General features: G+C 62.0%; 53 protein-coding genes (2 of these 53 cut by a window edge). 25 read left to right on the top strand and 28 right to left on the bottom strand.

Annotation, left to right across the window (positions count from 1 at the left end):
- The 6 genes from K5K89_RS26860 to fdhA form a co-directional block, all read left to right on the top strand.
- On the top strand, positions 1 to 1,082 hold the 3' portion of the coding sequence (locus tag K5K89_RS26860; RefSeq protein WP_010207084.1) for a sarcosine oxidase subunit beta. It extends 169 nt beyond the left edge of the window; only the last 1,082 of its 1,251 coding nucleotides appear in the window; the start codon falls outside the window, past its left edge; its stop codon occupies positions 1,080 to 1,082.
- Positions 1,083 to 1,097: 15 nt separating this feature from the next.
- Positions 1,098 to 1,400 (top strand): sarcosine oxidase subunit delta, encoded by a 303-nt coding sequence (locus K5K89_RS26855; RefSeq protein WP_010207083.1) that lies wholly within the window; start codon positions 1,098 to 1,100, stop codon positions 1,398 to 1,400.
- The gene (locus K5K89_RS26850) at positions 1,397 to 4,414 is read left to right on the top strand and encodes a sarcosine oxidase subunit alpha (RefSeq protein WP_222540551.1); all 3,018 of its coding nucleotides are present in this window, start codon (positions 1,397 to 1,399) and stop codon (positions 4,412 to 4,414) included. The genes K5K89_RS26855 and K5K89_RS26850 overlap by 4 nt, the downstream gene beginning before the upstream one ends.
- A gap of 103 nt (positions 4,415 to 4,517) precedes the next feature.
- Positions 4,518 to 5,150, top strand: a complete 633-nt coding sequence (locus tag K5K89_RS26845; protein ID WP_092242174.1) for a sarcosine oxidase subunit gamma — start codon at positions 4,518 to 4,520, stop codon at positions 5,148 to 5,150.
- 10 nt (positions 5,151 to 5,160) lie between these two features.
- Positions 5,161 to 6,018: a formyltetrahydrofolate deformylase gene (gene purU, locus K5K89_RS26840; protein ID WP_005792124.1), complete on the top strand. Its 858-nt coding sequence runs from the start codon at positions 5,161 to 5,163 to the stop codon at positions 6,016 to 6,018.
- 180 nt (positions 6,019 to 6,198) lie between these two features.
- A complete protein-coding gene (gene fdhA, locus K5K89_RS26835) occupies positions 6,199 to 7,398 on the top strand; it encodes a formaldehyde dehydrogenase, glutathione-independent (protein WP_016972852.1) in 1,200 nt (399 codons plus the stop codon).
- 50 nt (positions 7,399 to 7,448) lie between these two features.
- Here fdhA and K5K89_RS26830 read toward each other — a convergent pair whose 3' ends face one another.
- Together K5K89_RS26830 and K5K89_RS26825 are read right to left on the bottom strand one after the other, a co-directional pair.
- On the bottom strand, positions 7,449 to 7,835 hold the full coding sequence (locus K5K89_RS26830) for a hypothetical protein (RefSeq protein WP_071490286.1): 387 nt from the start codon (positions 7,833 to 7,835) through the stop codon (positions 7,449 to 7,451).
- Positions 7,836 to 7,971: 136 nt separating this feature from the next.
- Positions 7,972 to 8,430, bottom strand: coding sequence for an anti-sigma factor domain-containing protein (locus K5K89_RS26825; protein ID WP_071490285.1), 459 nt, complete (start codon positions 8,428 to 8,430; stop codon positions 7,972 to 7,974).
- Positions 8,431 to 8,565: 135 nt separating this feature from the next.
- Between K5K89_RS26825 and K5K89_RS26820 the strand changes: the two genes are divergently transcribed.
- A complete protein-coding gene (locus tag K5K89_RS26820; RefSeq protein WP_071490284.1) occupies positions 8,566 to 9,138 on the top strand; it encodes a DUF2780 domain-containing protein in 573 nt (190 codons plus the stop codon).
- Here the strand turns inward: K5K89_RS26820 and K5K89_RS26815 are convergent.
- Entirely contained in the window at positions 9,135 to 10,022 is an 888-nt protein-coding gene (locus tag K5K89_RS26815) for an acyltransferase (RefSeq protein ID WP_222540550.1), read from the bottom strand. The genes K5K89_RS26820 and K5K89_RS26815 overlap by 4 nt on opposite strands.
- A 173-nt stretch (positions 10,023 to 10,195) precedes the next feature.
- Here K5K89_RS26815 and K5K89_RS26810 point away from each other — a divergent pair, with 173 nt between their 5' ends.
- The 4 genes from K5K89_RS26810 to creD are packed head-to-tail and all read left to right on the top strand — an operon-like array spanning position 10,196 to position 14,239.
- Complete coding sequence (locus K5K89_RS26810; RefSeq protein WP_058426668.1) at positions 10,196 to 10,696, top strand: ATP-dependent zinc protease; 501 nt, start codon at positions 10,196 to 10,198, stop codon at positions 10,694 to 10,696.
- A 9-nt stretch (positions 10,697 to 10,705) separates the two neighbouring features.
- Positions 10,706 to 11,374 (top strand): two-component system response regulator CreB, encoded by a 669-nt coding sequence (gene creB, locus K5K89_RS26805; protein WP_092242198.1) that lies wholly within the window; start codon positions 10,706 to 10,708, stop codon positions 11,372 to 11,374.
- Complete coding sequence (gene creC / locus K5K89_RS26800) at positions 11,374 to 12,813, top strand: two-component system sensor histidine kinase CreC (RefSeq protein ID WP_222540549.1); 1,440 nt, start codon at positions 11,374 to 11,376, stop codon at positions 12,811 to 12,813. Before creB ends, creC begins: the two co-directional genes overlap by 1 nt.
- Positions 12,814 to 12,865: 52 nt before the next feature.
- Entirely contained in the window at positions 12,866 to 14,239 is a 1,374-nt protein-coding gene (creD, locus tag K5K89_RS26795; protein WP_222540548.1) for a cell envelope integrity protein CreD, read from the top strand.
- Positions 14,240 to 14,425: 186 nt separating this feature from the next.
- Here creD and K5K89_RS26790 read toward each other — a convergent pair whose 3' ends face one another.
- The 8 genes from K5K89_RS26790 to K5K89_RS26755 all read right to left on the bottom strand — a co-directional run bounded on the left by K5K89_RS26790 (position 14,426) and on the right by K5K89_RS26755 (position 23,193).
- Positions 14,426 to 15,055 carry a glutathione S-transferase family protein gene (locus K5K89_RS26790; protein ID WP_222540547.1) on the bottom strand — a complete coding sequence of 210 codons (630 nt, stop codon included), beginning with the start codon at positions 15,053 to 15,055 and terminating at the stop codon, positions 14,426 to 14,428.
- 34 nt (positions 15,056 to 15,089) lie between these two features.
- On the bottom strand, positions 15,090 to 15,266 hold the full coding sequence (locus K5K89_RS26785) for a hypothetical protein (RefSeq protein WP_092242210.1): 177 nt from the start codon (positions 15,264 to 15,266) through the stop codon (positions 15,090 to 15,092).
- Positions 15,263 to 16,357 (bottom strand): PepSY-associated TM helix domain-containing protein, encoded by a 1,095-nt coding sequence (locus K5K89_RS26780; RefSeq protein ID WP_222540546.1) that lies wholly within the window; start codon positions 16,355 to 16,357, stop codon positions 15,263 to 15,265. Before K5K89_RS26780 ends, K5K89_RS26785 begins: the two co-directional genes overlap by 4 nt.
- Positions 16,358 to 16,422: 65 nt before the next feature.
- Positions 16,423 to 18,852, bottom strand: a complete 2,430-nt coding sequence (locus tag K5K89_RS26775) for a TonB-dependent siderophore receptor (RefSeq protein ID WP_222540545.1) — start codon at positions 18,850 to 18,852, stop codon at positions 16,423 to 16,425.
- A gap of 85 nt (positions 18,853 to 18,937) precedes the next feature.
- Positions 18,938 to 19,918: a FecR domain-containing protein gene (locus K5K89_RS26770; protein WP_071490276.1), complete on the bottom strand. Its 981-nt coding sequence runs from the start codon at positions 19,916 to 19,918 to the stop codon at positions 18,938 to 18,940.
- Positions 19,915 to 20,433: an RNA polymerase sigma factor gene (locus tag K5K89_RS26765; RefSeq protein WP_222540544.1), complete on the bottom strand. Its 519-nt coding sequence runs from the start codon at positions 20,431 to 20,433 to the stop codon at positions 19,915 to 19,917. Before K5K89_RS26765 ends, K5K89_RS26770 begins: the two co-directional genes overlap by 4 nt.
- Before the next feature lie 133 nt (positions 20,434 to 20,566).
- Positions 20,567 to 21,274 carry a PolC-type DNA polymerase III gene (locus K5K89_RS26760; RefSeq protein WP_222540543.1) on the bottom strand — a complete coding sequence of 236 codons (708 nt, stop codon included), beginning with the start codon at positions 21,272 to 21,274 and terminating at the stop codon, positions 20,567 to 20,569.
- Entirely contained in the window at positions 21,271 to 23,193 is a 1,923-nt protein-coding gene (locus K5K89_RS26755; protein WP_170856044.1) for a putative nucleotidyltransferase substrate binding domain-containing protein, read from the bottom strand. Before K5K89_RS26755 ends, K5K89_RS26760 begins: the two co-directional genes overlap by 4 nt.
- A gap of 246 nt (positions 23,194 to 23,439) precedes the next feature.
- Between K5K89_RS26755 and K5K89_RS26750 the strand changes: the two genes are divergently transcribed.
- A complete protein-coding gene (locus K5K89_RS26750) occupies positions 23,440 to 23,886 on the top strand; it encodes a response regulator (protein ID WP_058426679.1) in 447 nt (148 codons plus the stop codon).
- Between the two features lie 149 nt (positions 23,887 to 24,035).
- Here K5K89_RS26750 and K5K89_RS26745 read toward each other — a convergent pair whose 3' ends face one another.
- Complete coding sequence (locus K5K89_RS26745) at positions 24,036 to 26,213, bottom strand: malate synthase G (RefSeq protein WP_093120794.1); 2,178 nt, start codon at positions 26,211 to 26,213, stop codon at positions 24,036 to 24,038.
- Positions 26,214 to 26,479: 266 nt separating this feature from the next.
- On the opposite strand from K5K89_RS26745, the gene K5K89_RS26740 reads away from it, so the two are divergent.
- A complete protein-coding gene (locus K5K89_RS26740; protein WP_071490271.1) occupies positions 26,480 to 26,992 on the top strand; it encodes a glycine cleavage system protein R in 513 nt (170 codons plus the stop codon).
- 223 nt (positions 26,993 to 27,215) lie between these two features.
- On the opposite strand, the gene rarD is transcribed toward K5K89_RS26740, so the two are convergent.
- The 5 genes from rarD to K5K89_RS26715 all read right to left on the bottom strand — a co-directional run bounded on the left by rarD (position 27,216) and on the right by K5K89_RS26715 (position 32,875).
- Positions 27,216 to 28,100 (bottom strand): EamA family transporter RarD, encoded by an 885-nt coding sequence (rarD, locus tag K5K89_RS26735; RefSeq protein ID WP_071490270.1) that lies wholly within the window; start codon positions 28,098 to 28,100, stop codon positions 27,216 to 27,218.
- Positions 28,101 to 28,161: 61 nt separating this feature from the next.
- Positions 28,162 to 29,136, bottom strand: coding sequence for a serine/threonine protein kinase (locus tag K5K89_RS26730; RefSeq protein WP_222540542.1), 975 nt, complete (start codon positions 29,134 to 29,136; stop codon positions 28,162 to 28,164).
- 198 nt (positions 29,137 to 29,334) lie between these two features.
- Positions 29,335 to 31,236: a PhoX family protein gene (locus tag K5K89_RS26725; RefSeq protein WP_222540541.1), complete on the bottom strand. Its 1,902-nt coding sequence runs from the start codon at positions 31,234 to 31,236 to the stop codon at positions 29,335 to 29,337.
- A 79-nt stretch (positions 31,237 to 31,315) separates the two neighbouring features.
- On the bottom strand, positions 31,316 to 32,080 hold the full coding sequence (locus K5K89_RS26720; RefSeq protein WP_222540540.1) for a TOBE domain-containing protein: 765 nt from the start codon (positions 32,078 to 32,080) through the stop codon (positions 31,316 to 31,318).
- Positions 32,081 to 32,137: 57 nt separating this feature from the next.
- Positions 32,138 to 32,875: a ComF family protein gene (locus K5K89_RS26715; RefSeq protein ID WP_071490266.1), complete on the bottom strand. Its 738-nt coding sequence runs from the start codon at positions 32,873 to 32,875 to the stop codon at positions 32,138 to 32,140.
- 92 nt (positions 32,876 to 32,967) lie between these two features.
- On the opposite strand from K5K89_RS26715, the gene bioB reads away from it, so the two are divergent.
- From bioB to K5K89_RS26665, 10 genes are all read left to right on the top strand, one after another.
- On the top strand, positions 32,968 to 34,023 hold the full coding sequence (gene bioB, locus K5K89_RS26710; RefSeq protein ID WP_058426686.1) for a biotin synthase BioB: 1,056 nt from the start codon (positions 32,968 to 32,970) through the stop codon (positions 34,021 to 34,023).
- Between the two features lie 114 nt (positions 34,024 to 34,137).
- A complete protein-coding gene (gene bioF, locus K5K89_RS26705; protein WP_222540539.1) occupies positions 34,138 to 35,319 on the top strand; it encodes an 8-amino-7-oxononanoate synthase in 1,182 nt (393 codons plus the stop codon).
- Entirely contained in the window at positions 35,312 to 36,043 is a 732-nt protein-coding gene (locus K5K89_RS26700; protein WP_222540538.1) for an alpha/beta fold hydrolase, read from the top strand. Before bioF ends, K5K89_RS26700 begins: the two co-directional genes overlap by 8 nt.
- On the top strand, positions 36,036 to 36,848 hold the full coding sequence (bioC, locus tag K5K89_RS26695) for a malonyl-ACP O-methyltransferase BioC (RefSeq protein WP_071490263.1): 813 nt from the start codon (positions 36,036 to 36,038) through the stop codon (positions 36,846 to 36,848). The genes K5K89_RS26700 and bioC overlap by 8 nt, the downstream gene beginning before the upstream one ends.
- Complete coding sequence (gene bioD / locus K5K89_RS26690) at positions 36,845 to 37,525, top strand: dethiobiotin synthase (protein WP_071490262.1); 681 nt, start codon at positions 36,845 to 36,847, stop codon at positions 37,523 to 37,525. The genes bioC and bioD overlap by 4 nt, the downstream gene beginning before the upstream one ends.
- Positions 37,526 to 37,631: 106 nt before the next feature.
- Positions 37,632 to 37,913, top strand: a complete 282-nt coding sequence (locus K5K89_RS26685) for a hypothetical protein (protein WP_058426691.1) — start codon at positions 37,632 to 37,634, stop codon at positions 37,911 to 37,913.
- Between the two features lie 328 nt (positions 37,914 to 38,241).
- A complete protein-coding gene (locus K5K89_RS26680) occupies positions 38,242 to 40,047 on the top strand; it encodes a phenylacyl-CoA dehydrogenase (protein WP_222540537.1) in 1,806 nt (601 codons plus the stop codon).
- Positions 40,048 to 40,255: 208 nt separating this feature from the next.
- Complete coding sequence (locus K5K89_RS26675) at positions 40,256 to 41,545, top strand: sensor domain-containing diguanylate cyclase (RefSeq protein ID WP_071490260.1); 1,290 nt, start codon at positions 40,256 to 40,258, stop codon at positions 41,543 to 41,545.
- A 90-nt stretch (positions 41,546 to 41,635) separates the two neighbouring features.
- Positions 41,636 to 43,405, top strand: a complete 1,770-nt coding sequence (locus tag K5K89_RS26670) for an acyl-CoA dehydrogenase C-terminal domain-containing protein (RefSeq protein ID WP_071490259.1) — start codon at positions 41,636 to 41,638, stop codon at positions 43,403 to 43,405.
- Between the two features lie 123 nt (positions 43,406 to 43,528).
- On the top strand, positions 43,529 to 45,307 hold the full coding sequence (locus K5K89_RS26665; RefSeq protein WP_222540536.1) for an acyl-CoA dehydrogenase C-terminal domain-containing protein: 1,779 nt from the start codon (positions 43,529 to 43,531) through the stop codon (positions 45,305 to 45,307).
- 226 nt (positions 45,308 to 45,533) lie between these two features.
- Here K5K89_RS26665 and K5K89_RS26660 read toward each other — a convergent pair whose 3' ends face one another.
- Positions 45,534 to 46,433 carry a LysR family transcriptional regulator gene (locus K5K89_RS26660; protein WP_071490257.1) on the bottom strand — a complete coding sequence of 300 codons (900 nt, stop codon included), beginning with the start codon at positions 46,431 to 46,433 and terminating at the stop codon, positions 45,534 to 45,536.
- Between the two features lie 209 nt (positions 46,434 to 46,642).
- Here K5K89_RS26660 and K5K89_RS26655 point away from each other — a divergent pair, with 209 nt between their 5' ends.
- Together K5K89_RS26655 and K5K89_RS26650 are read left to right on the top strand one after the other, a co-directional pair.
- Positions 46,643 to 47,905, top strand: coding sequence for an aspartate aminotransferase family protein (locus K5K89_RS26655; protein WP_222540535.1), 1,263 nt, complete (start codon positions 46,643 to 46,645; stop codon positions 47,903 to 47,905).
- 172 nt (positions 47,906 to 48,077) lie between these two features.
- On the top strand, positions 48,078 to 48,236 hold the full coding sequence (locus K5K89_RS26650) for a YqaE/Pmp3 family membrane protein (protein ID WP_003228885.1): 159 nt from the start codon (positions 48,078 to 48,080) through the stop codon (positions 48,234 to 48,236).
- Positions 48,237 to 48,241: 5 nt separating this feature from the next.
- Here K5K89_RS26650 and pqqE read toward each other — a convergent pair whose 3' ends face one another.
- The 10 genes from pqqE to K5K89_RS26600 form a co-directional block, all read right to left on the bottom strand.
- Positions 48,242 to 49,372: a pyrroloquinoline quinone biosynthesis protein PqqE gene (pqqE, locus tag K5K89_RS26645; protein ID WP_371322069.1), complete on the bottom strand. Its 1,131-nt coding sequence runs from the start codon at positions 49,370 to 49,372 to the stop codon at positions 48,242 to 48,244.
- On the bottom strand, positions 49,365 to 49,640 hold the full coding sequence (gene pqqD, locus K5K89_RS26640; protein ID WP_093527325.1) for a pyrroloquinoline quinone biosynthesis peptide chaperone PqqD: 276 nt from the start codon (positions 49,638 to 49,640) through the stop codon (positions 49,365 to 49,367). Before pqqD ends, pqqE begins: the two co-directional genes overlap by 8 nt.
- Complete coding sequence (gene pqqC / locus K5K89_RS26635) at positions 49,637 to 50,389, bottom strand: pyrroloquinoline-quinone synthase PqqC (RefSeq protein WP_017138042.1); 753 nt, start codon at positions 50,387 to 50,389, stop codon at positions 49,637 to 49,639. Before pqqC ends, pqqD begins: the two co-directional genes overlap by 4 nt.
- An 11-nt stretch (positions 50,390 to 50,400) precedes the next feature.
- Positions 50,401 to 51,312 carry a pyrroloquinoline quinone biosynthesis protein PqqB gene (gene pqqB / locus K5K89_RS26630; protein WP_058424746.1) on the bottom strand — a complete coding sequence of 304 codons (912 nt, stop codon included), beginning with the start codon at positions 51,310 to 51,312 and terminating at the stop codon, positions 50,401 to 50,403.
- A gap of 66 nt (positions 51,313 to 51,378) precedes the next feature.
- Positions 51,379 to 51,453 carry a pyrroloquinoline quinone precursor peptide PqqA gene (pqqA, locus tag K5K89_RS26625; RefSeq protein WP_003194766.1) on the bottom strand — a complete coding sequence of 25 codons (75 nt, stop codon included), beginning with the start codon at positions 51,451 to 51,453 and terminating at the stop codon, positions 51,379 to 51,381.
- A 159-nt stretch (positions 51,454 to 51,612) separates the two neighbouring features.
- The gene (pqqF, locus tag K5K89_RS26620) at positions 51,613 to 53,961 is read right to left on the bottom strand and encodes a pyrroloquinoline quinone biosynthesis protein PqqF (protein WP_222540533.1); all 2,349 of its coding nucleotides are present in this window, start codon (positions 53,959 to 53,961) and stop codon (positions 51,613 to 51,615) included.
- A gap of 48 nt (positions 53,962 to 54,009) precedes the next feature.
- On the bottom strand, positions 54,010 to 54,804 hold the full coding sequence (locus K5K89_RS26615) for a carbon-nitrogen hydrolase family protein (RefSeq protein ID WP_071490251.1): 795 nt from the start codon (positions 54,802 to 54,804) through the stop codon (positions 54,010 to 54,012).
- 10 nt (positions 54,805 to 54,814) lie between these two features.
- Entirely contained in the window at positions 54,815 to 56,497 is a 1,683-nt protein-coding gene (locus K5K89_RS26610; protein ID WP_222541756.1) for a flavin monoamine oxidase family protein, read from the bottom strand.
- Between the two features lie 167 nt (positions 56,498 to 56,664).
- On the bottom strand, positions 56,665 to 57,111 hold the full coding sequence (locus K5K89_RS26605; RefSeq protein WP_010206997.1) for an Lrp/AsnC family transcriptional regulator: 447 nt from the start codon (positions 57,109 to 57,111) through the stop codon (positions 56,665 to 56,667).
- Between the two features lie 37 nt (positions 57,112 to 57,148).
- Positions 57,149 to 57,194, bottom strand: partial view of a LysR family transcriptional regulator gene (locus K5K89_RS26600; RefSeq protein WP_222540532.1) — the 3' end only. Its footprint extends 824 nt past the window's final position; only the last 46 of its 870 coding nucleotides appear in the window; the start codon falls outside the window, past its right edge; its stop codon occupies positions 57,149 to 57,151.

Genomic DNA, 57,194 nt, shown 5'->3' with positions numbered 1-57,194 from the left:
TCACCAACGTGGCCGTGGTCGAGAAAGGCTGGCTGGGCGGCGGTAACACCGCGCGCAACACCACCATCGTGCGTTCCAACTACCTGTGGGACGAGTCGGCGCACCTGTACGAACACGCGATGAAGCTGTGGGAAGGCCTGTCCCAGGACCTCAACTACAACGTGATGTTCTCCCAGCGTGGCGTGTACAACCTGTGCCACACCTTGCAGGACATCCGTGATTCCGAGCGCCGTGTGAGCGCCAACCGCCTCAATGGCGTGGACGGCGAATTGCTCAATGCCAAGCAAGTAGCCGACGAGATCCCATACCTCGACTGCTCGAAAAACACCCGCTACCCGGTGCTCGGCGCCACCGTGCAACGGCGCGGCGGCGTGGCCCGTCACGATGCCGTGGCCTGGGGCTTTGCCCGTGCCGCCGACGCCCTTGGCGTGGACCTGATCCAGCAGACCGAAGTGATCGGCTTTCGCAAGGAAAACGGCGTGTGCATCGGCGTGGAAACCAACAAGGGCTTCATCGGCGCCAAGCGCGTCGGTGTAGTCACTGCCGGTAATTCCGGGCACATGGCTTCGCTCGCCGGGTTCCGCCTGCCCATCGAATCCCACCCGCTGCAAGCGCTGGTGTCGGAGCCGATCAAGCCGATTATCGACAGCGTGATCATGTCCAACGCCGTACACGGCTACATCAGCCAGTCAGACAAGGGCGACCTGGTGATCGGCGCCGGTATCGACGGCTACAACGGCTACGGCCAGCGCGGCTCGTACCCGGTGATCGAACACACCATCCAGGCCATCGTCGAGATGTTCCCGGTGCTGTCCCGCGTGCGCATGAACCGTCAGTGGGGCGGCATCGTCGACACCACGCCGGATGCGTGCCCGATCATCTCCAAGACTCCGGTGCCGAACATGTTCTTCAACTGCGGTTGGGGCACCGGGGGCTTCAAGGCCACGCCGGGCTCAGGCAACGTGTTTGCCGCCAGCCTGGCCAAGGGTGAAATGCACCCATTGGCGGCACCTTTCTCCATCGACCGTTTCCACAACGGTGCGTTGATCGACGAACACGGCGCTGCGGCCGTCGCCCACTAACAGGAGAAATTCCCTATGTTGCATATCTTCTGTCCTCACTGTGGCGAACTGCGCTCCGAAGAGGAATTCCACGCATCCGGCCAAGCGCATATTCCGCGCCCGCTGGACCCGAATGCCTGCACCGATGAAGAGTGGGGCGACTATATGTTCTTCCGCGACAACCCGCGCGGCCTGCACCACGAACTGTGGATTCACGCCGCCGGTTGCCGCCAGTACTTCAACGCGACCCGCGACACCCTGACCTACGAAATTCTTGAAACCTACAAGATCGGTGAGAAGCCACAATTCACCGCCAAGGCCTCTGGAGAGAAGGTATGAGCCAGACCAATCGCCTGTCCAACGGTGGCCGGATCGACCGTAATAAAGTCCTGACGTTTACTTTCAACGGCCAGACCTACAAAGGCTTTGAAGGCGACACATTGGCCGCAGCCCTGCTGGCCAACGGCGTCGACATCATCGGCCGCAGCTTCAAGTACTCGCGCCCTCGCGGCATCTTTGCCGCTGGCGCCGAAGAGCCGAACGCGGTGCTGCAGATCGGTGCCACCGAAGCCACCCAGATTCCCAACGTGCGCGCCACGCAACAGGCGCTGTACCAAGGCCTGGTCGCCACCAGCACCAACGGCTGGCCGAACGTCAACAATGACGTGATGGGCATCCTCGGCAAGGTCGGCGGCAAGCTGATGCCGCCGGGGTTCTACTACAAAACCTTCATGTACCCGCAATCGTTCTGGATGACCTACGAGAAGTACATTCGTAAGGCCGCCGGCCTCGGCCGCTCGCCGACCGAGAATGACCCGGACACCTACGACAACTTCAACCGTCACTGTGACGTGCTGGTCGTCGGCGCCGGTCCTGCGGGCCTGGCTGCCGCACTGGCCGCCGCCCGCAGCGGTGCCCGCGTGATCCTCGCCGACGAGCAGGAAGAGTTCGGTGGTTCGCTGCTGGACTCGCGTGAAAGCCTCGACGGCAAGCCGGCTGCGGAATGGGTTGCCAGCGTCATCGCTGAACTCAAGGGCCTGCCGGACGTGGTGCTGTTGCCCCGCGCCACCGTCAACGGCTACCACGACCATAACTTCCTGACCATTCACGAGCGCCTCACCGATCACCTCGGTGACCGTGCGCCGATTGGCGTGGTGCGTCAGCGTATCCACCGTGTGCGTGCCAAGCGCGTGGTGCTGGCGACCGGCGCGTGCGAGCGTCCGCTGGTGTACGGCAACAACGACGTGCCGGGCAACATGCTGGCCGGTGCGGTCTCCACCTACGTGCGTCGCTACGGCGTGGCACCGGGCAAGAAGCTGGTGCTGTCGACCAACAACGACCACGCCTACCGCGTTGCCCTGGACTGGCTCGATGCCGGCCTGCACGTGGTGGCCGTGGCCGATGTACGCCACAACCCACGCGGCGCGCTGGTGGAAGAAGCCCGCGCCAAAGGCATTCGTATCCTCACCGGCAGCGCCGTGATCGAAGCCCGTGGCAGCAAGCACGTGACCGCCGCCCGCGTGGCTGCGATCGATGTGAAAGCGCATAAAGTCACCAGCCCAGGCGAATGGCTGGAGTGCGACCTGGTAGCCAGCTCCGGCGGCTATAGCCCGGTAGTTCACCTGGCTTCGCACCTGGGCGGCAAGCCGACCTGGCGTGAAGATATCCTCGGTTTTGTACCGGGCGAAGCGCCGCAGAAACGCGTGTGTGTCGGTGGGATCAACGGGGTCTACGGCCTTGGCGACTCCCTGGCGGATGGTTTTGAAGGCGGCGTGCGCGCGGCCAGCGAAGCCGGTTTCGCGCCGGTGGAAGGCACCTTGCCCAAAGCGCTGAGCCGCCTGGAAGAGCCGACTTTGGCGGTTTACCAAGTACCGCACGACAAGCCGACTGCACGGGCGCCGAAGCAATTCGTCGACCTGCAGAACGACGTGACCGCTGCCGCCATCGAACTCGCCACTCGCGAAGGTTTCGAGTCGGTCGAGCACGTCAAGCGCTACACCGCGCTGGGCTTCGGCACCGACCAGGGCAAACTGGGCAACGTCAACGGCCTGGCCATTGCCGCCCGCTCGCTGAACGTGACCATCCCGCAGATGGGCACCACCATGTTCCGTCCCAACTACACGCCGGTGACTTTCGGCGCCGTAGCGGGCCGTCACTGTGGGCACATCTTCGAACCGGTGCGCTACACCGCGTTGCACGCCTGGCACGTGAAGAACGGTGCCGAGTTTGAAGACGTCGGCCAGTGGAAGCGCCCTTGGTACTTCCCGCGCAACGGTGAAGACCTGCACGCCGCCGTCAAACGCGAATGCCTGGCCGTGCGTGACAGCGTCGGCCTGCTGGATGCGTCCACCCTCGGCAAGATCGACATCCAGGGCCCCGACGCGCGGGAGTTCCTCAACCGCATCTACACCAACGCTTGGACCAAGCTCGACGTGGGCAAGGCGCGCTATGGCCTGATGTGCAAGGAAGATGGCATGGTCTTCGACGACGGCGTGACTGCCTGCCTCGCCGACAACCACTTCCTGATGACCACCACCACCGGCGGCGCTGCCCGTGTGCTGCAATGGCTGGAAATCTACCAACAGACCGAATGGCCAGACCTCAAAGTGTATTTCACCTCGGTCACCGACCACTGGGCGACCATGACCCTGTCCGGTCCCAACAGCCGCAAGCTGCTGGCGGAAGTCACCGACATCGACCTGGACAAGGACGGGTTCCCGTTCATGACCTGGAAAGAAGGTCTGGTCGGCGGCGTACCGGCGCGGGTGTTCCGCATTTCGTTTACCGGTGAGCTGTCGTACGAAGTCAACGTGCAGGCCGACTACGCCATGGGTGTGTTGGAAAAAATCGTCGACGCCGGCAAAAAGTACAACCTGACCCCGTACGGCACCGAGACCATGCACGTATTGCGGGCCGAGAAGGGCTTCATCATTGTCGGCCAGGACACTGACGGCTCGATGACCCCGGATGACCTCAACATGGGTTGGTGCGTGGGCCGTACCAAGCCGTTCTCGTGGATCGGCTGGCGTGGCATGAACCGTGAAGACTGTGTGCGTGAAGAACGCAAGCAACTGGTGGGCTTGAAGCCGGTCGATCCGAAGGTGTGGCTGCCGGAAGGCGCGCAGCTGGTGTTTGATCCGAAGCAATCGATCCCGATGAAGATGGTCGGTCACGTCACCTCCAGCTACGCCCACAACTCCCTTGGCTATTCGTTTGCGCTGGGTGTGGTCAAGGGCGGCTTGAAGCGTATCGGCGAGCGGGTGTTCTCACCGCAGGCCGATGGCAGCGTGATCGAGGCGGAGATTGTTTCTTCGGTGTTCTTCGACCCCAAAGGCGATCGCCAGAACATCTGACAGGCCAAGCCCCTCCCTCAAGTTGAAATGCATTCCCCTGTGGGAGGGGGCTTGCCCCCGATGAGGTCAGCAGCCTCACAACAGAATTCAGAACAGGTGCTTTATGACAGCAGCCAATGTTTACCAACAACGCCCCACCTCCGGCGCCAAGGCCGAGTCGTCGCTGCACCACGCCGACCTCGCCAGCCTGGTCGGCAAGGGCCGCAAGAACGCCGGCGTGACCGTGCGTGAAAAGAAACTCCTGGGCCATCTGACGATTCGTGGCGACGGCCATGACGCAGCTTTCGCCGCCGGCGTGCACAAAGCCATCGGCATCGAGTTGCCCGGCGCGCTGCAAGTGATCGTCAAGGGCGAAACCAGCCTGCAATGGCTCGGCCCGGATGAGTGGTTGCTGATCGTGCCGAGCGGTGAAGAATTCGCCGCCGAGCAAAACCTGCGCGCCGCCCTGGGCGACCTGCATATCCAGGTCGTCAATGTCAGCGGCGGCCAGCAGATCCTCGAACTCAGCGGCCCGAACGTGCGCGATGTGCTGATGAAGTCCACCAGCTACGACGTGCACCCCAACAACTTCCCGGTGGGCAAGGCAGTGGGCACGGTGTTCGCCAAGTCGCAACTGGTGATCCGCCACACGGCTGAAGACACCTGGGAGCTGGTGATCCGTCGCAGCTTCTCGGATTACTGGTGGTTGTGGTTGCAGGATGCATCGGCCGAGTTCGGCCTGAGTGTCCAAGCCTGAGGAATGAGCCATGAGCCGCGCACCCGATACATGGATTTTGACCGCCGACTGCCCCAGCGTGCTCGGCACGGTGGACGCGGTCACCCGCTACCTGTTCGAACAGGGTTGCTACGTCACCGAGCACCACTCGTTCGATGACCGGCTTTCGGGCCGGTTCTTTATCCGCGTGGAATTCCGCCAGCCCGATGGTTTTGACGAACAGGCGTTCCGCGATGGCCTGGCCACCCGTGGTGAAGCCTTCGGCATGATCTTCGAGCTGACGGCGCCGAACTACCGGCCAAAAGTGGTGATCATGGTCTCCAAGGCCGATCACTGCCTCAACGACCTGCTGTATCGCCAGCGCATCGGCCAACTGTCGATGGACGTGGTCGCGGTGGTGTCCAACCACCCCGATCTGAAACCCTTGGCCGACTGGCACCAGATTCCCTACTACCATTTCCCCCTCGACCCCAACGACAAACCGTCCCAGGAGCGTCAGGTGTGGCAGGTGGTGGAAGACACCGGCGCAGAATTGGTGATTCTTGCGCGCTACATGCAAGTGCTGTCGCCGGAGCTGTGCCGCAAGCTCGATGGCAAGGCCATCAACATTCACCACTCGTTGCTGCCGGGGTTCAAGGGCGCCAAGCCGTATCACCAGGCGTACAACAAGGGCGTGAAGCTGGTAGGCGCCACGGCGCATTACATCAACAACGACCTGGACGAAGGCCCGATCATCGCCCAGGGCGTGGAGGTGGTGGATCATAGCCACTATCCCGAGGACTTGATTGCCAAGGGGCGTGATATCGAAGGGCTGACGTTGGCCCGGGCGGTGGGGTATCACATTGAGCGGCGGGTGTTTTTAAACGCCAATCGGACGGTGGTGCTCTGACTGACGCCATCGGGGGCAAGCCCCCTCCCACCTTTGGAATGCGGTCGAATGTGGGAGGGGGCTTGCCCCCGATGAGGCCCTCACTAACAACGCAATAACAGCATCTGTACCCGAGCACTTAAACGCGCTGCCCACCCAACGGGCAACGCAGTTCCATAAAAACAACAGCGAGGTGAAAGCATGTCTGGTAATCGTGGTGTCGTGTATCTCGGCAACGGCAAGGTCGAAGTACAGAAAATCGACTATCCCAAAATGCAGGACCCCCGTGGCAGGAAGATCGAGCATGGCGTCATCCTGCGCGTGGTCTCCACCAACATCTGCGGCTCCGACCAGCACATGGTGCGTGGCCGCACCACTGCCCAGACCGGCCTGGTGCTCGGTCATGAAATTACCGGTGAAGTGATCGAGAAGGGCAGCGACGTCGAGAACCTGAAAATCGGCGACCTGGTTTCCGTGCCCTTCAACGTAGCCTGTGGCCGCTGCCGCTCGTGCAAAGAGCAGCACACTGGCGTGTGCCTGACCGTCAACCCGGCCCGTGCCGGTGGTGCCTATGGCTATGTTGACATGGGCGACTGGACCGGCGGCCAGGCCGAATATGTGCTGGTGCCTTACGCCGACTTCAACCTGCTCAAATTGCCGGACCGCGACAAGGCCATGGAGAAGATCCGCGACCTGACATGTCTATCCGACATCCTGCCCACCGGCTACCACGGTGCAGTCACCGCCGGCGTTGGCCCAGGCAGTACCGTGTACATCGCCGGTGCCGGCCCTGTGGGCCTGGCGGCTGCCGCCTCCGCCCGCCTGCTGGGCGCCGCAGTGGTGATCATCGGCGACGTCAACCCGGTCCGCCTGGCTCACGCCAAGGCTCAGGGCTTCGAGATTGCTGACCTGTCCAAGGACACCCCGTTGCACGAACAGATCGCCGCACTGCTGGGCGAGCCGGAAGTGGACTGCGCCGTCGATGCCGTGGGCTTTGAAGCCCGTGGTCATGGTCATGAAGGCGTCAAGGCGGAAGCGCCGGCCACTGTGCTCAACTCGCTGATGGGCGTGGTGCGCGTGGCGGGCAAGATCGGTATCCCTGGCCTCTACGTCACCGAAGACCCGGGTGCTGTGGACGCTGCGGCAAAAATGGGCAGCCTGAGCATCCGCTTCGGCCTGGGCTGGGCCAAGTCCCACAGCTTCCACACCGGCCAGACGCCTGTGATGAAGTACAACCGCCAACTGATGCAGGCGATCATGTGGGACCGCATTAACATTGCCGAAATCGTGGGCGTGCAGGTGATCAGCCTGGATGACGCACCGCGCGGCTATGGTGAGTTCGATGCGGGCGTGCCGAAGAAGTTTGTGATTGATCCGCATAAGTTGTTCAGTGCGGCGTAAGGCAAACAGCTGAAAAAATGGCGACCCTGGAGGTCGCCATTTTTTATAGGTTATTTGAGGGTTGAGAGTCGCAGGTAGGGATCGGCGACCTCACCGTTCTTGATCAGCCGCTGGCCGCCGTAGTCGCAATGAAACTTGCCGTCTCGTTCATTGATCTCCTCGGCTTTGAGTTCATACTCCGGGCCCAGATAGTCGTCTTTGGTTGCGGCCGTTTGTCCTGTCCACGTCTTGCCTTTGGCCGTGGCGGTGTATTGATAGCCCTCGCCATAGGGTGGTGGGAGGTCGGGGTCTGTGTAGGGCTTTGATTGAATATCACCGACGGCGGGGCATTGGTCGATCCCGGTGGCCTCGGGCCGTGAAGCCTGGTCTTGCCCGCGTGCTTGCAAATGGTTGATTGCGCTGAAGGCAGCATAAAAATTGGGTATCAATCCGATCATGATCGTTACAGCTCCTTGTTCAATTGGGCTGTCTTCCCAGTGTGTATTACCGAGAGGACTGCCCTGAGTGGCTGTCACGGTGTTTGAGTTCCGGAAAATCCTATACTGCCGTTTGCGCTCATCGCGGTCATCAGCTTCAACGTGTTGCAAGGGCACCCTGATAGACAGTTGGCCCCGTCGGCTGCTTGCTCAGCGACCCACCCTTGGTCTCCGAACTCACCATCAACTCCACCGGCTTGCGGATGCTTTTCTGCTGGCGTGGGTTGAGTCCGATAATGCCTTTGCCATCTTCCGGCAACAGCCCCAGGGAAACCGGCGCGCTGCCTTCTGGAATGGCCCAGAGTTCCAGGCTGCGGTCCGGCTCCGGGGCCGCCGTGGCGATCGGTTCAACTTCGAGGTAATCCTTGTGCGCAATGATTTGAGCGGCCGGCTGCTGGGCCGTGGTCACCAGGGTGGCGGCGGACTTGACGTTATCCTGGGTGTAGAGCGCGCCGCCGAGGCCGGCGACGATGGCCATGCAGGCGCCGATAAACACACGTGGGCGGCTCCAGAATGGGGACGTTGGCTCAATCACTTGGGGGCGTGTGGCGCTCATAAGGCTAATCCTGGCTGTGTTGAAGTCATTTCATGGACTCTGGTATTCCCATTGGGTTCCTCGGCCCGGCCGGAACAATGCGTCGGATACCCAGTCAAACGCCTGCTTTCACCCCTACACCCAGAGGTTGTTTCGATGAAGATTTCACGCGGTTTCGCCCTTTCCTGCCTGATGACCCTGGCAGCCGGCCCGGTGCTTGCCGCAGGGTTCAGCCTTGGCGACGCGGCCAATGCCATTTCCGGCATGCAGGGTGGTAACAACAAGGCAGCGGCCGCAGCACCGTCGTCCGAGACGGCCGGGTTGCTGAGCGCCCTGACCTCGCAACTGAACATCACCCCCGAACAAGCGGTGGGCGGCACGGGCGCCATGCTGGGGCTGGCCAAGAACAAATTGAGCGGCAACGACTATTCGCAACTGGGTAATAGCGTGCCTGGCCTCGACCAACTGTCGGGCAATAATGCGTTGGGCAGCCTCGGGGCCTTGAGCGGGATGCTCGGCCAGGCTGGCGGTAGCAAGACCAGCGGCCTGGATGGCCTGCTGGGTAACGTGAAGAACACCAACGACCTGAACACCGCGTTCAGCGCCTTGGGCATGGACAGTGGCATGGTCGGCCAGTTTGCCCCGGTGATCCTGCAATACCTGGGTGGCCAGGGTGCCAGCAGCTCGGTGCTGGGCAAGCTGGCCCAGGCCTGGGGCACCGGCAGTTAAAGGCGCTCCGCGCGCAGTTGTTCGATGCGTGCGTCCTTCTCCGTCCAGAGCTGATTCACCCAGTCCTGGACGGTCTGGCGAAATGCCGGATCATTTTCGTAATCTCCTTGCCACAGCGCCGGGTCCAGCTCACGGGTGCGGATATCGATGATCACCTTCGGTACCGATCCGCAAATCAAATCCCAGAACCCTGGAATCCTGTCTTGCGGGTAGACCACCGTCACATCGAGCACAGCATCCAGTTGTTCACCCATCGCCGCCAGCACGAATGCCACACCGCCCGCCTTGGGCTTGAGCAGGCGGGTGAAAGGTGAGCCCTGCTGTTTGCGCTTGGCCTCGCTGAACCGCGTACCTTCCAGATAATTGACCACCGTCACCGGCTGGCGCTTGAACAGCTCGCAGGCCTCTTTGGTGATCTTCAGATCCTGCCCCGCCAGTTCCGGATGCTTGGCCAGGAATGCCTTGGTGTAGCGCTTCATGAACGGGTAATCCAGCGCCCACCAGGCCAGGCCCAGGAAGGGCACCCAGATCAGCTCTTTTTTCAGGAAGAATTTGAAGAACGGCGTACGCCGGTTGAGGGCCTGGATCAAGGCCGGGATGTCAACCCAGGATTGGTGGTTGCTGATCACCAGGTAACTGGTGTCACCCCGCAGATCGTCGCCGCCGCGAATGTCCCACTGGGTCGGGATGCACAGCGAGAAAATCAGCTTGTCGATCTCGGCCCAGGTCTCGGCGATCCACATCACCGCCCATGACATGTAGTCACGCAAGCGCCCCGGGGCTGCCAGCTTGAGCAGGGCAAACACCATCAACGGACCGAACAGCACGAGGGTGTTGAGCAAGAGCAGCAGGGTGACGAAACAGCCGGTGAGCAGGCGGCGCATAAGTAACTCTTGGAATCTTGTGGGCGGGCCATCATAAGCAAGGTGAGTCCAGAGGCCAAATCGCAAATCACCGTACGAATGTTTCACAATGTGCCGGGTATGGTGGGGTTAGCTAACTAACCGGCGCTTTTGCGGTCTAGAATCCGCCTACTTCTTTCCGAGGACATCACTTCGTGAAACTGCTTCTTGCCTCCCTCGCCCTGGTTGCCGTGCCGGTCATGGCCGCCGAACCGACCCTCTACGGTCGCTACGAATATATCCAGTTGCCGGAGATCGGCGAAACCTTCAAGGCCAAGATGGACACTGGCGCGCTGACCGCCTCGCTGTCGGCCCGCGACATCCAGACCTTCACCCGTGACGGTGACGATTGGGTGCGTTTCCGCCTCGGCGGCAAGGACGCGTCCGATAAGGTCTACGAGCACAAAGTCTCGCGCATCAGCAAGATCAAGAGCCGCGCCGACGAAGATGAGGACAAGGACGAAGCCACCGTGGCCAAGCGCCCGGTGATCGACCTGGAAATGTGCCTGGGCGACGTCAAGCGCACCGTTGAGGTCAACCTCACCGACCGCAGCAGCTTCAACTACCCGCTGCTGATCGGCGCCAAGGCTCTGCGCGAGTTCGGCGCTGCGGTCAACCCGGCGCGTCGCTACACTGCTGACAAACCGGACTGCTGACGGACCACCATGCCCCACATCCTGATTGTCGAAGACGAAGCGGCGATAGCCGACACGCTGATATTCGCCCTGCAAGGCGAGGGCTTCACCACCACCTGGCTGACACTCGGCCAGGCGGCGTTGGAGCATCAACGCCAGACGCCGGCCGACCTGATCATCCTCGACATCGGCCTGCCGGACATCACCGGGTTTGAAACCTGCAAGCAACTGCGCCGGTTCAGCGAAGTGCCGGTGATGTTCCTCAGCGCACGGGATGGCGAGATCGACCGGGTGGTGGGGCTGGAAATCGGCGCCGACGATTATGTGGTCAAGCCCTTCAGCCCTCGGGAAGTGACGGCGCGGGTCAGGGCGATCCTCAAGCGCATTGGCCCAGGAGCTGCACCGGTGGTGTTCCAGGTAGACCTGGAGCGCATGCAGATCATGTATCGCGGCCAGCCGTTGAGCCTCACGCGTCACGAATTCCGCCTGCTGCAAAGCCTGCTGGAACAGCCTGAACGTGTATTCAGCCGCGAGCAGCTGTTGGACGCGGTCGGCGTGGCGGCGGATGCCGGTTACGAACGCAACATCGACAGCCATATCAAAAGCCTGCGCAGCAAGTTACGCAGCGTGGCTGCGGACGCTGAGCCGATCCAGACCCACCGCGGCCTCGGCTACAGCTACAGCCCGGGCAACAGCTGATGCGCCTGGGGCTGCGGATCTTCCTGGTATACGCGCTGTTTATCGGCCTGACCGGCTACTTCGTGCTCAGCACCGTGATGAAGGAAGTCCGCCCTGGCGTGCGCCAGTCCACCGAAGAAACCCTGGTGGACACCGCCAACCTGCTGGCCGAAATCCTGCGCGACGACGTGAAGAACGGCACCCTCGGCCAAAGCCACTGGCCCGAACTGCTCAAGGCCTACGGCAATCGCCAGCCGGGCGCGACCATCTGGGGATTGCCGAAGAACCAGGTCAACCACCGCATCTACGTGACCGACGCCAAGGGCATTGTGTTGCTCGACTCCACGGGCGAAGCGGTGGGGCAGGACTATTCCAAATGGAACGACGTGTACCTGACCCTGCGCGGCGAGTACGGTGCGCGCTCCACCCGCAGCGAGCTGGATGACCCCACTTCCTCGGTGATGCACGTGGGCGCGCCGATCCGTGACAACGGCCAGATCATCGGCGTGGTCACCGTGGCCAAGCCGAACAGCTCGTTGCAGCCCTACGTCGACCGCACCGAGCGGCGCCTGCTGTGGTACGGCGCGGGCCTGGTGATTCTCGGCCTGTTGCTCGGCGCGCTGCTGTCGTGGTGGCTGAGCGTTGCGCTGCGTCGTTTGACGGCCTACGCCGAGGCGGTCAGCGAGGGCCGGCGCGCCGAGCTGCCGCATTACCGTGGCGGTGAACTCAAGCAGTTGTCCACCGCTGTCGAGCACATGCGCACGCAACTGGAAGGCAAGGCTTACGTCGAACACTACGTGCACACCCTGACCCACGAATTGAAGAGCCCGCTGGCCGCGATACGCGGCGCGGCAGAGTTGTTGCAGGGCGACATGACCCGTGAGCAACAGCAGCGTTTCGTCGGCAATATCGACAGTGAAAGCGCGCGCCTGCAGCAGTTGATCGAACGCCTGCTGAACCTGGCGCAGGTCGAGCAACGCCAGGGCCTGGAAGAGCAGGTGAGCATCCCGCTGGCAGCCATGGTCGATGATGTGCTCAAGGCGCAATGTGCGCGGATCGAAGGCGCCGGGTTGCACGTTGAACAGACGATTGCGGCGGATGTGAAGGTGTACGGCGAACCCTTCCTGCTGCGCCAGGCCCTGGGCAACTTGCTGGATAACGCCCTGGATTTCACACCGCCTGGCGGCACCTTGAGATTCAGCGCGCAGACCCGGCACAACGACGTACAGGTGAGCCTGTTCAACCAGGCTGCGTCGATTCCCGACTACGCCCTGCCGCGCCTGAGCGAACGGTTCTACTCGCTGCCACGCCCGGCCAGTGGCCGCAAAAGCACCGGCCTGGGCCTCAACTTTGTCGAGGAAGTGATGAAGCTGCACGGCGGCGCGTTGCAGATCGGCAACGTGCAAGGCGGCGTGCAAGTGGTGCTGCATCTCCACACAGTCTCCACATTGCCCACATAAATCTCCCACACAGGCTGCCCAGACTCTCCTCCATCCAAACAGGGAGAGACCCATGAACCGCAGCCTGCTTTTCAAACTTGGCGCGATTGCGCTGCTGATCCTGCTGTTGCTGATTCCGTTGCTGATGATCAACGGGATCATCAGCGACCGCCAGCAACTGCGCGACGGCGTCCTGATGGACATCGCCCGCAGCTCCAGCTACGCCCAGCGCCTCACCGGCCCGGTGATGGTGGTGCCGTATCGCAAGACCGTCCGCGAGTGGAAGCTCAACGAAAAACTCAACAAACGCTACGAAGTCACCCGTGAAGAGCGCGGCCGGCTGTATTTCCTGCCGGACCGTTTTGAACTCGACGGCAAGGTGCAGACCGAACTGCGTGCACGGGGCATCTACCAGGCGCGGCTGTTCCATGCTGACAACCGCATCAGCGGGCGTTTCGAATTGCCCGCGCAGTTGGGTATCACCGAAGACTTCGCCGATTACCGCTTTGAACCGGCGTTTCTCGCGGTGGGCATCAGCGATATTCGCGGCATCGAAAATGCGTTGAAGCTGGAGCTGGGCAGCCAGCAGCTGGAGTTCGAACCGGGATCCCAGGTGGACTGGTTGGGTGAAGGCGTGCACGTGACGCTGCCGGAGCAGGACAGCAAAAAGCCCTATGTCGTGGACTTTGCCTTCGACCTGCGCCTGCAAGGCACCGAGCAATTGCAAGTGGTGCCGGTGGGCAAGACCAGCCAGGTATCACTCGCCTCCAACTGGCCGCACCCCAGCTTTATCGGCAATTTCCTGCCGGCGCAACGTGAGGTCACCGATAAGGGGTTTACCGCCAACTGGCAGACCTCATTCTTCTCCACCAACCTCGAACAGGCTCTGCAAACCTGCCTGGACGGGCAGGGCTGCAATGACTTCAACAACCGCAGCTTCGGCGTGAACTTCATCGACCCGGTGGACCAGTACCTCAAGAGCGACCGTGCGATCAAATATGCGCTGCTGTTCATCGCCCTGACCTTTGCCGGTTTCTTCCTGTTCGAAGTGCTCAAGAGCCTGGCAGTGCACCCGGTGCAGTACGCGTTGGTGGGCTTTGCGCTGGCGTTCTTCTACCTGCTGTTGTTGTCGTTGTCCGAGCACATAGGCTTTGCCCTGGCCTACCTGATCTCGGCCAGTGCCTGTGTGCTGTTGATCGGCTTCTATGTGTGCCATGTGCTGCGCAGCGTGGCGCACGGGCTGGGCTTCTCGGCGGGGTTGGCGGCGTTGTATGGCTTGCTGTACGGGTTATTGAGTGCCGAGGACTACGCGCTGCTGATGGGTTCGTTGCTGCTGTTCGGCCTGCTGGGCACGGTGATGGTGTTGACGCGCAAGTTGGACTGGTATGGCGTGGGCAAGCGCAAGGCGGCCGAGCCGTTGATGTTTGACCTGGAGGCGGTGCAATGATCGGGTTACGCGAGGATCAGCAAGTGGGGGCGCAATTAGCCGCAAGGATCGCTACATTCCTCAATACCACCGCCGTTCAATGTGGGAGTGGGCTTGCCCGCGATAGCGGTGGTTCAGAAACAGCTGTGCTGAATGACATACCGCGATCGCGGGCAAGCCCGCTCCCACATGGGGTCGGTGTGAACATCAGGTCGGTGGCTGGGTTTCCAGCATCGAAGGCCGCTGGCTGACCTCGGCGAACCAGGCGGCAAGCTGCGGGTTGTCCAGGCGCCATTGCATATCCGGGTGACGGAAATCGAGGTAACCCAGGGCACAAGCCACGCTGATGGCGGCGATATCGAAATGGCTGGCCAGTTCGGCAATCGCATCGGCTTCCAGCTCGGCGAGGGTGCGACGGATCTTGTTGCGCTGTTCGTCGAGCCACTGGTCCCAGTGTTTTTCCGCCGGGCGCAGGGCGGTTTCGTAGCGCACCAGCACGGCGGCATCCATGATGCCATCGGCCATCGAGGCCATGGTCAGGCGGCGCCAGCGGGCCGAGCCGTCGCGGGGGATCAGCGGGGTGCCGGCGTGCTGGTGGTCGACGTAATCGAGGATCACCCGGCTGTCGTGCAGGACTGAACCGTCGGCCAGGCGCAGGGCCGGGATCTTGCCCACGGGGTTGCCTTCTACCACCTGCGCATCCGGGTTGACCGGGGTCGGCATGCAGCCGTACAGGGCGACGCGATCCTGCTGGCCGGTTTCAGCCAGCAGCACGCGAACCTTACGAACGAACGGTGACGCGGGGTTGTGGAACAAGGTCATGCTGGGAGCGGACATGGGCATTCCTCTGAATGGGCTGCGCTAATCTATCTCACCGTTTGATCAAGGCCCAAGTACCAATTGCAGCGGGGATGCCCAGCCCGAGCCAACTGAGCGAATCCCACAGCCCATCCCCGAGCAGCGCCGCAAACAACCCGGCGGCGCTGAGCAGGCCGATCCCCAGAGGGATCCCGAAGACCTTCCAGAAACTCGACTGACGTGGCTTCATGTTCGGCGCCTTACGATCCACAGGTAGATCCCGCTCACCAGCACGATGATGGTCAGCCCATCCAACACCGCCCACAGGATCTTCATCGGCATGCCGCCGTAATCGCCAAAGTGCAGCGGCTGGGACAGGCCCATGGCGTCCATGTACCACGGCCGTTCGGCGACGGCGGTGACAGCCAGGGTGCTGGCGTCGATCAGTACCGGCGTGAGCAAATGCGAGGTGAGGTGGGTGCTGCCTTTCATGAACACCGCGTAATGGTGTTCGCTGGAAAAGCGTGTGCCGGGGAAGGCGATGAAGTCCGGCTCCATGCCGGGGGCGGCCTTGGCGGCAATCGCCAGCAGTTCGGTGGCCGGGGCGCGTTGAGTCAGGGGCGGGGCGTTTTTGTAAGGCTCGATCATGGCGCTGAGGCTGTCCTGGCGCCAGGCGGCGATGATCAGGTCGGCGCAGGCGCTGATCACGCCGGTCACGCCCACCACCAGCGCCCAGGTCAGGGTGACCACGCCGATCAGGTTGTGCAGGTCGAGCCAGCGCAGGCGGGTGGATTTGTCCTGACGCACGGTGGCGAATTTCAGGCGGCGCATGAACGGCAGGTACAGCACCGTGCCGGAGATGATCGCCAGCACAAACAGAACCCCCATGAACGCCAGCAGCAACTTGCCCGGCAGGCCAGCGAACATATCCACATGCAAGCGCAGCAGGAACATCGTGAACCCGCCGTTGGCCGCCGGGGTTTCCATGGCTTGGCCGGTGCGCGCGTCGAGCAGGAAGGTGTGCGACGAGTTGGGCTCGGTGCCGGCGGTGGCGGCCATGATCGCGATCACGCCGTTCTTGTTGTCTTCGTCCCAGGCCAGGTACTGCATGGCGTCGCCGGGGCGATGGGCCTGCGCGGCGCTGACCAGTTGCTCCAGGTTGAGCTGCGGCGTGTCGACGGGCATCTGCGCCAGCTCGGGCTCGTTGCCCAGCAGGTGGTCGATCTCGTGGTGAAACACCAGCGGCAGGCCGGTGAGGGCGAGCAGCAGCAGGAATACCGTGCAGATCAGGCTGGTCCAGGTGTGGATGAAGGACCAGCGGCGGATGGTTTTGCTTTTCATGTTTTTTCAACCTTCAGACACACCAAAGCCGCCCATTGGGGCGGCCCGGTGGTTAACTCAGCCGATTACCACTGGTAGGTGGCACTGGCGACGACGCTGCGTTGGTCGCCGAAGTAGCAGTAGGAACCGTCACAGGTGGAGATGTAGTCCTTGTTGAACAGGTTGGTGGCATTGAGTTTGACCGAGGCGCCTTTGAGGCTGTTGTCCAGGCGACCCAAGTCGTAATGCACCGCACCGTCGAAAACGGTGTAGGCGTTGGCTTTGCCGAGCCAGGTGTTGCCCTGGTCGCCGTAGGTGTTGCCGGTGTAGCGCGCGCCGAAGCCGATACCGAAGCCGTCCAGTACACCGGTGTGCCAGGTGTAGTCGGTCCAGAGCGACGCTTGCTGATTTGGCATCAGTTGCAGGCGGTTACCTTTGAAGTCGCCTTTTTGGACTTCGGATTTGGCCAGTGTGTAGGCGGCGATCACCTTGAGGTTTTCGGTCACGTCAGACACGGCTTCCAACTCCAGGCCTTTGACTTTCACTTCGCCGGTCTGGTCGGTGACCGCCTGGCCGCCTGCACCTGTGCTGGTGACCAGTACGTTTTTCTGGGTCAGGTCATACACCGCCGCACTCAAGAGGGTGTTGGAACCGGGTGGCTGGTACTTGATCCCGAGTTCCCACTGCTTGCCTTCGGTTGGCTTGTACGATTTGAGTGGGTCTACGCTGGCGTTGCTCGCTGGCTGGAAAGATTCAGCGTAGGACAAGTACGGCACAAAGCCCGAGTCGAACACATAGCTCAACGCTGCGTTGCCACTGAAGTTCTTGCTGCGGTCGGTGTTGGTGACGTCGTTCTTATTGAAGTAGGTCGTGCCCTGATGGACCCAGTCTTCACGACCGCCCAGGGTCAGGCGCCAATTGTCCAAGGCCATCTGGTCTTGTACGTAGAGGCCGGTCTGGATGGTTTTTTGGTTGTAATCGTAATACGCATCGGAGCGTGGAGGACGTACGACCGGCGTGGTGTTTACAGGATTGAAGATGTTGACCGTGCCTGCTCCGCCGTAGATCGACAGGTATGACGTATCGGTACGCTGGTGATCCAGGCCCAGCAGCAGGGTATGCGTGACATCGCCGGTGGCGAAGTCTGCCTGGAAGTTGTTGTCGACTGCGAACTGGCCGATGTTCTCGTCGACGTTGGTCGAGGTGCGGCCGATGTTACCGGCAGCGTCAACCGGGTAATAGGCATAAGCGCCCACGGTCAGTTGCTGGAACGACAGCTCCGACTTGGTGTAGCGCAGGTTCTGTTTGAACTGCCAGGTGTCGTTGAAGCGGTGCTCGAACGCATAGCCCAACGCGTAATAGGTGCGGTCGTAAAACTCGTAGTCCGGGTCGCCCAGGTTTTTGTGGTGGGACACATCGCCCAATGGCGATTTGATCTTGGTGCCCACGATAGGCAGGAACTGACTGGTGGCGCCCGTATCGTCGCGAGTGAACTGCGACAGGAAGGTCAGCTTGGTGTCCGGGTCGATGTTCCAGGTCAGGCTGGGCGCAATGTTGTAGCGCTTGTTATCGATTTGGTCGACCTGGGTGCCGGCATCCCGCACCACGCCGCTGAGGCCATAGAGGAACTGGCCTTCGTCATCGATCTTGCCGGTGCTGGCGAAGTTGATCTGGCGGTAGTTGTCGCTGCCGTATTGCACCTGTACGGCATTGCTCGATTCAGCACTGGGGCGGCGGCTGACCATGTCCAGCAAACCGCCCGGCGGGGTCTGGCCGTAGATCGACGAGGCCGGGCCGCGCAGCAGGGCGAGGCGGTCGAGGTTCCAGGTTTCGGCTTTCGGGTTGGCGTACACACCGCGTGGCAGCGGCAGGCCGTCGAGGAACTGGGTTGGTTCGAAGCCGCGCACGCGCATCCAGTCGTAGCGGGTGTCGCTGCCGTAGCTGGCGGACACGATGCCGGGCATGTATTTGACCGCATCGTCCAGGTTCTGCACGTTGCGGTCCTGCATCTGCTGGCGCGTGGCAACCGAGATCGAACGCGGCGCCTCGACCAACGCGGTGTCGGTCTTGGTGCCGGCGGCAGTGCGCTTGGCCAGGTAGCCGTCGACCGGGCCCCAGGCGCTTTCATAGCTGTCCTGGCCGGTGATATTGGTGGTCGGCAACGCTACGACGCCTTCCGGAATTGCCACCAGGGTGTAGGTTCCCGCACTGCTTTGTTCCAACTGCAGTCCCGTCCCTCGCAACGCCTCACGCAGCGCGCCGGGTGCGTCGAACTGGCCCTGGACCGGCGCCGAGGTCTTGCCCGATGCCAGTGCCGGGCTGAGGGTCAGTGCCAGGCCGCCCTGGCTGGCAATCTGGTTCAGGGTGCTGGCCAGTGGCGCCGCCGGCAGGTTGTAGGCGCGCACGCTGGACGCCTGTTCGGCGGCGATCAGCGACGTGCTGGCCAGCGGGGCGCCGAGGGCAATGGCCACGGCTAACAGGCTGGGGCGCAACAAGGTGTCTAGCGTGCGGGACATAGGGCGGCTCCTGAATGGAAGTAATTCGCAATTGCCTATGTGCCGAACGAGAATCAGAAAGTGATAGGGCGGGGGGAAATATTTTTTATTTGGCGGCAGGTGCCTTGCCAGTCACCGTCACCCACCACGGCGTGTGCTGCTCGATCTGCACCGGCAGGGTCGGCAGCAGCGCATTAAGCGCCAGCGTGGTGTCGCGCAATGGGAAGCTGCCAGTGATGCGCAGGTCGGCCACGTTTTTATCCACACCCAGGTAACCGGTGCGGTAGCGGCTCAATTCCTCGATCACATCGCCCAGGCGGGCGTTGTCCACCACCAGCATGCCGCGGGTCCAGGCGTCGGTGGCGGGGGTAACGGCCAGCAGTGGGCCGAGGCCGTCGCTGCGCATCAGCACTTGCTGGCCGGCCTTGAAGATTTGCTCCTGATGCAGCGCCTCGGGCTGGGCGGCCACCGCCGATTGCAGCACGCTCAAGCGCGTGGCGTCGTCTTCGCGCTTGACGATGAACCGCGTGCCCAACGCCCGCAGGCTGCCGTCGCGGGTTTGCACATAGAACGGGCGGGCATCGTTATGGCCGGTCTCGACCAGGATCTCGCCTTCCTGCAATACGATCAGGCGACGTTTTTCATCAAAACGCACGTCGATGGCGCTGTGGGTATTGAGGTTGATCAGCGTACCGTCCGCCAGCTTCAGCGTGCGCTGTTCACCCGTGGCGGTGCGTTGGTCGGCCAGCCAATAGTGGATCGGCACATAGCGCTCGCCGGCAAACAACGCCAGGCCGATCACCAGTGCAATGCTCGCCAGCCCACTGCCCAGCTTGCGCACGCGTTGGCGAATGCCTTCGCGCGATTGCAACAACGCCACCCGCGCCGGGCCCGAGGCCATGCTGAAACGCTGGTCGAGCATGCCCAGTTGGCGCCAGGCGCGGGCGTGCTCTTCATCGCTGGCCAGCCATTTATCGAACTCTTCGCGCTCAATGGCGCTGCCGTCGCCTGAATCAAGGGACAGCTGCCAGGCAATCGCCGCATCCAGCACGCGGGCCGACACGGGTTTGGAACTGATCACCGTCACAGCGGCTCGCCATACAGCGCGATGTAGCACTGGCGAATGCCCTGGGCCAGGTACTGGCGCACCCGGGGTACGGATACGCCCAGGCGATGGGCGATTTCCGCGTGGCCCAGGCCGTCGAGGCGGTTATAGAGGAAGGCGGCGCGGGCCTTGCTCGACAGCTTGCCGAGCAGACGGTCGATGGCCTTGAGGTCTTCGAGGATCAGTTGCTGTTCTTCCGGCGAGGGATGTTCGCTTTCCGGGATCAGCATCAGTTCGGTGAGATACGCCTGCTCCAGGGCGGCGCGGCGGAAGTAGTCGAACAACAGGCCCTTGGCGATCGCCACCAGAAAGGCCCGTGGCTCGCGGGGTTCGCGCAGCTCATCACGGCCGAGCAGACGTATGAAGGTGTCCTGGCTCAAATCCTCGGCACGGCTCGGGCAGGCGACGTTGCGTCGAAGCCAGGCCAGCAGCCAGCCACGATGGTCGCGATACAACGCACCAACAAGCTCACTGCGTGGGTTCTGGATCGACGACAAGGCATCACCTGGTAAACGCGATGTTTAAACTAACGAGAATTATTCGCGATTGTGTCAGAGCCGTGGGGTGGGCGCAATTGGCGTCTGTCGGTTTGTACCGGGGCAAGCCTGCTCACCACAAGGATCGGCGGCCTTAGAAAGAGGGCGCGTGTTTACGCCGTTTCCATTGGCTCAAACGCTCTAGCAGCGCCTGTGGGGTGTCGATGTGCTGCGCCCGTGCGCGGCTGAACAGGATCAGCATCAGCTCTGCCGTGGCCAGGGCATCGGCGCTGGCGTGATGGCGCTCGCCCACGTGCAGGTTGAAATGGTTGATCCAGTCGTCCAGCCCGGCCTCGCGGATATGCGCGTCGGGGCACAGCAAAGGGGCGATGTCGGCCACGTCCAGGAACGGGTGGGCCAGGCGGTAACCCAGGCTGTCCTTGAGCGCCCGGCACAGCATGTGTTGATCGAATGGCGCATGGAAGGCCAGCAACGGGCTGTCGCCGACGAACTCCATGAAATCCAGCAGTGCCTCGGCCGGGTCGCTGCCGGCGGCAATGGCACTGGGGCCGAGGCCGTGGATCAGTACGCTGGGGCTGAGTCTGGTCTCGGCGCGTTGCAGGGTGCGTTCGAACATCTGGGAGAAGTCCACCGCGCCGTCCTCGATCACCACCGCGCCGATGGACAGTACCTGGTCGCGATTGAGGTTCAGGCCACTGGTTTCCAGGTCCACCACCACCCAGCGCTGGCTGCGCAAAGGTTCGTTGCCTAGAGGCAAAGGCTTGCACAGTTGCTCCAGGCGCTGTTGTTGCGTGCTGTCGAGCCCCGGTTTTTTCGTACGCAGCCAGTTGAACAAGCTCACAGCTGATACCGCAACGTCAGGCTGCTTTGCAGGCGTTGGGCCTGGCGCAGGGATTCCCGCAGGATGCGCCGGTCCAGATGGTTGAGGCTGTCGGGGTCGACGCGGTTGGAATACGGCTGGTTCTCGCGGGTCTGCAACTGGTGCTGCTGCATGCGGGTTTGCTGGATAAAGTGGTAGGCCTCTTCGTAGGCGGCGCCATCCAGGGGCTCGATCACTTCCTTGACCACCAGTTGGCGCAGGCGCTCCAAGGTGTTGTTGGCGTGGATGCCATTGGCCAGGGCCAGCAGGCGCGCGCCGTCCACAAATGGCGTAAGGCCCTGCACCTTGAGGTCGAGGGTGGCTTTCTCGCCCCCTTTACGGGTCAGCACAAACTCGCGGAAGCGTCCTACAGGTGGGCGCTGGCGCAACGCGTTCTCGGCCAGCATGCGTTGGAACAATCGGTTGTCCGCGACCTGATCCAGAATGCCCTGGCGCAGTTGCTCGCAGCCACGCTCGTCGCCCCACACCACCCGCAGATCGAAATAGATACTGGAACCCAGCAGATTCTCCGGCGTGGCCTCGCGGATAAACGCTGCGAAACGGCGCGCCCACTCAGCCCGCGACAGGCACAACTCCGGGTTGCCGGCCATGATATTGCCCTTGCACAAGCTGAACCCGCAGAGCGCCAGGCTCTGGTTGATCTGCTGCGCCAGCGGCAGCAGCCGGCCACGCATCTCGGCCGCTTCGGCGGCGTCCTTGGCATCGAACAGGATGCCATTGTCCTGGTCGGTATACAGCGTCTGCTCGCGGCGGCCTTCGCTGCCAAAGCACAGCCAGCTGAACGGCACGCCGGGGTCGCCTTTCTCGGCCAGGGTCAGTTCGATCACCCGGCACACGGTGTGGTCGTTGAGCAGCGTAATGATGTGGGTGATCTGGGTGGACGACGCACCATGTGCCAGCATGCGCTCCACCAATTGGCCGATTTCGCCGCGAATCGCTACCAGGTTGTCTACCCGCGGTGCGTTGCGGATGGTGCGCGCCAGGTGCACCAGGTCCACCCGTTGCAGGGAAAACAGGTCGCGTTCGGACACCACGCCGCATAGGCGCTGCTCCTTGACCAGGCAAACATGGGCGATATGCCGCTCGGTCATGGCGATGGCCGCGTCGAAGGCGCTGTGGTCCGGGGTCAGGAAAAACGGTGCCTGGGTCATATGGCCTTCAATGGCCCGGCTGAAATCGCTGGTGCCATCGGCCACCACCTGGCGCAGGTCGCGCAGGGTGAAAATCCCCAAGGGCGCTTTGTGTTCATCGACGATCACGATACTGCCCACCTGCTGCTCATGCATCAGCGTAACGGCCTCGCGCAGCGGTGTGGTGGGGCTGCACGTTACCGGGTGGCGCATGGCCAATTCACCCAGGCGAGTGTTCAGGGAGTATTGAGTGCCGAGGGTTTCCACCGCCTTTTGCTGCACTTGCTGGTTGACCTGGTCCAACAGGCTGCTGACGCCGCGCAGGGCAAAGTCGCGAAACGGGCTGGACAGCGCGAACAGCTTGATAAACGCCGGTTTGTTCAGTTGCAGGCAGAAGGTGTCTTCGGCGGCCTTGTGCTCGGTGCGGGTGGCCCGTTCGCCGAGCAGGGCTGCCAGGGGGAAGCATTCGCCCGTGGTGATTTCAAAAGTGGTTTCGGCGCTGTCCGGCCGCTCGCCCACGACGCGACCCTGCTTGACGATATAAAAATGCTCTACCGGGCCGCCCGACGGTTTGAGGATGCTGTCGCCGGGGCTGTAGAAGCGTAACTGGCACTGTTCCACCAAAAACGCCAGGTGCGCGTTTTCCATCTGGTTGAACGGCGGGAAACGTTGCAGGAATTGCAGGGTGCCGTGGATATTTTGCAGTACAGCAGTTTTCCCCGCCTGGGCGTAGGCATCAGCTTTACTCATAACAGTGACCGCAGTTTTTTTGTCGTTATCGTCCTTCATGGTCGACTCCTGCGCAGCGGGTGCCCATTGGACGTAAGTCTAGGTCGCTGAAAACACCATAGAACTAGGGAAAAACCTTACATGACTATCGTCCAAACCCCGTAGAACACCCACTAGTCAAACTTTCCGACGAAGTGCACATTGATCGCCCTTCCGCAGATGTCTGACGAGTGTGCTGGGAGCTAGATGAGAATTGCTGAGAACCGTATGTCCGACCACGATATTTTGAGCGATGCCGAGCGTGAGGCGCTGAGCGCCGTGATGCTGGAGCCTGATTTACCGCCACAACGCGTGTTGATTGTTGACGATGACAAGGACGCGCGTGAACTGTTGGCGGAAATCCTGGGGCTGGACGGTATTCGCTGCATGACCGCCGACAGTGGTGAGGCGGCGTGGGATTTGTTGAAGTCCAGCAGCTCTATCGGTTTGTTGATCACCGACCTGCGCATGGCGCCCAGCAATGGCCTGGAACTGATCCGACAAGTGCGTGAATCCACCCGGGCGGCGTTGCCGATCATCATCATGTCGGGGGACGCCGAAGCGCCGGACGTGATCGATGCGATGCACTTGAGCGTAGTGGACTTTTTGCTCAAGCCGATTGATAGCGTGAAATTGGCAAAGATGGTGAAGCGGGAGTTGGGGATGGCGTCCTGATTCTGCGGTGTCTATAACGGCCTCATCGGGGGCAAGCCCCCTCCCACATGTTCTATTAGTTGTGGGAGGGGGCTTGCCCCCGATAGCGCCAGTTCAGCCACCACAACCCCAAAGAAAAAGCCCCGATCTCTCGATCAGGGCTTTTTCATTTACAGGCCGTTTTTAGCCTTGAACTCCCGACGCCGACGGTGCAACACCGGCTCGGTGTACCCGTTCGGCTGCTTGGTCCCTTCAATCACCAACTCCACCGCTGCCTGGAACGCGATGTTGCTGTCGAAATCCGGCGCCAGCGGACGATACAACTTGTCCCCGGCATTCTGACGGTCCACCACCGGCGCCATGCGCTTGAGGCTTTCCATCACCTGGGCTTCGTCGACGATGCCGTGGCGCAGCCAGTTGGCGATGTGCTGGCTGGAGATACGCAGGGTGGCGCGGTCTTCCATCAGGCCCACATCGTTGATGTCCGGCACTTTCGAGCAGCCGACGCCCTGGTCGATCCAGCGGACGACATAACCCAGGATGCCCTGGGCGTTGTTGTCCAGCTCGTTGCGGATCTCTTCGTCAGACCAATCGGTGTTGCTGGCCAGGGGAATGGTCAGGATGTCGTCCACCGACGCGCGCTCGCGCTTGGCCAACTCGGCCTGGCGGGCGAACACGTCGACCTTGTGGTAGTGCAACACGTGCAGCGCCGCCGCCGTAGGCGATGGCACCCACGCGGTATTGGCACCGGCCAGTGGGTGGGCGATTTTCTGTTCGAGCATCGCCGCCATCAGGTCGGGCATCGCCCACATGCCTTTACCGATCTGCGCACGGCCTTGCAGCCCGGTGCTCAAACCGATATCGACGTTCCAGTTTTCGTAGGCGCCGATCCATTTTTCCGCCTTCATCGCCGCCTTGCGCACCATCGCGCCGGCTTCCATGGAGGTGTGGATCTCGTCGCCCGTACGGTCGAGGAAGCCGGTGTTGATAAACACCACGCGCTCGCTGGCGGCCTTGATGCAGGCCTTGAGGTTGACCGTGGTGCGGCGTTCCTCGTCCATGATCCCGACTTTCAGCGTATTGCGTGGCAGCTTCAGCACGTCTTCGATACGGCCGAACAGCTCGTTGGTGAACGCGGCTTCTTCCGGGCCGTGCATCTTTGGTTTCACGATGTACACGGAACCGGTGCGGCTGTTCTTGCGGCTGCTGTTGCCGTTGAGGCTATGGATCGCGGCCAGGCTGGTGATCAGCCCGTCGAGAATGCCTTCCGGCACTTCGTTGCCGTCTTTGTCGAGGATCGCGTCGATAGTCATCAGATGACCCACGTTGCGTACGAACAGCAGCGAACGGCCATGCAGCGTCACGTCCTGGCCATTTACGCCGGTGTACACGCGGTCGGCGTTCATGGTCCGGGTGAAGGTCTTGCCGCCCTTGGACACTTCTTCGGCCAGGTCGCCCTTCATCAGGCCGAGCCAGTTGCGGTAGATCACCACTTTATCGTCGGCATCCACGGCGGCGACGGAGTCTTCGCAGTCCATGATGGTGGTCAGCGCGGCTTCCACCAGCACGTCTTTGACGCCGGCGGCGTCGGTCTGGCCGACCGGGGTGTTGGCGTCGATCTGGATTTCGAAGTGCAGGCCGTTGTGTTTCAACAGGATCGCAATCGGCTGGGCGCTGTCACCCTGGAAGCCGATCAGTTGTGCATCGTCGCGCAGGCCGCTGTTGCTGCCGCCCTTGAGGCTGACGATCAGCGTGCCATCGACGATCTTGTAGCCGGTCGAATCCACATGGCTGCCGGCGCTGAGCGGTGCGGCTTCATCGAGGAAGGCGCGGGCGAAGGCGATCACCTTGTCGCCACGGACTTTGTTGTAGCCCTGGCCCTTCTCGGCGCCGTCGGCTTCGCTGATGGCGTCGGTGCCGTACAGGGCGTCATACAACGAGCCCCAACGCGCATTCGAGGCGTTGAGGGCAAAGCGCGCGTTCATCACGGGCACCACCAGCTGCGGGCCGGCCATGCGGGCGATCTCGTCATCGACGTTTTGGGTCGTGGCCTGGAAATCCGCGGCTTCTGGCAGCAGGTATCCAATGTCTTGCAGGAAGGCTTTGTAAGCCACGGGGTCGTGCGCTTTACCTGCGTGAGTCTGGTGCCAGGTATCGATCCGCGCTTGGAAATCGTCGCGTTTGGCGAGTAGGGCTTTGTTCTTCGGTGCCAGGTCGTGGATGACCTTGTCGGCACCGGCCCAGAACTGGTCGGCAGTGATGCCGGTACCGGGAATGGCTTCGTTGTTCACGAAGTCGAACAGGACTTTGGCGACCTGCAGGCCACCGACTTGAACGTGTTCAGTCATTGCTTGCCTCACTCTGCGGAGCTTATGCGCTTTTTCAGATTTTCATTATGTAGTGCACGGTTGGGCATACTACATGATGACTTGCGGTTGTGAAAATTAGACTAAATACGTCGTTTAGCGACCCACTTTCGTCGTGCGGTCACAGCGGAGAACCGGATGTTCTCAAAAAACTATTGGATTGTTCCAGATAAATATAAAAATGGTACACGATTTGTTTTCGAGGGCTTCCGAGTCCACCTTGTAGATTGAATTCAGAGGGCTTCGCCATGGACCATCTTGTACTCACAATTATCGCCGCCGACAAACCCGGCCTGGTTGAACGCATCGCGCAGAATATTGCCACCCACGGTGGCAATTGGCTGGAAAGCCGCATGGCGCACATGGCCGGGCAATTTGCCGGGATCCTGCGGGTCAGCGTTCCAACAGAGAACCGTCAGGCGCTGGTCGGCGCGCTGGAGGACTTATCCACACACGGCATTCGCGTGCTGGTGGGCGAAGGCAGCAGCGGGCAGGCCTCGGCCTCCAAGTCGATCATGATGACGCTGGTGGGCAATGACCGTGCGGGCATTGTGCGCGAGATTACGGCGCTGCTGAGCAAGCAGGGCGTGAACCTGGAGAGCCTGAGCACGGACGTGCGCCCGGCGCCCATGAGCGGTGATCCGTTGTTTACTGCTGAAGCGCTGCTGCAGGTGCCGGCAGCGTTATCCCTGGATACCTTGCAGTTGTCCCTGGAAACCCTGGCGGACGACCTGATGGTGGAACTGCATCACGAGGAATAATCGGCCCACAGGGTTATGCATGGAAATCTTGCATGGGCCTGTGGATAACCTGTAGAGACCCTGCGCCAGGCCACGCCGTGCGGGGTTCTTCGCTACTTGAGCAAAAAACGAGCAGTTTCAAGGGCTTGTGCACAAATGGCGGGGATCAGGTTGTGGATAACCTTGGGGTGGATGTCTGCAAGCCACGTAGATTATGGCTTGCAGAGGTTTGTACGTTATTTGATCAGCGTTTGCGTGCGCTGAGCCAGATATCCACGCTGTACACCACCAGGCCCGCCCAGATGAACGCGAAGGCGGTCAAAGTGCTTGGTGCCAGATGCTCGCCGAACAGTAGCACGGCTTCCAGCAATACCAGGGTCGGCGCGACGTACTGCAAAAAGCCCAGGGCGGTATAGGGCAAATGCCTTGCGGCGGCGTTGAAACACACCAGCGGGATCAGTGTCACCGGGCCGGCGGCTACCAGCCACCAGGCTTCGGAGGTGCCCCAGAATTCCATCTGCGCACTGTGGGCGGTCGGGTTGAACAGCAGCCATGCAACCGCAATCGGCACCAGCATCCAGGTTTCCACCACCAGCCCCGGCAGGGCTTTCACCGGTGCCTGCTTGCGAATCAGCCCGTAGAAACCAAAGGTCAACGCCAGTACCAGCGATACCCACGGCAGGCTGCCCACTTGCCACACCTGCTGCGCCACACCCACCGCAGCCAGCCCAACGGCGACCCACTGCAAACGGCGCAGGCGTTCACCCAGGATCAACATGCCCAGTACCACATTCACCAACGGGTTGATGTAGTAACCCAGGCTCGCCTCCAGCATGCGCCCGGTGTTGACCGACCACACGTATGTCAGCCAGTTACCCGCGATCAACGAACCACTGAGTGCCAGGATCGCCAGGCGCTTGGGGTTGTCGCGCAGTTCGCGGAACCAGCCGGGATGTTTCCACACCATCAACAGCAAACCGCCGAACAGCGCCGACCACAGCACGCGGTGCACGATGATCTCTGCGGCGGGCACGCTGGCGATGGCTTTGAAGTAGAGCGGGAACAGGCCCCAGATGACATAGGCGCTCAGGCCCAGGATGTACCCCTTGCGGGGGTTGGCGGCGTGCATTGCAAAAATCCTTGCTCAGGCAACTGACAAAGTGGCGATTGTAGGGAAATCCGTGTCCCGGTCAAAACAGCTTCAACGGCTCTTCATTCAAGGCTGACAATTGCTCACGCAGCGCCAGCACCTGATCGCCCCAATACCGCTCGCTGCCGAACCACGGGAAGCTATGGGGGAACGCCGGGTCATCCCAGCGGCGTGCCAGCCAGGCGCTGTAATGCATCAGGCGCAGGGCACGCAGGGGTTCGATCAGCGCCAGTTCACGCGGGTCGAAGTCGTGGAACTCCTGATAGCCGTCCATCAATTCCGACAGCTGCCCCAGACATTCCTGGCGATCGCCGGCGAGCATCATCCACAGGTCCTGCACCGCCGGGCCCATGCGGCAGTCATCCAGGTCGACGATGTGGAACATCTCGTCGCGGCACATCATGTTGCCGGGATGGCAATCGCCGTGCATGCGGATGTTCTTGTGCGGCGTGGCCCTGTACACCTCTTCCACACGCTTGAGCAGGTCGCGGGCCACGGACTCGTAGGCCGGCAACAGGCTCTTGGGGATGAAATTGCCTTCGAGCAGGGTGGTGAGGGAGTCGTGCCCGAAATTCTTCACGCCCAGGGCTTCACGGTGTTCGAACGGGCGGGTAGAGCCCACCGCATGCAAACGGCCGAGCAGTTGCCCGAGGCGATAGAGTTGGTCGAGGTTGCCTGGTTCCGGCGCGCGGCCGCCACGGCGCGGGAACAGGGTGAAGCGGAATCCGGCATGTTCGAACAGGCTTTCGCCGTTGTGAATCAGTGGCGCGACCACCGGCACTTCGCATTCGGCCAGTTCGAAGGTGAAGCGGTGTTCTTCGAGGATCGCCTCGTTGGTCCAGCGCTGCGGGCGGTAGAACTTGGCGATCAGCGGCTCGGCGTCTTCGATGCCGACTTGGTAGACGCGGTTTTCGTAGCTGTTGAGTGCCAGGACGCGAGCGTCGCTGAGGAAACCGATGCTTTCGACGGCGTCGAGGACCAGGTCGGGGGTGAGTGTTTCAAACGGGTGGGCCATGCGAACTCCTGCGCGCAGCAGGGCGCCGCGTCCGGCCGGGTATGGTAACGCACCGGGGCTGAGATAGGGGGTGGCTGTGCCATTGCTATCGGGGGCAAGTCGAATCGTCGCACCGCCCCTCCCACATTGACTGCATTCACATATTTTGACTGTGAACACAGTCAGTGTGGGAGGGGGCTTGCCCCCGATGAGGCTTTGTCAGGCGCCGACGATACCGCCGTCATCCCGCCGAATTGCCATCACTGACGAGCGCGGCTTGCCATTCGGCAGATGTTCCGGCCAGGTCGAACCGCCGGTTTCGCCTGGGTGCTGAATCCCCACAAACAACGTCTTCTGATCCGGCGAGAAGCTGATGCCCGTCACTTCACACGCTACCGGGCCGACCATGAAACGGCGGATTTCCCCGGTGGAGGGGTCGGCGCAGAGCATCTGGTTGTTGCCCATGCCCGCGAAGTCACCCGCGTTGCTGTAGTCGCCATCGGTGAGAATCCACAGGCGTCCAGCCTTGTCGAAACCCAGGCCGTCCGGGCTGTTGAACATGTTCTGCGGGTTGATATTCGACGAGCCACCCTTTGGCGTGCCAGCGTGCACGCCCGGGTTGCCGGCCACCACAAACAGGTCCCAGCTGAATTCGGTGGAACCGTGGTTATCCGCGTCGGCCTTCCAGCGCAGGATCTGGCCGTAGACGTTTTTTTCACGCGGGTTGGGGCCACCCACCGGCTGGCCGTCTTCACCGCGCTTGGCGTTGTTGGTGAGGGTGCAATAGACCTGGCCATCGGTGGGGCTGACCACAATCCATTCCGGGCGGTCCATGCGCGTGGCCTTCACCACGCTGGCGGCCAGGCGCGCGTGGATCAGCACTTCGGCCTGGCTGGCGAAACCGGTGCTGGCGTCGATGCCGTTCTTGCCGTGGGTGAGTTCGACCCATTGGCCCTTGCCCTTGGGGTGATCGGCGTTGCCGTCGCCCGCGTCGAAGATCGCCACGTACAAGGTGCCGTGGTCGAGCAGGTCCTTGTTGGCCTTGGGGTTGTGGTGGTTGATCGGGTCGCGGCTGACGAACTTGTAGATGAACTCGCCGCGTTCGTCGTCGCCCATGTACACCACGGCGCGGCCGTCACGGGTTTCGGCCAGGGCGGCGTTTTCGTGCTTGAAGCGGCCCAGGGCCGTGCGCTTGACCGGCGTGGACTTGGGGTCGAACGGGTCGATTTCCACCACCCAACCGTGGCGGTTGAGTTCGTTGGGGTTCTTGGCGATGTCGAAGCGCGGGTCGTGCGGGTGCCAGTTGATGTCTTTGCTGGCGGCCACCACACCGTAGCGTTTCTGCCCGGCGTCGAAGGTTTGTTGCGGGTTGCTGCTGCCAAAGCAGTCGGTAAAGTTCTCTTCGCACGTCAGGTAAGTACCCCACGGCGTCTTGCCGTTGGCGCAGTTCTGGAAGGTGCCGAGGGCTTTCTTGCCGGTTTTGTCGGCGCTGGTTTTCAGCCAGGCGTGGCCAGCGGCGGGGCCGCTGAGGTTGATCGGCGAGTTGCCGTGGATGCGCCGGTTGTAGCGCGAGTCCTGCACGAACTGCCAGGTGTCGCCCTTGCGCCGCACTTCGATCACCGACACGCCTTCGCTGGCCTGGGCCTTGCGCACGTCTTCGGCCGATTGCGGCGCGCCGCCGTGGGCGAAGAGGTAGCGGTAATTGGTGTATTCGTTGTTGATCGCCATCAGCGCACGGTTGTCGTCGCCCGGGAAGGCGAACAGGCTCATGCCGTCGTTGTTGTCACCGAACTGCTGCTCCTGGGCCTTGGCCGTGCCGTTGCCGGACGGGTCGAAGGCGGGTGCGCTCTTGCTCAGCGGTTGGCCCCAACTGATCAGCACCGAGGCGCTGTAGCCTGGCGGCAAGGTGATGGCGTCACTGGTGGCGGCGGCGATGCTGGTAAAGCCCAGCAGCGGGCTGCTGGCGCTGGCGGCGTTGACGGCCAGGGCGCTGCGGCTCAGCAGGTTGCCACCGAGGAACATTGCGGCACCGCACAGGGCGCCAGCGCCGATAAAGCGGCGGCGGGTGAGGCCGACCATCTGTTCAAGGTCGGTGGCTTGGTTTTCTTCTAATAGGCTCATCTCAGGCTCCCTGCGGTTTTTGCAGACACCATAAGGAGCGGGCGTGACGAAATGGTTGCAGTTTGAAGGCGGGCTGCGGCTACACCGGCGTACCGAGCAGCACATTGCTCGGCGCGAACTGCACGGTGATGGTTTTACCTACGACGGCGCCCACGTCCTTGAGTGCGTCGGGCCGCGCCAGGGCGCATAAAACCTGGCCATTGGGCAGGGCGATGCGCACTTCGCCGGGGCCGTCGTCGGCGTCGAGAATGGCGTCGACGGTGCCGCTCATGCAATTGTGTCCAGGTGTTGCAGATTGCTTGGATGGGAGCAATTCCAGCCATCCGGCCTTGATCAATGCGACCACTTCCACACCGGTTTCCAGCTCCAGGCGCTGCGTGCTGTCGTGGGTGATCTGCGCGTCCAGGCTCAGGCCGCCGGCCAGTTGCAGGCGGATCAGATCGTTACGGCCCTGCTGCTCGATGGCGATGACCTGGCCTTGCAATTGGTTGCGCGCGCTGGTGCGCAGCATCAAGCGGCCGAGCAGGTTGAAGTCGCTGGCGGCTTCATCGGAGCCCAGCACCTCGGCTTGCAGCGCTTGCAGACGCTGGTACAGACGCAACACGCGCTCACCTTCGGTCGTCAGCTTGGCACCGCCGCCGCCCTTGCCGCCCACGCTGCGTTCTACCAACGGCTTTTGTGCGAGGTTGTTCAACTCGTCGATGGCATCCCACGCCGCCTTGTAACTCAAGCCTGCGCTTTTGGCCGCGCGGGTGATGGAACCCTGCTCGGCGATATGCGCCAGCAAGGCAATGCGCTGGGGGCGGCGAATGATGTGTTGGCTGAGGGAGGCTGGCAGAGACATGGGATACGCTTCGATGGGATTGGCCGAACGTTGCGGGCACGGTGGGCTGGAGTCAAGTCAACTGCCCGGTTTGGGCGTGCGGGCCAGGCAATACACATCGACCTGCTTCGCACCGGCGTTCATCAATAACCGCGCCAGGCTGTGGGCCGTGGCGCCGGTCGTCAGCACGTCGTCGACCAGGGCGAAATGCCGGCCCTGCACCTGGGCGTCGGGCGCCAGGGCGAAGGCGCCGAGCAGGTTGCGTTTACGGTTCTTGGCGTCAAGGGCCTGTTGGGCCACGGTTTCATGGGGGCGTAACAACAGCTGTTCATCGTGGGGGATGTTCAAGTCGCTGCCGAGCCAGCGTGCCAGCATCAACGCCTGGTTGTAGCCGCGTTCGCGCAGACGCTTGCGCGCCATGGGCACCGGTAGCAGGCACTCGGGGCGTACGAGTTCGGTATTGTCAAAGCGATGTTGCAGGTGTTGCGCCAGGAGCCACGCCAGCATCTGCCCGAGGGGCCAGCGTGCCTGATGCTTGAAGCGGCTGATCAGGCTGTCGATGGGAAAGCTGTAGGACCAGGGGGCGATGACCTGTTTAAACGCGGGGGGATTTTTTTGGCATTGCCCGCAAATCAAACCCTCCATCGGCAAGGGCAGGGCACACACATCGCAGTGCTCCATGAGCCAGGGCAGCTCGGTTTCGCAGACGTTGCACACACAATGGGCGGAAGATGTCGCTTCATCACAGATTAAACAGGTTTGTATGTTATTTAACCAGATGTAAACCTGGTGTTTGTATCTCGGTTGACAGTACATGAATCTTCCTTAAATATGCCGAGCATCCGTGTCGTGCCTGTGGGTATTGCCCTTCCCGCAGCGCTTGCCAAAGCATAATCAAGGAATCGCCCATGAGCGCCAGCACCACCGCCACCTTGCGTCACGATTGGTCCCTCGCCGAAGTCAAAGCGCTGTTCGTGCAGCCGTTCAATGACCTGCTGTTCCAGGCGCAGACCGTGCACCGCGCGCATTTCGACGCCAACCGTGTGCAAGTGTCGACGCTGCTCTCGATCAAGACCGGCGCCTGCCCGGAAGATTGCAAATATTGTCCGCAGTCGGGCCACTACAACACCGGGCTGGAAAAAGAGAAGCTGATGGAAGTGCAGAAGGTCCTCGAAGAGGCTGCCCGCGCCAAAGCCATCGGCTCGACGCGCTTCTGCATGGGTGCCGCCTGGAAACACCCGTCGGCCAAAGATATGCCCTATGTGTTGCAGATGGTCAAAGGCGTAAAGGCCATGGGCCTGGAAACCTGCATGACCCTCGGCCGCCTCGACCAGGACCAGACCGAAGCCCTGGCCCAGGCCGGCCTGGACTATTACAACCACAACCTCGACACCTCGCCGGAGTTCTACGGCAGCATCATCACCACCCGCACCTACAGCGAGCGTCTGCAAACCCTGGCCTATGTACGTGATTCGGGGATGAAGATCTGCTCCGGCGGCATCCTCGGCATGGGCGAGTCCCTCGACGACCGCGCCAATTTGCTGATCCAGCTGGCCAACCTGCCGGAGCATCCGGAGTCGGTGCCGATCAACATGCTGGTGAAGGTGGCGGGGACACCGCTGGAAAACGCCGAAGACATCGACCCATTCGACTTCATCCGCATGCTCGCCGTGGCGCGCATCCTGATGCCGAAGTCCCACGTGCGCCTGTCGGCCGGCCGTGAGGCGATGAACGAGCAGATGCAGGCGTTGGCGTTCTTTGCCGGTGCCAACTCCATCTTCTACGGCGACAAGTTGCTGACCACCGCCAACCCGCAGGCTGACAAGGACATGCAACTGTTCGCGCGCCTGGGCATCCTGCCGGAAGCCCGTGAAGAACATGCCGATGAAGTGCATCAGGCGGCAATCGAGCAGGCGTTGGTGGAGCAGAAGAGCAGCGAGCAGTTCTACAACGCTGTTGTTTGATTGAAATGCCAGCCAACTGTGGGAAAGGACTGGTGTGGGAGGGGGCTTGCCCCCTCCCACACTGGATCCCCTTCACATTCTTTAGCGCGTACATCCTGTTTAATCGAGGCCAGCATGTCTTTCGATCTCGCCGCGCGCCTCGCTGCCCGTCGTGCCGAACACCTTTACCGCCAACGCCCGCTACTCGACAGCCCCCAAGGCCCGGAAGTGGTGGTGGACGGCCAGCCGCTGTTGGCGTTCTGCAATAACGATTACCTGGGCCTGGCCAATCACCCGCAAGTGATCGAGGCCTGGCGCGCCGGTGCCTCCCGTTGGGGTGTGGGCGGCGGCGCTTCGCACCTGGTGGTCGGGCATGCCACGCCGCACCATGAACTGGAAGAGGCCCTGGCCGACCTCACCGGTCGCCCGCGTGCGCTGCTGTTTACCACCGGTTACATGGCCAACCTCGGCGCGGTCACGGCGTTGGTGGGGCAGGGCGATACGGTGCTGGAAGACCGTCTCAACCATGCGTCGCTGCTGGACGCGGGCTTGCTCTCGGGGGCGCGTTTCAATCGTTACCTGCATAACGATGCGCAGAGCCTGGCCAAGCGCCTGGAAAAAGCTACCGGCAATACCCTGGTGGTCACCGATGGTGTGTTCAGCATGGACGGCGACCTGGCCGACCTGCCCGCGCTGGCCCGCGAAACCAAGGCCAAAGGCGCCTGGTTGATGGTGGATGACGCCCATGGTTTTGGCCCCCTGGGCGCCAACGGCGGCGGGATCGTCGAGCATTTCGGCTTGAGCCAGGACGACGTGCCGGTGCTGGTCGGCACCCTCGGCAAGGCGTTCGGCACGGCCGGGGCGTTTGTGGCCGGCAGTGAAGAGCTGATCGAAAGCCTGATCCAGTTCGCCCGCCCTTACATCTACACCACCAGCCAACCGCCCGCCCTGGCCTGCGCCACCTTGAAAAGCCTGGAACTGTTGCGCACTGAGCATTGGCGGCGCGAGCACCTCAACCGCCTGATCAGCCAGTTCCGCCAGGGCGCCGAGCAGCTTGGGCTGGACCTGATGGACAGCTTCACGCCGATCCAACCCATCCTGATCGGCGACAGCGCCAAGGCCATGCGGCTGTCGCAGATGCTGCGCGAACGCGGCCTGATGGTCACAGCTATTCGCCCACCGACCGTGCCCGCCGGCAGTGCGCGTCTGCGCGTGACATTGACGGCGGCCCACAGCGCGGCGCAGGTGCAGCTATTGTTAAACGCACTGGAAGCGTGTTTCCGCTTGTTAGGCAGTTCGGAGCCCAACCATGCGTGATCGACTGATATTGCTGCCCGGCTGGGGCCTCGGTGTATCGCCGCTGGAGCCGTTGGCCGCCGCCTTGCAAGGTTTGGACGAGCACCTGCAGGTGCAGATCGAACCGTTGCCCGCACTGGATTCCAGCGACCTGAATGAGTGGCTCGACGAACTCGACGCCACGCTGCCGGACAACGCCTGGCTGGGCGGCTGGTCCCTGGGCGGCATGCTGGCTTCGGAGCTGGCGGCGCGGCGTGGCGAACGTTGCTGTGGCCTGCTGACCCTGGCGAGTAACCCGTGTTTCGTCGCCCACGCTGGCTGGCCAAGCGCGATGTCCTCCGAGACCTTCGACGCGTTCCTCGCTGGCTGCCATGCCGACTCCCAGGTCACCCTCAAGCGCTTCGGCCTGTTGTGCGCCAAGGGCGCCGAAGACCCGCGCGGACTGTCGCGCCTGCTGGTCAGTGGCGCGCCGAACACGCCCTCCAGTGTGTTGATGCCCGGCCTTGAGCTACTCGCCCAGTTGGATACCCGTGAAGCCTTATTGGCCTATCGCGGCCCGCAGTTGCACCTGTTCGCCGGCCTGGACGGGTTGGTACCCGCCGAAGCCGCCAGCGACCTGCTGGCCCTGCTGCCGGATGTTGAAATCGGCCTGATTGAACAGGCCGGCCACGCGTTTCTTCTGGAAGACCCTCACGGTGTAGCGGGGGCCATCCAGGCTTTTTTGCATGAGTGCGTCGATGACTGATTTATCCCACGCCCCGCTGCCGGGCGCGTTGCCGGACAAGCGCCAGGTGGCGGCGTCCTTTTCCCGTGCCGCCGCCAGTTACGACAGTGTTGCCGAATTGCAGCGGGCGGTGGGCAGCCAATTGCTGGCGCGCCTGCCGGCCAATACCGCGCCGCAACGCTGGTTGGACATGGGCTGCGGCACCGGGTATTTCAGTCGCGTGCTGGGTGAACAGTGGCCCGCCAGCGAAGGCATCGCGCTGGATATCGCCGAAGGCATGCTCAACCACGCACGCCCCCTGGGTGGCGCCGAGCACTTCATCGCCGGCGACGCCGAACGCTTGCCGCTCAAAGCTGAGAGCGTGCAGCTGCTGTTTTCCTCCCTCGCGGTGCAGTGGTGTGCGAATTTCGAGGCGGTGCTCAGCGAAGCCTATCGGGTGTTGCAACCGGGCGGAGTGCTGGCCTTCGCCAGTCTCTGCGTGGGCACCCTGGAAGAACTGCGCGAAAGCTGGCGTGCGGCGGATGGCCTGGTGCACGTCAATCGCTTCCGCACCTTCGAGGCGTATCAACACTTGTGTGCGGCCAGCGGCCTGCGGGTGGTGAGCCTGGAGCGCCGTCCTCATGTGTTGCATTACCCGGATGTACGCAGCCTGACCCACGAATTGAAGGCCCTGGGCGCGCATAACCTCAACCCCGGTCGCCCCGGTGGGTTGACGGGGCGCGCGCGGATTGTTGCACTGGTGCACGCGTATGAGCGGTTCCGCCAGGCCCAAGGCCTGCCGGCGACTTACCAAGTGGTGTATGCCGTACTGGAGAAACCTCTATGAGCGCCGCCTACTTCATCACCGGTACCGACACCGATGTCGGTAAGACCACCATCGCCGCCGGCCTGTTGCACGCGGCGCGGCAAGCCGGTAGAAGCACCGCGGCTGGCAAGCCGGTGGCCTCCGGTTGCCAGGTCACGCCCAAGGGCTTGCGCAACGCCGATGCACTGGCGTTGCTGGCTGAATGCTCGTTGCCGTTGAGTTATGCCGAGGTCAACCCGGTGGCCTTCGAACCGGCCATCGCTCCCCACCTGGCGGCGCGGGAGGCAGGTTTCTCGCTCACCGTGCAATCGTTGTTGAAGCCCATGCAGCAGATTCTGGCACGGCAAGCGGATTTCACCCTGATCGAAGGCGCCGGCGGCTGGCGGGTGCCATTGGCCGATCAGGCGAACCTGTCGGACCTGGCCATGGCGCTGAAGTTGCCGGTGATCCTGGTGGTGGGCGTGCGCCTGGGTTGCATCAGCCATGCCTTGCTGACCGCCGAAGCCATCGCCCGGGACGGCCTGCAGTTGGCCGGGTGGGTGGCCAATATCATCGAGCCCAAGACCTCCCGTCTGGAAGAAAACCTCGCCACCCTGGCCGAGCGCCTGCCTGCGCCATGCCTGGGGCGTGTGCCGAAACTCAAGCACGCCGGGGCTGAAACGGTTGCCGAGTACTTACAGTTGGACCTGCTTGACTGATTTTGGCTATCGACAAGGCATTATGCCATTAGTGTTTTTGACGAGCCCTTTGACGGGATATCTGCTTCAATTCAACTTCACGATTCTCTAAAGGCAGGCTTACGCCATGGAAATCTCTGGAAGCAGCGCGTTTTATTCGGGCCTGAGCAGTATTCAGTCCGGACAGAACCGTGTCGATCAGGCCGCCGGCAGAATTGCCAGCGCCGCGACTACCCAGCCATCGGATGCGCAAAGCGACCGTCTGCAAGCCAACGACCGCGCCCAGCCGTCCAACTCCGCCAGCAATATGGTTGAAATGGCCCAGGGCAAATTCCAAGTGGAGCTCGGCGCCAAAGTCGCCAAGGCTTCGGATGAAATGCTCGGCACCTTGATCGACACCTACGCCTGATCTGCTGGCGCTAAAAAATGTGGGAGGGGGCTTGCCCCCGATAGTGATGGATCAGCCAATGTGTGTATGGCTGACATGGCGCTATCGGGGACAAGCCCCCTCCCACATTTTTACTGTGCCGTCCTTCTGAACTTCTACACTCCCGCAGTCATGTGGCGTCTTGCCGCAAGCGTTGCCGTGCGCGCCATTGATTCGCGTCATGACAAACGGCATCGGGACGACGCTTGACATCCCCAAGTGGTAAACGTATGTTTCAAACACCTGTTTGACCGCCCCAACACTTCCACGCGGTTGTTCATTCCAGATACATCAGCAGAGGTTTATCGCTATGCCTGACTACAAGGCCCCCTTGCGTGATATTCGCTTCGTTCGTGACGAACTGCTTGGCTATGAAGCGCACTATCAGAGCCTGCCGGCTTGCCAGGACGCTACCCCGGACATGGTTGACGCCATCCTTGAAGAAGGCGCCAAGTTCTGTGAGCAAGTGCTGGCACCGCTGAACCGCGTGGGCGACATCGAAGGCTGCACCTGGAGTGAGTCGGGCGTCAAAACCCCTACCGGTTTCAAAGAAGCCTACAAACAATTCGTCGAAGGCGGCTGGCCAAGCCTGGCCCACGACGTGGCGCACGGCGGCCAAGGCCTGCCGGAATCCCTGGGCCTGGCCGTGAGCGAAATGGTCGGCACCGCCAACTGGTCGTGGGGCATGTACCCGGGCCTGTCCCACGGTGCGATGAACACCATCTCCGAGCACGGCACCCCCGAGCAGCGAGAGGCCTACCTGACCAAACTGGTGTCGGGCGAATGGACCGGCACCATGTGCCTGACCGAGCCACACTGCGGCACCGACCTGGGCATGCTGCGCACCAAGGCCGAACCTCAGGCTGATGGTTCCTATAAGGTCTCCGGCACCAAGATCTTCATCTCGGCCGGTGAACACGACATGGCCGACAACATCGTCCATATCGTACTGGCCCGCCTGCCGGACGCACCGGCCGGCACCAAAGGCATCTCGCTGTTTATCGTGCCGAAGTTCCTGCCCAACGCCGATGGCTCGATTGGCGCGCGCAACGCCGTGAGCTGTGGTTCCCTGGAACACAAGATGGGCATCCACGGCAACGCCACCTGCGTGATGAACTTCGACGCGGCCACCGGTTTCCTGATCGGCCCGGCGAACAAAGGCCTGAACTGCATGTTCACCTTCATGAACACCGCTCGCCTGGGTACCGCGCTGCAAGGCCTGTCCCATGCCGAGATCGGTTTCCAGGGCGGCCTGAAATATGCCCGCGACCGTCTGCAAATGCGCTCCCTGACCGGCCCGAAAGCACCGGACAAAGCCGCCGACCCGATCATCGTGCACCCTGACGTGCGCCGCATGCTGCTGACCATGAAGGCCTTCGCCGAAGGCAACCGTGCGATGGTGTACTTCACTGCCAAGCAAGTGGACATCGTCAAATACGGCACCGACGACGAAGCCAAGAAACAGGCGGACGGCCTGCTGGCCTTCATGACCCCGATCGCCAAGGCCTTCATGACCGAAGTCGGCTTTGAATCGGCCAACCACGGTGTGCAGATCTACGGCGGCCACGGTTTCATCGCCGAGTGGGGCATGGAGCAGAACGTTCGCGACAGCCGCATTTCGATGCTGTACGAAGGCACCACCGGCATCCAGGCCCTCGACCTGCTGGGCCGTAAAGTGCTGATGACCCAAGGCGAAGCGCTCAAGGGCTTCACCAAGATCGTGCACAAGTTCTGCCAGGCCAACGAAGGCAACGAAGCGGTCAAAGAATTCGTTGCACCGCTGGCTGCGCTGAACAAAGAGTGGGGCGAGTTGACCATGAAGGTCGGCATGGCCGCGATGAAAGACCGTGAAGAAGTGGGTGCCGCCTCGGTGGACTACCTGATGTACTCCGGTTACGCCTGCCTGGCTTACTTCTGGGCGGACATGGCGCGCCTGGCGGCCGAGAAACTGGCTGCCGGCACCACCGAAGAAGCGTTCTACACCGCCAAGCTGCAGACCGCGCGCTTCTACTTCCAGCGCATCCTGCCGCGTACCCGTACGCACGTAGCCACCATGCTGTCGGGCGCCAACAATCTCATGGACATGAAAGAAGAAGACTTCGGCCTGGCTTACTAAGCCTTACCGGGGTTCACTTGCAGAGCCGCCGCTCCCTTGCGGGAGCGGCGGCTTTTTTGTACCCGATAAAAAACCACAGCGCAGCACTCAGGGATTACTGTCGGCTGCCGTTACAGTGATGGCAATGTGATACATGTTCGACGGGTTGTGTTTAACTGTCTGCATAAAGGCACAGTGCCATCATTTTTTGCGGGTCGGAGTTTTACCCTTGTCACGCGTGTCCGCTGTACGTTTCAGTCACTTTCTCCCTTCGTTGCTGCTCTTGCTGGCCGGGCTCTCGGCTGCGTACGTCAAGGACCTCAACGTCTTCTTCACCTCGCTGTTCAATGTGTTGCCGACCCTGGTGCTGCTGCTCGGTGGTTCGTACTGCGCGGTGTACCGCCGCCAGCGTGAACTGTTCCTGATGATCACGGTGTACATCGTCTACTTCCTGCTCGATACCCAGACCGACTTCTACCGCGACAATGGCCGCGTGCGCGAAGACGCCGCGGTGGTGTTTCACCTGTGCTGCCTGCTGCTGCCGTTGTTGTTCAGCATCTACGCTCTGTGGCAGGAGAAGACCCACCTGTTTCGTGACTTCGTTGCCCGTGGCGCGGTGTTGCTGGCGGTCGGCAGCGTAGCGCTGGCGCTGGAGCAGAGTTATCCCCAGGCGGTGCTGAACTGGCTGGCGGAGATCCGCTGGCCGGCGCTGCATGGTACTTGGATGAGCCTGATCCAGTTGTCTTACCCGATGTTCCTGATCGGCTTCCTGACCCTGGCAGCGCAATACTGGTACCAGCCGCGCCCGCTGCATGCGGCGCAACTGGTGGGGTTGCTCGGCCTGTTCTGGATGTTGCCGCAGACGTTCATCCTGCCCTTCACCCTGAATATCATGTGCAGCCAGGTGATGCTGATGATCGCCGCCGGTGTGGCCCACGAGGCTTATCAAATGGCCTTCCGCGATGAGCTGACCGGCCTGCCGGGGCGTCGTGCGCTGAACGAGCGCATGCAGCGGCTGGGGCGCAACTATGTGCTGGCGATGAGCGACGTCGACCACTTCAAGCGCTTCAACGATACCCATGGTCATGACGTGGGCGACCAGGTATTGCGGCTGGTGGCGAGCAAGCTGTCAAAGGTCAACGGCGGCGGGCGTGCGTACCGCTACGGCGGTGAAGAATTCGCCGTGGTGTTCGCCGGCAAGACCCTGGATGAATGCATGCCGCACCTGGAGGAGATCCGCGAGATCATCGCCGACTACGACATCAAGCTGCGTCATTCGGACCGCCCCCAGGACGATCAGCAGGGTCGCCAGCGCCGTTCAGGCAGCGGCGCCTCCAGTGTCTCAGTGACCATCAGCATCGGCGTGGCCGAACGCCAGGCCGAGCAGCGCACGCCCGAGGAAGTGCTCAAGTCCGCCGACCAGGCGCTGTACGCCGCCAAGGGCGCGGGGCGCAACTGCGTGGTGGCGTCCGGGCAGACCCGGCGTGGCGCGGTGCGCATGGAGAGCGCTGCCGGTTGAGTGATGGCGCTGTATTCAGCGGTTCTACAGTGATTGTTCCGGGCGTTGGCCGGCGGTAGGTTGAAACCATCTGCTGACGGAGACATTGCCATGCCTGAGTACAAAGCTCCCCTTCGCGACATGCGCTTTCTGATCGACAACGTGTTTGATTTCCACGGCCACTACGCCGCATTGGGCGCCACCGATGCCAGCCCGGACATGGTCGCTGCGATCCTCGAAGAAGGCGCAAAATTCTGCGAGAACGTGCTCGCGCCGCTCAACCGCAGTGGCGACGAAGAAGGCTGCCATTTCGACAATGGCGTGGTCACCACGCCCAAGGGCTTCAAGGAAGCCTTCGCCCAGTACGTTGAGGGCGGCTGGCACGGCGTGGCAGCGGACCCGGCCTACGGTGGCCAGGGCTTGCCGCAGTCGCTCGGCCTGGTGCTGAGCGAGATGATCGGCTCCAGCAACACCTCCTGGGGCATGTACCCGGGGCTGACCCACGGCGCGATGTCGGCGATCCACGCCCACGGCACCGCCGAGCAGAAAGACACGTTCCTGACCAAACTCACTGCGGGCGAATGGACTGGCACCATGTGCCTCACCGAAGCCCACTGCGGCACCGACCTGGGCCTGATCAAGACTCGTGCCGTGCCCCAGGCGGACGGCAGCTATGCGGTCACCGGCAGCAAGATCTTCATCTCGGCCGGCGAGCACGACATGAGCGCCAATATCATTCACCTGGTGCTGGCCAAGCTGCCGGATGCGCCGGCGGGCACCAAGGGCATCTCGCTGTTCATCGTGCCCAAGTTCCATGCCGACACAGGCGAGCGCAATGCGGTGCACTGTGGTTCCATCGAACACAAGATGGGCATCAAGGCGTCCGCTACCTGTGTGTTGAACTTCGATGGCGCCAAGGGTTTCCTGATCGGTGAGCCGAACAAGGGCCTCAACTGTATGTTCACCATGATGAACCATGCGCGCCTGGGCACCGGCATGCAGGGCCTGTGCAATGGCGAGGCGAGCTTCCAGGGCGCGATCACGTACGCCAACGACCGTCTGCAAATGCGCTCGCTGACTGGCGCCAAGGCCCCGGACAAAGCCGCCGACCCGATCATCGTGCACCCTGATGTGCGCCGCATGCTGCTGACCATGAAGGCCTTCAACGAAGGCAACCGTGCGCTGACCTACTTCACCGCACAATTGCTCGACACCGCGCACCTGAGCAAGGACGCGGCGCAGCGTCAGGAGGCCGAAGACCTGCTGGCGTTCCTCACGCCCATCTGCAAAGCCTTTATGACCGACACTGGCCTTGAGGTGACCAACCACGGCATGCAGATCTTCGGTGGCCACGGTTACATCCGCGAATGGGGCATGGAGCAACTGGCCCGCGATGCGCGGATTGCGCCGATCTATGAAGGCACCAACGGCATCCAGGCCCTCGACCTGCTGGGGCGCAAGGTGCTGGGCAGCCAGGGCAAGTTGCTGCGTGGGTTTACCAAAATCGTGCATAAGTTCTGTACCGCGAATGCCGAGCATCCGCAGCTCAAGGGCTATGTGGCGCAACTCAATCAGTTGAACGGGGAATGGGGTGAGCTGACCACGAAGGTCGGCATGGCCGCGATGAAGAACCCCGATGAAGTGGGCGCGGCGGCGGTGGATTACTTGATGTACAGCGGTTACGTGGTGCTCGCGTACCTGTGGCTGCGCATGGCGATCGCTGCCCTTGAACAGCCAGATGGCGATTTTGCCAAGGCCAAGCTGGCCACGTGCGAGTTCTACTTCAAGCGTCTACTGCCGCGTACGGCTACCCATCGCGCGGCCGTGGAAGCGGGCAGCGAATGCCTGATGAGTCTGCCTGCGGAGGCGTTTGCGTGGTGATGACTTAAAAATACCAATCAGTCACAAGTGGACCCTATGTGTCTGAAAAGTTGTTCGGGTACACTCTGAGCCTGTAAAACCGACTCTTACCGAATTACTTTTCACGTTCTCACGAGGTTTGCCATGGCTGATTACAAAGCGCCGCTGCGTGATATGCGCTTCGTCCTCAACGAAGTCTTTGAGGTCGCCACCACTTGGGCCCAGTTGCCGGCATTGGCAGACACCGTTGACGCCGAAACCGTAGAGGCCATCCTTGAAGAAGCCGGCAAGGTCACCGCCAAATCCATCGCCCCGCTCAGCCGTGGTGGCGATGAACAAGGTTGCCGTTGGGATAACACAGCGGTATTTACGCCGGACGGTTTTCCGCAAGCCTACAAAACCTACGCTGAAGGCGGTTGGGTGGGTGTAGGCGGCGACCCTGCGTTCGGCGGCATGGGCATGCCCAAGGCCGTGTCGGCCCAGGTCGAAGAGATGATCAACTCGTCGAGCCTGGCGTTCGGCCTGTACCCGATGCTGACCTCCGGCGCCTGCGTGTCGATCAACACCCACGCCAGCGAAGCGCTCAAGGCCGCTTACCTGCCGAAGATGTATTCCGGTGAGTGGGCTGGTTCCATGTGCCTGACCGAGGCCCACGCCGGGACCGACCTGGGGATGATCCGCACCAAGGCTGAGCCGCAGGCGGACGGCTCCTACACAGTCAGCGGCACCAAGATCTTCATCACCGGGGGTGAACACGACCTCACCGATAACATCATCCACCTGGTACTGGCCAAGCTGCCGGACGCGCCGGCGGGGCCCAAGGGGATTTCGCTGTTCCTGGTGCCGAAGTTCATGGTGAACACCGACGGCAGCCTGGGCGCACGCAATGCCGTGAGCTGTGGTTCCATCGAGCACAAGATGGGGATCCAGGCGTCGGCGACCTGCGTGATGAACTTCGACGAGGCCGTGGGTTACCTGGTCGGCGAGCCGAACCGTGGTCTGGCGGCGATGTTCACCATGATGAACTACGAGCGCCTGGGTGTCGGTATCCAGGGCCTGGCGTCCGGCGAGCGTTCCTATCAGAACGCTATCGAGTACGCCCGCGACCGCCTGCAAAGCCGTGCACCGACCGGCGCCCAGGCCAAAGACAAAATGGCCGACCCGATCATCGTGCACCCGGACGTACGGCGCATGCTGCTCACCATGAAGGCCGCCAACGAAGGTGGCCGTGCGTTCTCCACCTACGTGGCGACGCAACTGGACATCGCCAAGTTCAGCGACGACGCCGCTGCCCGCGAGCGTGCGGATAACCTGGTGGCACTGCTGACGCCGGTGGCCAAGGCGTTCCTGAGCGACCTGGGCCTGGAAACCACTGTGCTGGGCCAACAGGTATTTGGCGGCCACGGTTACATTCGTGAGTGGGGCCAGGAGCAACTGGTGCGCGATGTGCGCATCACCCAGATTTACGAAGGCACCAACGGCATCCAGGCCCTGGACCTGATGGGGCGCAAGATCGTCGGCAGTGGCGGGGCGTTCTACACCCTGTTTGCCGATGAGATCCGCGCGTTCATTGCCTCGGCGGGTGCCGAGCTGGCCGAATTCACCAAGCCGCTGGGCGTGGCGGTGGACAACCTGGATGAGCTGACCGCCTGGGTGCTGGACCGCGCCAAGGCCAACCCGAATGAAATCGGCGCGGCGTCGGTGGAGTACCTGCATGCCTTTGGCTACATGGCGTATGCCTATATGTGGGCTCGCATGGCCAAGGCCGCGTTGGGCAAGGAGTCGCAAGAAGACTTCTACGCCAGCAAACTGGGGACTGCGCGTTTCTACTTTGCGCGCCTGTTGCCACGCATCCACTCGCTGAGTGCGTCGGTAAAGGCCGGTAGCGAATCACTGTTTTTGCTGGATGAAGCCTTGTTCTAAGGGCTTGGAGGGCGTGTAAGCATTCTCTTACATGACGTGCTGCTATTCGTCCTCTATCGCCATATTGGATCCACGGATAATCTACTTCACATGGACGTCGCGCAGGAAGCGCAAAGCAACAACACGGACACGTAGGATTCTGCCAGGACGGCGGAGTGAAATGGATGTCAGGGAAACAGTCTGCAAAGCCCCGCTTCGGCGGGGTTTTCTTTTGCCCGCGAAAAAGTCAGGCAGGCGCCTGCGGGGCATTCATCACGTCTTCCAGCAAGGTGCGCAGCAACGCCACCGTCGCCTGCTGGCGCTGCACATCGCGGCACACCAAACCGACTTTCAGCGGCACCCTGGGTTCACTCAAGGGCTTCCAAAGCAGCGCCTGACTGTTGTGTTCATCCTGGGAGCGACCCGGCAGCACCGTCGCCAGTTTTGTGTGAGGCAGGCTGTCGAGGATCCCCACCATGGTGTTGAGTTCCGCCTGGACTTGCGGGCGTCGCCCGAGGTTGGACAGCTGGCCCTGCCAGATCTGCCGCACCTGAAACTCTTCCCCCAACAGCAACATCGGCAACTCCGCCGCCTGCTTCAGTGAGACTTTCTTGAATTCCCGCAAGGGATGGTCTTCGGGGATGACCACCTTCAACTCATCTTCGTACAACAACACGCCGTGCAACCCCGGCTGGCGTGGCGGCAGGTAACTGATGCCGATATCCAGCGAGCCGTTGAGTAGCCGCCGCTCAATTTCGAGCCCGGTCAATTCGTAGATCTGCACCACCAAATGCGGCTGGGCCTTGCGCACGCGCTCGAGCATCTGCGGGACCAGGCTGGTGTGCACGGTTTGCAGCACGCCGATGGCCAGCGTGCGCATCGCCTGGCCCTTGAAGTTGCGCAGGGCCTCAACTGCCTGTTGCATGCCATCAATCAGCGGCAAGGCGTGGTTGTACAGCGTATGCGCCGCCAGTGTCGGTAGCAGGCGCTTGCTGCTGCGTTCGAACAGGCTCACATCCAGGTTCTGCTCCAACTGGCGAATCTGCTGGGACAGCGCCGGCTGGGAGATCGACAGACGCTCCGCAGCACGGCCTACATGGCCCTCCTCATACACCGCGACGAAATAACGCAGTTGCTTGAAATCCATAAGGCTTACTTATCGAAAAAGCTGGAAAATCGAAATGGCCGCTGGCCCCCGAGACGCCTAGTCTAGCGCCTATTCGCAGGGCTTACAGGGCCGTATCGGGCAATGAACAGCGTTTATATTGATGGCGTTTACATAGGCAAGGCAAAAAACCTCAAGGCAATGTTGGCACCTCGCACCGACCAAGGCCCAGTTGCTATTGGGGGCGAGCCATGAATCTATTCCGTCGCCCCGCGCCGAGCCTGGACGATTTAGTTCTGGAGACACCCAGCGATAATCCTCCCAACGAATCCCTGATGCCCTCCGTCGCACGGCCGCCGCAAGTGTTCGTGCGCGGCCAGGGTTCCTGGCTCTGGGACAGTGACGACCGGGCCTACCTGGATTTCAGCCAGGGCAACGCAGCCAACAGCCTCGGCCACAGCCCACAGGTGTTGATCAAGGCACTGGCCGACCAGACTCAGGCGCTGATCAACCCAGGCAACGGCTTGCATAACCGCGCTCAACTCAACCTCGCCGAGCGCCTGTGCCATCGCACCGGCAGTGACCAGGCCTACCTGCTCAACAGCGGCGCGGAGGCCGTTGAAGCCGCGATCAAGTTGGCGCGCAAATGGGGCCAACTGCATCGTGGTGGCGCTTACCGCATCATCAGCGCGAGCGGTGGTTGCCATGGTCGCAGTTTTGCGGCGATGTCGGCGTCGGCGGGCGAGAGTACCAATCGCTTCGAACCGCAACTGCCGGGCTTCAGCCATGTGCCCTTCAACGACCTGCCGGCCCTGCATGCCGCGGTCGACGCGCAGACCGTCGCCATCCTGCTGGAGCCGATCCAGGGCGAGGCCGGAGTGATCCCCGCGACGGAGCACTATCTCAAAGGGGTCGAGCGGCTGTGCCGTGAACTGGGGATCCTGCTGATACTCGACGAGGTGCAAACCGGCATAGGCCGCTGCGGCACCTTGCTCGCCGAACAGCAATACGGCGTACGTGCGGACATCATCACCCTGGGCAAAGGCCTGGGCGGCGGTGTGCCCCTTGCGGCGCTGCTGGCGCGTGGTAAAGCCTGCTGTTTTGAAGTGGGCGAGCTGGAAGGCACCCATCACGGCAATGCGCTGATGGCATCGGCCGGGCTGGCGGTATTCGATACGGTGCTGGAGCACGGCTTTCTGGAACAGGTGCGTGAGTCCGGCCTTTACCTCGGCGAAGGCCTTGCCCGCCTGGCCTATCGCTACGACCACGGCCCGCTGCGCGGCCACGGCCTGATGTGGGGCCTGGCGCTGTCGGATGATTCTGCGGATGCGGTGGTAAAAGCGGCCCTGCACGAAGGCCTGATCCTCAACGCCCCACAGCCCGGCTGCCTGCGCTTCACCCCGGCCCTCACGGTGAGCAAAAGCAACATCGACGAAATGCTCCTGCGCCTGGCCCGTGCCTTCTCCCGCGTGCGTACCGCACAACTGCAATGCCGCAAGGGCATCGCTGTTTAACCCCTATTCCTGAACCGTCTCGCGGTCTACGCGACGCCTCCGGCCTGATTCTTTTGGCTGGGGGCGTTTTTTTGCCTGGATGGCCCAACGCCAGATCCCACTGAACCCTCACGAACGCCCAAGGTCGATTAGCTACACGGCTCACACGAGCCGATTTTCTGGAGCTGATCCCATGGATTTCATTCGTATCATCATCGCCATTCTGTTGCCGCCACTGGGTGTGTTCCTGCAAGTGGGTTTCGGCGGCGCGTTCTGGCTGAATATCCTGCTGACCCTGTGCGGCTACATCCCGGGCATCGTGCACGCGGTGTACATCATCGCCAAGCGCTGAGGCCGTCAGCCTTTGGCGATGAGCCGTGAGTTGCGCTCATTGCGAAAGGCCAGTTGCTCGATGGTCTGGGTGGCGTGCTCGGCCTCTTCCCGCGCTTGCAGGATGATGCCGTGCTGCTCGGACTTGCTGCACACCGGGTCGGCATTGCTCGCGTCCCCGGTGAGCATGAAGGCCTGGCAACGGCAGCCGCCGAAGTCCTTTTCTTTTTCATCGCACGAACGGCACGGCTCGGGCATCCAGTCGTAGCCACGGAAGCGGTTGAAGCCGAACGAGTCGTACCAGATGTGCTGCATGCTGTGGTCGCGCACGTTGGGAAATTGCACCGGCATTTGTCGGGCGCCGTGACACGGCAGGGCGGTGCCGTCTGGCGTCACAGTCAGAAAGATACTGCCCCAGCCGTTCATGCAGGCCTTCGGGCGTTCTTCGTAGTAGTCCGGTGTGACGAAGATCAGCTTGCACGGGTGACCTTCCGCTTCCAGCCGGGCGCGATATTCGTTGGTGACGCGTTCGGCGCGCACCAGCTGCTCCCGGGTCGGCAACAACCCCACCCGATTGAGCTGTGCCCATCCGTAGAACTGGCAGGTGGCGAGCTCCACGAAGTCGGCCTCCAGCGCAATGCACAGTTCGATGATGCGGTCGATCTTGTCGATATTGTGCCGATGGGTCACGAAGTTCAGCACCATCGGGTAGCCGTGGGCCTTCACGGCCCTGGCCATTTCCAGTTTCTGTGCGAAGGCTTTTTTCGAGCCGGCCAGCAGGTTGTTCACCTGTTCGTCGCTGGCCTGGAAGCTGATCTGGATATGGTCCAGGCCGGCTTTCTTGAAGTCGCTGATCTTCTGCTCGGTAAGGCCGATGCCCGAGGTGATCAGGTTGGTGTAGAACCCCAGTTTGCGCGCTTCAGCGATCAGCTCGGCCAGGTCCTGGCGCACCAGCGGTTCACCGCCGGAAAACCCCAGCTGCGCGGCCCCCATCTCGCGGGCTTCGCGGAACACCTTGAACCACTGCTCGGTCGTCAGCTCCTTGCCCTGCTCGGCAAAGTCCAACGGGTTGGAGCAGTACGGGCACTGCAACGGGCAGCGGTAGGTCAGCTCGGCCAGCAACCACAGCGGCAGGCCGATGGCCGGCTTTTCAGGCAAGGGTGATCCAGTGCTCAGCACGGGCGACCTCCATGAACTGCTCGATGTCTTCACCGAGCTCAGGCACACCAGGAAATTGTTTCTCCAGCTCGGCGATGATGGTCGCCACGTCGCGTTCGCCGTCGATCAAGCCACCGATCAATGCGGCGCTGTCGTTGAGCTTGATCATGCCTTCGGGGTAGAGCAACACGTGGCCTTTTTGCGCCGGCTCGTACTGGTAACGGTAGCCTGGGCGCCAGGTCGGTTTCTTGCTGCGGTCAAAGCTCATAGGGTGATCCCTTTATGCCACACCCGCTGCTCGGTCACGCTGTGATATGGCGGGCGCTTGAGTTCATAGGCCATGCTCATGGCATCGAGCATGCTCCACAGGATGTCGAGTTTGAACTGGAGAATCTCCAGCATGCGCTCCTGGCCTTCACGAGTGGTGTAGTGCTGCAGGGTAATTGCCAACCCGTGTTCCACATCGCGGCGGGCCTGGCCCAGGCGGGTGCGGAAATATTCATAGCCGGCCGGGTCGATCCAGGGGTAATGCTGCGGCCAGCTATCGAGGCGCGACTGGTGGATCTGCGGCGCGAACAGCTCGGTCAGCGAGCTGCTCGCGGCTTCCTGCCAACTGGCGCGACGGGCGAAGTTGACGTAGGCGTCTACCGCGAATCGTACGCCAGGCAGTACCAACTCCTGCGAGCGTAGTTGGTCGGGGTCGAGGCCCACCGCCTGGCCCAGACGCAGCCAGGCTTCGATGCCGCCGTCCTCACCGGGGGCGCCATCGTGGTCGAGCAGGCGCTGGATCCACTCGCGACGGATCTCACGGTCCGGGCAGTTGGCCAGGATCGCGGCGTCTTTGAGCGGGATATTCACCTGATAATAGAAACGGTTGGCGACCCAGCCCTGGATCTGCTCGCGGGTGGCGCGGCCTTCGTACATCGCCACGTGATACGGGTGATGGATATGGTAGAAGGCGCCCTTGGCCCGCAGGGCGGCTTCGAATTCGGCGGTGGTCAATGGCGTGTCAGTCATCTCGTCAGCTCCTACAATTCAATGCTCATGCCGTCGTAAGCCACTTCGACATTGCGCCGCACCAGCTCCGCTCGCTCGGGGGAGTCTTCATCGAGGATCGGGTTGGTGTTGTTGATGTGGATAAGCACCTTGCGCTGCTCGGGCAACTGTTCCAGCACTTCAAGCATGCCGCCGGGGCCGTTTTGCGCCAGGTGGCCCATCTCGCGGCCGGTGCGGGTGCCAACGCCACGGCGCTGCATTTCATCGTCATCCCACATGGTGCCGTCCACCAGAAGACAGTCGCTGCCGGCCATGATCTCCAGCAATGGCGCGTCGACCTTGCCCAGGCCCGGGGCGTAGAACAGCTTGCCGCCGGTGCGCAGGTCTTCGACGATCAGGCCGATGTTGTCGCCGGGGTGCGGGTCGAAGCGGTGTGGCGAGTAGGGTGGGGCTGCGCTGCGCAGGGGCAGCGGGGTGAAGCGCAGATTGGGGCAGGCCGGGATGGTGAAGCTGGCGTCCAGCTCGATGCGGTTCCAGGCCAGGCCGCCGTTCCAGTGGGTGAGCATGCTGAACAGCGGGAAACCGGTGCTGAGGTCTTCATGTACCATGTCGGTGCACCACACCTGGTGCGGGCAGCCTTCGCGCAGGCTCAGCAGGCCGGTGGTGTGGTCGATCTGGCTGTCCATCAGGATGATCGCGCTGATGCCGGTATCGCGCAGGGCGCGGCCGGGTTGCATCGGTGCAAAGCCCTGGAGTTGCGCGCGGATATCCGGCGAGGCATTGCACAGCACCCAATTCACGCCATCGTCGGAGATCGCGATGGACGACTGGGTACGCGCCTGGGCCCGCAGGCTGCCATCACGAAAACCCGCGCAGTTCACGCAGTTGCAGTTCCACTGCGGGAAACCACCGCCGGCGGCGGAACCTAGAATCTGGACAAACATGGTCGCTCCATCAAGCTCAAAACAAAAACGCCCCGGGCGAACCGAGGCGTTGTAGTACCCAGCGGATTAACGGCTGGCGAAGTACATGGTGACTTCGAAACCGATGCGCAGATCAGTGTAAGCAGGTTTGGACCAGGTCATATTCTTACTCCTACGAAGGGATGGGACGTTTACTACCAAGTAATACATATAGTCCACCTCCAGTCGGAGATGTTCAGATGTGTGCGTGGGAATATTACTCAATTCTTTTCAAGTTAGCGCTGTCTTGAGGGAGAAAGCCTTTTGCAGGGGCGGCAATGATCACCCTGCCGCTTGCCACGCAGTCGAGATGCGCGGGCCGTTGGCGATGCAGCGCCAGCCGCCTGCGGCGTCGTTTAATTGTTGCGCGGCATGCTGCAATGCTTCGCGGGTACAGGTTTGGATCCGGGCTTGAAGTTGAACCAGGTAGTCCGACGGATGGCCCGCCAGATGGGCATGCCACAGCAGTTCGGCGGCTTGGGCGTTGGGCAGCGTCCGTGCGCAGAACTGCTCGGCCAACGCCAGGTTGCCCAGGTCGTCGCTGCGGTCGATCAGCGCCGGCAGTTGCTTGAGGAAGGTGTTCAGGTGATCGGCGATGCCCGACAGGGACAGGCCAGGGGATTGCACACCGAACAGCAGGCCGGTCTGGCCGTTTATCTGTCGGATGCTGCTGAACACGGCGTAGCCGATTTGCAGCTCTACCCGCAGGCGTTGGTAGAACGGCGCCTGGAGCAGATGGCCGAGTAGTCGCCATGCGGCTTCGTCCGCCAAGGATTGGCTTGGCGTTGGACAAAACAGCAGCAACGCGGCTTCGTTTGAGTCGGTTTGCACCTCATGCCAGATACGTTGGCCGCTCAGGGATGGCGCGACGTGATTGAGGCTCGCGGGTTGCCCCGGCAGGCGGGCCGCAGCAGTTTTGATCAAGGCTTCATGGGAGGTAGAGAAACCCAGCCCCAGGCCGTGCCAACGTGCGGAGTCCCACGAGGCTGGTTCGGACGTGGTCGAGGTGCAGCAAGCGGGCAGCGTCTTGAGCAATTCGCGGATGGCGATCATGGGCGGCGCGGCGGCTTGTGCCTCTTGCGGATCGCCCAGGCGTTGCGCCAGCACTTCCAGAACTGCTGGGATCGGCTCCTGTAGCCCGACCATTTTCACCCGCCAGTGACTGCCCAGGTTTTCGAACGACACTTCGACACCCGCCTGGCGGGCATTGTCGCGCAACGACTGCAACGCGTTTTCCGGGTGTGGCGGAGCTGATTGCCATTGCAGATACAATGCTCCTTCGTTGCTGTCGTCCGCCAATGCCTGGCTGAAGGTCAACGCCGATGCATCACGACGCCCTCTGGAGCGATCCTGGGCAAACGTGCGCAAGCCTCGGTGGGCGCTGGTCTGGCCGCGGATCAGGCCGGCGCGTTCTTCCTTGACCGGCGGACGCAGGAAGGGGTTGTTCGGCGGCAACTGCCAAGTGAGTGTAGAGGGCGGCAGGTGCAGCGAATCCAGCATCGCCTTGAGGGCGGCGACATCCAGTTCCGACAGGCCTTGGTTGTCGTTTCGGGCCAAGGCCAGAGCGCCTTGGGTCTGTTGTTGGCGAACGGCCAGCAGTGCGAATTCTTCGCGCAACGCCGTCCAGTCGCTATGTGCGAAAAAGGCCAGCCAGTCGTACAGCAACGCCTCGACGTGTGTCGCCGATTCAGCGGGACCACTGAGTGTAAAGTCGATAGCCAGCACCGCTTGCCCAGCGAAGTGATACAGCACCGACGCCTGCAGTGCGCTCGCCAGTTGCTGCGCTTTCAGCTCCGCCAGCAAGCCACCGGGTGCCGAAGCGTTAAGCCAGGTGCAGAGGAATGCCAGTGCTTCCCGGGGTGCATTGCACGTGATGACCTGATGCAGGTGATCATTGGCGATGTGCCGATAGCGCTGGGCTTGCCCCTGCATCAAGGCCGGTGGCGCGGATTGCACACGTGGAAGTCCTGAGATCAGGTGCTCACTGAACCGCTGTGCCAAGCCTTCCAGTGCCTCCAGCGATTGTGGGCCGGCCAGGCTCAAGGTCATCTGCCCACTCTGATAGAACTGCGTATGAAATTCCCGCAGGGCTTGCTGAAATGTCTCATGCTCTACTGGCAGGCTGTCGCGGTTGCCCGCATGGAAACCCCGCAGCGGATGATCCGACGCCAGGCCTTCCAGTAGTGCCACTTGCTGTTGTGCCGTTGCATCCTGGGACCAGGCGATAAACTCCGCGTGCAGCACCTCGCGCTCACGCAGTTGGTCCTCCAGCGCCAGGCGCGGATGGGTCAGCATGTCGGCCAAGCGCTCCAGGCCCCCGGCAAACGTGGCAGCCGGCAGTTCAAAGAAAAAGTCCGTAGTGCGCTCACGGGTGCTGGCATTGACCTGGCCTCCATGGCGTTGCACGTAGGCCATCAACCCTTCGCTTGTGGGAAAACGCTCGGTCCCGAGGAACAGCAAATGCTCCAGGAAATGCGCCAGTCCCGGCCATGCCAATGGCACGTCGTGGCTGCCGGCCGCCACCCTCAGCACGGCCGCGCAACGCTTTAACCGTGGGGCGTGACGTAAGGAAACCCGCAAGCCATTGGCCAGGGTCAGGTGAAGGTAATGAGGGTGGGCCGGCGCAGGCATGGGCACTTCCGAAACAGAGAATGCGCCTATGCTAGCAAACCGGCTGGATCAGGGCTTGTGCAGCGCGCCGTACAACTCGGGGCGGCGATCTTGCAGGTAGTGATTGGCACTGCGGGCGTCGAGGAGCGATTGGCGCTCCAACTTCCCGACGATCAGCGCTTCGTCCAGGCCGGCCTGGGCAATACGCTGGCCATTCGGTGCAGCAATGCTGCTCTGCCCGCAGTACTGGATCTCGCCTTCATGCCCGCAGTAATTGGCGTAGGCCACATAACACTGGTTTTCAAAGGCCCGCGCCCGCACGGTGACATCGGCGACAAAATCGAACGGCACCATGTTGGCAGTGGGCACCAGGATCAGCTCAGCGCCAGCCAGGGCCAGGCGCCGGGTGTTTTCCGGGAACTCCAGGTCATAGCAGATCAGGAAACCGAGCTTCCAGCCGTTGAGTTCTACCAGTGGGAAATCATCCTCACCGGCGCTGAACATCGAATGGTCCAGATCACCAAACAGATGGGTCTTGCGGTAGTTGCACAGGCGCTGGCCGTGGGCGTCGATCAACTGCACGGCGTTGTAGATCTGGCCATCTGCGGCCCGCTCAGGGTAGCCGTACAAAATCGCCAGCCCGGCGCTTTTGGCCAGTTCGGCAATGGCCTGCGCCGACGGCCCGTCCTGCGTCTCGGCCAAGGCGCCAACGGCCTCGGCACCGATGTTGTAGCCGCTCAGGAACATCTCCGGCAGCACCAGTACATCGGCATCGGATGCCTCGTGCGCCAGTTGGTGCAGGCGCTTGAGGTTGCCGGCCACATCCAGCGGCAGCGGCGGGCATTGGTACAGGGCGACGCGCATGTTCAACTCCTTAATCCGCCAGGGCAATCGGCCCGATTTCATCGAACACATCACCCGGCCCCGGGTTCTCGGGGTGAGTGCTGCCGCCGAAGTGGGTCATGATGCCCCACACCGCGTTCAGTGAGGTTTGCACCGCGCCCTCCACCCAGGCCGGCGTCCAGGACACATCATCACCAGCGATAAAAATCCCACGTTGTTCGGCGGGCATGTCCTTCTGCATGAAGTGTGCATACATGCGCTGGTTATAGCGATAGTGACCCGGCAACGCGCCCTTGAAAGCCCCGAGGAAGTGCGGGTCGGCTTCCCAGGACACGGTGATTGGATCGCCGATAATGCGTGCCTTGATATCGACTTTCGGGTAGATCTTTTTCAGCGCGTCGAGGGCAAGTTTCACCCGCTTGTCGATGGGCTGCGGCAGCATTTTCAGGGCGTCGCTCATCCACGAGTACGACAGGCAGATCACCCCCGGCTTGTCGTCGCCGTTATCGAACAGGTAGGTGCCACGGGTCAGGCGGTCGGTGAGGGTCATGCTCATCAGGTCACGGCCGGTTTCCGGGTCTTTGTCCTTCCAGAACGGGCGGTCGACCATCACAAAGGTTTTCGATGATTGCATGTAGCGTGTGCGGTCCAGGGCCATCCACATTTTTTGCGAGAACAGGCTTTCGTCGCATTCGATCTGGGTGGTCAGCAGCCAGCTCTGGCAGGTGGTCAGCACCGCGGCGTATTCGCGGGTGTCGCCATAGTTGTCGGTGACGGCAAAACGGCCATCGGCGGCATGGGCGATACGTTTGACGCCCGCGCGTGGCGCGCCGCGATGCAGTGAACTCAGGCTGGTGCCGGCCGGCCAATGGGCGCAGCGCTCCGGTACATGGCGCCAGATGCCCATCGGCACCTGGGCTACGCCGCCGACCACCAGGTGTTGGTGGTCGTCGCAGTTGGTCATCACCACGCGGAAGATTTCCAGCATCGAATTGGGGAAGTCAGAGTCCCAGCCGCCGGTGCCGAAACCCACCTGGCCGAAGACTTCACGGTGCAGGAACGACAACTTGGCGAACGCCTTGGAGGTGGCGACGAAGTCGTAGAAGGTGCGGTCGTCCCACAGCGGCACCAGCTTGTTCCACAGCTCCTTGAGGCGCGGCACGTCGCGGTCGCGGATGGCCTGCTGGATATCACCGAACTGCGAACCGGCTTCCAGCGCATCGGCCCAGGCGTCCGCGACTTCCTGGAACAGTACCGGCAAGTCGGAGAGCTTTTGCGCGTAGTGGGTCTGGCCTTCAAGGTCGATGACCGTGCTGCCGGAGGCCGGGGTCAGCGGATTGGGGAAAGGTTTGGTTTCCAGGCCGAGCTTGTCCACATAGTGGTAGAACGCCGTCGACGACACCGGAAAGCGCATGCCGCCCAACTCGGCGATGATACCTTCGGCGCCTTCAAAGGTCTGGGAGCGCAGGCGGCCGCCCATTTTCGAGGCTTCGTACACCACCGGCTTGAGGCCCAGCTTCATCAGTTCGTAGGCGGCCACCAGACCCGCGATGCCGGCGCCGACGATCGCCACTTCGGCGCCGTGGTGGGCGGCGGGGATGCTGCCCAGGCCGGCCGGGTGTTCGATCCAGTCATCAAAGGCAAACGGAAAGTCCGGGCCAAAGATGGTGATGGGTTTCTTGCCGTCGGCGGGGTGGCGATTGGTCTTGCTGATGGTGCTGGACGGAATGCTCATGGCTGACCCTTACTGGCGACCTGGCGGGCGTGACCCGCTGAGTATAGGAAAAGATGGCAGCCAGTTTAGGGAGCGTAGCGTTCGTTAATAAGACGCAATGTGTCGTCGGATTGATCTGTTTTTAGTCGAAATGACGAACCTTTTGATCAGATTGGTTGACCGCGATCCAATTTGTTACTCAGGATGATCGACGTAGTGGTTTTCTCCACCCCGTCCACACTGCCGATCTGGTCCAGCAATTGGTCCAACTGTTCGGGCGAATCCGTGCGCAGCCAAGCCACGTAATCGAACTCTCCACTCACCGCGCACAACTGCTGCACTTGTGCCATCGCACTCAACCGGCGCAACACTTCCTTGCCCGAGCGCGCTTGTACGGTGATCCCGACGTAAGCCTGCAAACCACCATCAACCACGCGTTGCCCAAGGCGCACGCCATAACCGGTGATCACCTGGGTTTTCTCCAGGCGTGCCAGGCGCGACGTCACCGTGGTGCGCGCGATGCCCAACTGCCGGGCGAGCATAGCCACGCTTTCGCGGGCGTTGATCTGCAGGGCGGCGATCAGTTGGCGGTCGATTTCATCTAGGGCAGGCAAGGCGAGGGCTCCGGTACGGGGGCAATGGGTTGGCATCTTACAGGTTGGCGCTGGCGAGCAGGCAGCGGGTAAACAGTTGCGGC

Source organism: Pseudomonas sp. DR208, assembly GCF_019823005.1.
In the GTDB taxonomy this organism is placed as follows: domain Bacteria; phylum Pseudomonadota; class Gammaproteobacteria; order Pseudomonadales; family Pseudomonadaceae; genus Aquipseudomonas; species Aquipseudomonas extremorientalis.
This window is presented reverse-complemented; position numbering and strand designations above follow the sequence as displayed.

Bases quoted from the DNA above. Each gene is read 5' to 3' on its own strand.
- K5K89_RS26855 (WP_010207083.1), top strand. From the start codon at position 1,098: ATGTTGCATATCTTCTGTCCTCACTGTGGCGAACTGCGCTCCGAAGAG.
- K5K89_RS26850 (WP_222540551.1), top strand. From the start codon at position 1,397: ATGAGCCAGACCAATCGCCTGTCCAACGGTGGCCGGATCGACCGTAAT.
- K5K89_RS26845 (WP_092242174.1), top strand. From the start codon at position 4,518: ATGACAGCAGCCAATGTTTACCAACAACGCCCCACCTCCGGCGCCAAG.
- purU (WP_005792124.1), top strand. From the start codon at position 5,161: ATGAGCCGCGCACCCGATACATGGATTTTGACCGCCGACTGCCCCAGC.
- fdhA (WP_016972852.1), top strand. From the start codon at position 6,199: ATGTCTGGTAATCGTGGTGTCGTGTATCTCGGCAACGGCAAGGTCGAA.
- K5K89_RS26830 (WP_071490286.1), bottom strand. From the start codon at position 7,835: ATGATCGGATTGATACCCAATTTTTATGCTGCCTTCAGCGCAATCAAC.
- K5K89_RS26825 (WP_071490285.1), bottom strand. From the start codon at position 8,430: ATGAGCGCCACACGCCCCCAAGTGATTGAGCCAACGTCCCCATTCTGG.
- K5K89_RS26820 (WP_071490284.1), top strand. From the start codon at position 8,566: ATGAAGATTTCACGCGGTTTCGCCCTTTCCTGCCTGATGACCCTGGCA.
- K5K89_RS26815 (WP_222540550.1), bottom strand. From the start codon at position 10,022: ATGCGCCGCCTGCTCACCGGCTGTTTCGTCACCCTGCTGCTCTTGCTC.
- creB (WP_092242198.1), top strand. From the start codon at position 10,706: ATGCCCCACATCCTGATTGTCGAAGACGAAGCGGCGATAGCCGACACG.
- creC (WP_222540549.1), top strand. From the start codon at position 11,374: ATGCGCCTGGGGCTGCGGATCTTCCTGGTATACGCGCTGTTTATCGGC.
- creD (WP_222540548.1), top strand. From the start codon at position 12,866: ATGAACCGCAGCCTGCTTTTCAAACTTGGCGCGATTGCGCTGCTGATC.
- K5K89_RS26790 (WP_222540547.1), bottom strand. From the start codon at position 15,055: ATGTCCGCTCCCAGCATGACCTTGTTCCACAACCCCGCGTCACCGTTC.
- K5K89_RS26785 (WP_092242210.1), bottom strand. From the start codon at position 15,266: ATGAAGCCACGTCAGTCGAGTTTCTGGAAGGTCTTCGGGATCCCTCTG.
- K5K89_RS26780 (WP_222540546.1), bottom strand. From the start codon at position 16,357: ATGAAAAGCAAAACCATCCGCCGCTGGTCCTTCATCCACACCTGGACC.
- K5K89_RS26775 (WP_222540545.1), bottom strand. From the start codon at position 18,852: ATGTCCCGCACGCTAGACACCTTGTTGCGCCCCAGCCTGTTAGCCGTG.
- K5K89_RS26755 (WP_170856044.1), bottom strand. From the start codon at position 23,193: ATGAGTAAAGCTGATGCCTACGCCCAGGCGGGGAAAACTGCTGTACTG.
- K5K89_RS26750 (WP_058426679.1), top strand. From the start codon at position 23,440: ATGTCCGACCACGATATTTTGAGCGATGCCGAGCGTGAGGCGCTGAGC.
- K5K89_RS26745 (WP_093120794.1), bottom strand. From the start codon at position 26,213: ATGACTGAACACGTTCAAGTCGGTGGCCTGCAGGTCGCCAAAGTCCTG.
- K5K89_RS26740 (WP_071490271.1), top strand. From the start codon at position 26,480: ATGGACCATCTTGTACTCACAATTATCGCCGCCGACAAACCCGGCCTG.
- rarD (WP_071490270.1), bottom strand. From the start codon at position 28,100: ATGCACGCCGCCAACCCCCGCAAGGGGTACATCCTGGGCCTGAGCGCC.
- K5K89_RS26730 (WP_222540542.1), bottom strand. From the start codon at position 29,136: ATGGCCCACCCGTTTGAAACACTCACCCCCGACCTGGTCCTCGACGCC.
- K5K89_RS26725 (WP_222540541.1), bottom strand. From the start codon at position 31,236: ATGAGCCTATTAGAAGAAAACCAAGCCACCGACCTTGAACAGATGGTC.
- K5K89_RS26720 (WP_222540540.1), bottom strand. From the start codon at position 32,080: ATGTCTCTGCCAGCCTCCCTCAGCCAACACATCATTCGCCGCCCCCAG.
- K5K89_RS26715 (WP_071490266.1), bottom strand. From the start codon at position 32,875: ATGTACTGTCAACCGAGATACAAACACCAGGTTTACATCTGGTTAAAT.
- bioB (WP_058426686.1), top strand. From the start codon at position 32,968: ATGAGCGCCAGCACCACCGCCACCTTGCGTCACGATTGGTCCCTCGCC.
- bioF (WP_222540539.1), top strand. From the start codon at position 34,138: ATGTCTTTCGATCTCGCCGCGCGCCTCGCTGCCCGTCGTGCCGAACAC.
- K5K89_RS26700 (WP_222540538.1), top strand. From the start codon at position 35,312: ATGCGTGATCGACTGATATTGCTGCCCGGCTGGGGCCTCGGTGTATCG.
- bioC (WP_071490263.1), top strand. From the start codon at position 36,036: ATGACTGATTTATCCCACGCCCCGCTGCCGGGCGCGTTGCCGGACAAG.
- bioD (WP_071490262.1), top strand. From the start codon at position 36,845: ATGAGCGCCGCCTACTTCATCACCGGTACCGACACCGATGTCGGTAAG.
- K5K89_RS26685 (WP_058426691.1), top strand. From the start codon at position 37,632: ATGGAAATCTCTGGAAGCAGCGCGTTTTATTCGGGCCTGAGCAGTATT.
- K5K89_RS26680 (WP_222540537.1), top strand. From the start codon at position 38,242: ATGCCTGACTACAAGGCCCCCTTGCGTGATATTCGCTTCGTTCGTGAC.
- K5K89_RS26670 (WP_071490259.1), top strand. From the start codon at position 41,636: ATGCCTGAGTACAAAGCTCCCCTTCGCGACATGCGCTTTCTGATCGAC.
- K5K89_RS26665 (WP_222540536.1), top strand. From the start codon at position 43,529: ATGGCTGATTACAAAGCGCCGCTGCGTGATATGCGCTTCGTCCTCAAC.
- K5K89_RS26660 (WP_071490257.1), bottom strand. From the start codon at position 46,433: ATGGATTTCAAGCAACTGCGTTATTTCGTCGCGGTGTATGAGGAGGGC.
- K5K89_RS26655 (WP_222540535.1), top strand. From the start codon at position 46,643: ATGAATCTATTCCGTCGCCCCGCGCCGAGCCTGGACGATTTAGTTCTG.
- K5K89_RS26650 (WP_003228885.1), top strand. From the start codon at position 48,078: ATGGATTTCATTCGTATCATCATCGCCATTCTGTTGCCGCCACTGGGT.
- pqqD (WP_093527325.1), bottom strand. From the start codon at position 49,640: ATGAGCTTTGACCGCAGCAAGAAACCGACCTGGCGCCCAGGCTACCGT.
- pqqC (WP_017138042.1), bottom strand. From the start codon at position 50,389: ATGACTGACACGCCATTGACCACCGCCGAATTCGAAGCCGCCCTGCGG.
- pqqB (WP_058424746.1), bottom strand. From the start codon at position 51,312: ATGTTTGTCCAGATTCTAGGTTCCGCCGCCGGCGGTGGTTTCCCGCAG.
- pqqF (WP_222540533.1), bottom strand. From the start codon at position 53,961: ATGCCTGCGCCGGCCCACCCTCATTACCTTCACCTGACCCTGGCCAAT.
- K5K89_RS26615 (WP_071490251.1), bottom strand. From the start codon at position 54,804: ATGCGCGTCGCCCTGTACCAATGCCCGCCGCTGCCGCTGGATGTGGCC.